Here is a 42,190-nt window from a genome sequence, read left to right as displayed (position 1 = left end):
CACAGAAACCGCCTCCAGGTTGCTAGAATGGCCGAAAACAAGGAGGCCAAGATGGACTTGCGACTGAGACCTTACAAAGGAAAACGCCCGCAATTGGGCAAACGGGTATATGTAGACCCCTGTGCCACCCTGGTGGGCGATATCGAGCTGGGTGACGATGCCAGCATCTGGCCCATGGTGGCGGCACGGGGGGATGTGAATCATATCCGTATCGGTGCCCGCAGCAACATTCAAGACGGCACCGTGCTGCACCTGACTCGCAAGAGCGCCAGCAATACGACCGGCTATCCGCTGCTGATCGGTGAAGATGTCACTGTGGGTCACAAGGCAATGTTGCACGGCTGCACCATCGGCAACCGGGTGCTGGTCGGCATGGGCGCCATTCTGCTTGATGGCGTCGTGGTTGAAGATGATGTGATGATCGGCGCAGGTTCGCTGGTGCCACCGGGCAAGCGACTCGAATCGGGCTTTCTATATATAGGTAATCCCGTCAAACAGGCTCGCCCGCTCAAACCTGCCGAGATCGCCTTTCTCAAAACCTCGGCTGACAACTATGTCCTGCTCAAGGATGAGTATCTGCAAGAGACCTCATAGGGCAGGCAGAAACAGGAAGCCCGGCATGATGCCGGGCTTCGCTTCTTATATAGCTATATAGCCGTGCAGAACGGCTGACCGGAAATCAGTGGGCCTGATCCCAGTTGTCACCGGAACCCGCTTCCACCAGCAGCGGCACATGCAGTTCGGCAGCGGCCGACATCTTCTCCTTGATGATGGCGATGTACTCCTCCAGCTTCTCTTCGCGGATCTCGAACACCAGTTCATCGTGTACCTGCATCAGCATGCGGATCGACTCATCCTCGATACCGCGGATCCAGCTATCCACGTTGATCATGGCGCGCTTGATGATATCGGCGGCCGTGCCCTGCATCGGGGCGTTGATGGCGGCCCGTTCGGCAGCCTTGCGCAGACCGGCGTTGCGGGACTTGATATCCGGCAGATAGAGGCGACGACCAAACAGGGTCTCGACATACCCCTGGGCTTCCGCCTGCTGACGGGTGCGCTCCATATACTCCAGCACGCCCGGGTAGCGCTCGAAGTAGAGATCCATGTACTTCTGCGCTTCGGCACGACCGATCCCCAGCTGCTTGGCCAGACCGAAGGCACTCATGCCGTAGATAAGGCCGAAGTTGATCGCCTTGGCGCTGCGGCGCATGTCGCTGGTGACCGCATCGAGCGCCACGCCGAACACCTCGGCGGCAGTCGCCTTGTGGATGTCCTTGCCCTCGGCAAAGGCGGTCAGCAGCCCCTTGTCACCGGAAAGGTGCGCCATGATGCGCAGCTCGATCTGGGAGTAGTCCGCCGCCACCAGCTTGTAACCGGCGCTCGGAATAAAGGCCTGACGGATCCGGCGCCCCTGCTCGTTGCGCACCGGGATGTTCTGCAGGTTGGGATCAGATGATGACAAACGGCCCGTAGCCGCTACCGCCTGATGATAGGAGGTGTGCACCCGCCCGGTCCGGGGCTTGATCATCAGCGGCAGCTTGTCGGTGTAAGTGGACTTGAGCTTGGCCAGACCGCGATGTTCCATCAGCAGTTGCGGCAGCTCATAGGTCTCCGCCAGCTCGGCCAGCACCTCTTCTGCGGTGGACGGCGCCCCCTTGGGGGTCTTTTTGATGATCGGCAGCCCCAGCTTGGTGAAGAGGATCTCCCCCAGCTGCTTGGGCGAGGAGAGGTTGAACTCCTGCCCGGCCAGCTCATGGGCCTGCTTCTCCAGCTCCGCCAACCGCAGCTCGATCTCCTGGCTCTGCTGGTACAGCAGCTTGGGATCTATGGTGGTGCCGAGCAACTCCATCCGCGCCAATACCGGCAGCAGGGGCAGTTCGATCTCGCTGAATACCTTGGCAAGGCCCGGCACGGCTTCCAGCTGATCCCACAGGGTCTGGTGCAAGCGCAAAGTGATATCGGCATCTTCCGCCGCATAGGGAGCGGCCTGCTCCAGCTCGATCTGGTTGAAGGTGAGCTGTTTCACTCCTTTGCCCGCAATATCTTCAAAGGAGGTGGTCTCGACCCCGAGGTAACGCTTGGCCAGCGAATCCATGTCGTGGCGGCTGGCGGTGGAGTTGAGCACGTAGGACTCGAGCATGGTGTCGTAGGCAATGCCCTGCAGGTCGATATCATGGTTAAGCAGCACGTTGCGATCGTACTTGAGATTCTGCCCCACCTTGAGACGGGTCGGATCTTCCAGCAGCGGCTTGAGCTTGCCGAGCACCACGGCCTCGCTCAGCTGTACCGGCGCCCCCAGATAGTCATGGCCAAACGGCACATAAGCAGCCTTGCCCGGCTCAACCGCGAAGGAGACGCCAACAATCCGTGCCTCCATATAGTCGAGACTGGTGGTTTCGGTATCGAAGGCAAACAGCGGTGCCGCTTTCAACTGTTCCAGCCAGCCGTCAAACTCGGCTTCGTCCAGAATGCAGCGGTAGTCGGTTTCGATGGCGGCAACCGGAGCAGCGCTCTCATCGCCAGCTTCGTCCTGTCCGGCGCTCTCGCTCCCCTCTTCACCACCGGATTCCAGCTCCTTGATCAGGTTGCGCAGCTCGTATTCGCGATAGACCGCCAGCAGGGACTCCTTGTCGACCGGCTTGAGCAACAGCTCTTCCAGACTCTGTTCCAGCTCGACATCGGTCTTGATAGTCGCCAGTCGATAGGAGAGACGAACCTGCTCCTCCTGCTCGCGGAACTTGTCGGCAAAGGCCTTGGAGCCACGAAAGCCGAGCGCGGCCACCTTGTCCAGATTGGCGGCAATCTCGTCGATGCTGCCAATCCCCTGCAGCAGGGCCAGTGCGGTCTTCTCGCCGACACCGGTCATGCCGGGAATGTTGTCGACCTTGTCACCCATCAGGGCCAGATAGTCGATAATGAGCTCGGGCGGTACGCCAAACTTCTCGATCACCCCTTCCCGATCGGTCTTCACATCTTTCATGGTGTCGATCAGGGTGACATGGTCGGAGACCAGCTGTGCCATATCCTTGTCACCGGTGCTGATCAGCACCGGCAGCTGCTTCTCGGTCGCCTGGCGGGCCAGGGTGCCGATCACGTCGTCGGCCTCCACCCCCTCCACCATCAGGAAGGGGAAACCCATCGCCTTGATCATCTGGTGGATAGGGGCAACCTGGCTGCGCAGATCGTCCGGCATGCTGGCGCGGGTCGCCTTGTACTCGGGATAGATGTCGTCGCGGAAGGTCTTGCCCTTGGCATCAAACACCACGGCCACATGACAGTCAGGATATTGCTTGCGCAGGCTGCGCATCATGTTGGCCATGACACGGACGGCGCCGCTCGGCAAACCGGTCGATGTGCGCAGATCAGCCTGCTGGGAGGCGAAGAAGGCGCGGTAAAGATACGAGGAGCCGTCGACCAGAATAAGGGGGTTGCTAGGGGCCATGAAATCGTCCTGCCAGAGATAAACAGCCGCTAGGATGCCACAGGGCCCCCCTCACACCAAGGGGCGCAGCAACAGCACACAGCGCCTGATAAAGGGACTCAATCTGTGGATAACTCTGTGTTCAAAAATGGGGCGCATCAGAGTGCACAGTGATAAAACTGTGCATAAGAATATAAAAAGCCATTAAAAACAATGAATTGAGATCGCAAAAACCGATCGAGAGACAGTTGGAATGATCTCGATCAATGTGGAAAAAGATTTAAGGGAGTAGGTACGGCAGGATCCAAAACGAAACAATCCTAGCACAGCAAGATGACTTGACCAGCAGATGGCGAGCGATAACCATACAAAAGTACAACAATCCATCTTGGCTCACATTTTCAACAACGAGGAGTTTGCCATGAAAAAAGTGGCCGTGATTTTGAGTGGCTGCGGTGTCTTTGACGGAGCCGAAATCCATGAGGCCGTCATCAGCCTGCTGGCGCTGGCCCGTCAGGGAGCCGCCGTCCAGTGCTTCGCCCCGAACGTGGCGCAGCTCCATGTCATCAACCACCTGACCGGTGAAGTGAGCAAGGGAGAGAGCCGCAACGTGTTGGTCGAAGCGGCCCGCATCTGCCGTGGCCAGATCAAGGATGTGGCCGAGCTGGATGCGGTAGATTATGACGCCCTGCTGGTGCCCGGCGGCTTTGGCGCTGCCAAAAACCTGTGCGACTTCGCAATCAGGGGCGCCGAATGCCAGATCCAGCCCGATGTGCTGAAAGCGTGCCAGAGCTTTGCCAAAGCCAATAAACCGGCCGCCTATATCTGCATCGCGCCCGCCATGATCCCGCTGATATATGGTGCTGGAACGCTGGCGACCATCGGCCATGACGAGGGTACCGCCAACGCCATCGAGGAGATGGGTGGCAGCCATCTCAACTGCCCGGTCAACGAATTCGTGGTGGATCAGGAGCGCAAGGTGATCTCCACCCCCGCCTACATGCTGGCCAACAACATAGTCGAAGCCGCGGACGGCATCGAGAAGACAGTCAAACAACTGCTGGCGCTGTAATTCCCATCCCGCCAAAACAAAAATAGACGGGCCGCTCATAGAGCGGCCCGTTTTCAATTCTGCCTGAAGGCGATGAATTAGATGGTTTCGCCCATCTGATCCATTTTACCCAGCAGGGCACGCAGACGCTCCTGCCATGCAGCGTGCTCGTTACGCAGCTGATGGTTCTCGTCTTGCAGCTTGCTGTTCTGTTCTTTCAGCTCGTCCAGCTCCATCTTCAGCAGGGAGATGTTGTCGACAGCGGATTGTACTTTGGATTCGAGTTGCTCAAGGACTTCTAGTGACATATGCATACCTGTTTGTTCAATTGCGATGCCCCACAGAGGGCGATTCAAGCGCGTGGAGCCAGCATACCCCGAGCCTATCGGCACAAACAAGCCAGTGCGCTGTAAAATGCGCCTTCCATAGATGTATTGTCTAAATATGCGTCTATTTTTCTCGCATCCTGCGCCCGAGCCGCGACAACACTCTAAACCGTACCTAAAAAGCGCCGCTACCAACGCATCATTGATGCCATCCTGATGGCACGGTCGCTATCCATGCAAGGCGATATAAGCCCCCAGCAACAGACAGGCGACCACATACATCAGCAGGCCGTAAAGCAGGTTCCAGCGCAGGATCAGCCCGGCACTGAGGTTGTAACGGGAGGCCAGCGCCAGATTGGATCCGGAGAGCGGACTGGTGCCGGTGGCAAGCCCCCATCCCAGCAGGAAACACATACCGAGCAGGCTGGGATCCGGCGCCAGCGGCCAGAGCAGTGGCGCCAGCCCGGAGATACTGATGAGCGGATGTACCCCGACGATGGCCACCAGCAGGATCAGCAGCAGAGTGAGGGATGCCTCCAGCCAGCCAAAGTGATTGAACAGCGGCAAGCCGTGACCGGAGCCAAGATCGATGACCGACAGCGCGCTGTTGATGCCTGCCGCCAGCAAACCGGCCCCCAGAAACAGCACCAGCTGACCACCGATGGCGGGGAAGCGCTCCACCACCTGCCGCTTGAGGGCCGCCTTGCGCCCGACCCTCGGCATAAAGAGCAGCGCCAGCAGCGGGGCCACCAGCGCGATCACCGCCAGAATGCCGAGCTGGGGCCAGATCTGCTTGATGAGCAGCACCAGCAGCGCCAGCGTGACCGGCAACCCCAGTGTCTGCAGCCGCTGCGGATAACCGGCAAAATCGGCCACTCCGATCCGCTCCACCTGCCAGGCGGTCAGCCCCATCGCCAGCAAGGCGGCGAGGATCCCGAACGGCAGAATATGGGAGAGTTGCAAACCCGGCGCATAGGTCAGTGCTACCGCCATGGCGACAAAGAAGGGTGACCAGAAGGCGGCGGCACAGAAGATCCGGCTCAGTACCATCACCTGACGCCGCTCCAGGGTGCCATTGCGCTCCAGCCGATCGCCGATGATAAAGAGCACCGAGAGGTTGATGACCGCCCCCAGCAGATTGAGGCTGGCCATGGTGCTCCACAGCCCTTTGCGCCCGGTCCATGAGGTGGTGCCGGTCAAGAGACCCGAGGTGGCAAGGTTGAGGGTGCTCACCGCGGCAAACATGGTGAGCATATTGATGTTGGGCAGCAGCCAGTCACCGGCGGTGAGGGTCGCTCCCCGCCACCAGGAGAAGAAGAGCAGCAACAGCGCCGCGCCATACAGGGCCAGCGCCTGCCGCTTGGCGGCCCCCACCAGCCAGGGCCAGGTGAGCAGTGACGCCCCCCAGGCCGCCATGGCCGCTGGCCAGGGGGAGAGCCCCAGATAGAGATGAAGCAGGTTGAGCAGCCACATCCCCAAAATCAGATAACCCGACCAGCGTTTGGCCATCGACTACTCCGGCCGGGAGATCAGAGACACTGATCCATATCCAGTGAAGGCTTGTCGCACTCCGGACGGCCGACGATCTTGGCGGGTACGCCAGCAACCGTGGTATGAGGTGGCACCGGGTTGATCACCACGCTGCCGGCGCCGATTTTGGCACCCACGCCCACTTCGATATTGCCGAGCACCTTGGCGCCCGCCCCTATCATCACCCCTTCGCGGATCTTGGGGTGGCGATCGCCGCTCTCCTTGCCGGTACCACCGAGGGTCACGCTCTGCAGGATGGAGACATCATCTTCAATCACCGCCGTCTCGCCGACCACTATGCCGGTGGCATGGTCAAACATGATCCCCTTGCCGATGCGGGCGGCCGGGTGCACATCCACCCCGAACACCACCGAGATCTGGTTCTGCAGATAAAGAGCCAGCGAGCGGCGCCCCTGACGCCACAGCCAGTTGGCGACCCGATACCCCTGCAGGGCATGGAACCCCTTGAGGTAGAGCAGCGGGGTGGAGAAGAGGTCGACCGCAGGATCGCGCTCCTGCACGGCGCAGATGTCGGCCGCCACTACCGTCAGCAGCTCGGGCTCGCTGCGCAGGGCTAGCTCGATCACCTCGCGCAGGGCGATGGCGGGCATGGTGGCGCTGTCGAGTTTGTTGGCCAGCTGGAAGCTCAGCGCCGAACGCAGATTCTTGTGATTGAGAATGGTGGAGTGGAAGAAGCTGGCCAGCATCGGCTCCTGGGCCGCCATGCACTCCGCTTCTTGCTGAATTTTGTGCCAAGTTTTGGCAACCAGTTCATCCATGTTGCAGCCTACTGTTGTTCTGGGTGAGGGCTCTGTTGTTCTTTTGTCAGCACCGAGATGGGGTCCATGTGGATGATGACATCCATCCGCTCGAATGCCTGGCGAACCGCCAGTTCGGCTTCATCGGCGATCTGATGGGCCTTGACCAGGGGGATCTGATCATCCAGTTCCAGATGCAACTGTACGAATCGGGTCGGCCCGGATTGACGGGTGCGCAGGTCATGTACGCCGTGTACCCCTTCGACGGCGCAGCAGAGGGCCATTATTCTCGCTTGTTCTTCCGCTGGCAACTGACGATCGAGCAGGGCCTGCACCGACTCGTAGCCGATATGTCCCGCCCCCCACAACAGGAACAACCCGATCAGGATGGCAAACAGGCCGTCAGCCCAGTACCCCCCCTGCCCCGCCAGCACCAGCGCCAGCAAGACACCGGCGTTGAGCAGCAGATCGGAGCGGTAGTGCAACATGTCCGCCTTGATGGCCACGCTGTTGGTCTTGCGAATAACGAAACTCTGGAAACTGACCAGCAGCAGGGTCAGCACAATGGAACCGCCACTAACCCAGAGACCCGCCTCTAACCGTTCAATAGGTGCCTGTTTGAGCAGGGAGGAGATGCCGTGCATCACCAGCAGCAATGCGGAACCGGAGATAAAGGCCGACTGGATCAGCCCCGCCAGAGACTCCGCCTTGCCGTGACCGAAGCGGTGTTCATCATCGGCGGGGGCCAGCGCATAGCGAATGGCCAGCAGGTTGATGATGGAGGCACTCACATCCATAAAAGAGTCGGTGAGCGACGCCAGCAGGGTCGACGAGTCGGTCATCAGCCAGGCGATCAGTTTGCCGATGATGAGCAGGGTGGCAGTCGTGACGGCCGCCATGCTGGCAAAGGTAACCCAACGGGAATATTGTTGATGGCTCAAAACCGGCTTTCCTCTGGCGATGAAAAACTTATTATACCCTGACCCCGGCGTCAGTTTGGCGCGAAAATCTGCGGAATAACACCCGATGAACAGAATACTCCTAGTCGACGACGATCTTGAATTGACCCAGCTGCTCACCGAAATTCTGACCCTGGAAGGATTTCAGGTCACGGTCGCCGAGGATGGTGAAGAGGGGCTGCAACGGCTGGCGGAGCAGGGCTTCGATCTGGTGCTGCTGGACGTGATGATGCCCAAACTCAACGGCTTTGCCATGCTGACCAAGCTGCGCAAGACCCATGAAACCCCGGTGCTGATGTTGACCGCTCGTGGCGACAGCCAGGATCGGGTTAACGGTCTGGAAGCGGGTGCCGACGACTATCTGGCCAAGCCGTTCGACGATCGGGAGCTGCTGGCCCGGGTTCGCGCCATCCTGCGCCGTACCCAGAGTGCCCCGCCCCAGCGTGGCAGCTCCTCCGACGAAGTGCACTTCATGGATATCGTGCTGCAACCCGGCCTGCAGCAGGCCCGCTGCGGCGTACAACTGCTGGAGCTGACCGCCACCGAATTCGGGCTGCTGGAGTGCCTGCTGCGCAATCCCGGCCAGATTGTCAGCAAGAGCCACCTCTCCGAACAGGTGCTTGGCAAGAAGCTGGAGCCCTTCGATCGGGCCATCGACATGCACCTGAGCAACCTGCGCAAGAAGCTGCCGGACCGCAGTGATGGCCAGCCCCGCTTCAAAACCGTACGGGGGCGCGGTTACCTGTGGCTAGAGCAAGAATAAAGAGTACCAGCTCCCTCAACGGCATATCGACCCACATCTTCCTCTGGTTCTGGTTCATGCTGCTGGTGATGCTGGCCGCCGTGATCAGCCTGCCCACTCTGGATCCTCGCAACCAGATCCCGCTGCCGACCCATGAGGCGGTGCGAATGCAGAAAAATGTGCAGGCCCTGCTCAACGCTGCCGATCCGAATCAGGATTTCGATCTGGCCAAAACGATGGACAAGATCGCCATGCTCCCGGTGGACAATGTCTACCTGCGCGACGAGAGGGGGCAGATCCAGTCCACCACCCATCCGCGCAAGTTTGTGGTGCGCTTTATGGTGGACGCCGATGACCCGGCCAAACCCATGCTGGGCAACGAGGATCGCAAGGCGATCGCTGGTCCCTTCCTGATGGAGCACCGCGGCCATCGCTATCACGTCTATTTCGGCCTCAATGCCGAGAACCCCTACCTGTTCCTGTTCATACAGGTGCTGGATCACCCGATCCGCATTCTGGGCATCTCGATGCTGGTCAGCACCCCGCTCTGCCTGCTGCTCGCCTGGCGGCTGACCCGCCCCATCCTGCAGTTGCAGAAGTCGGTCTCCCAACTGGCGGCTGGCAATCTGGAGGTACAGATCCCCAACCTGGGACGGGGCGACGAGATCGGCCAGCTGGCGGATAACGTCAGCCGCATGGTGGAGACACTCAAGAGCATGATCCAGAAGCAGAAACAGCTGCTTTCCGATATCTCCCACGAGCTGCGCAGCCCCCTCACCCGGATGCAACTGGCGCAGGCGCTGATCCGCCGCAAGCAGGGTGACAGCGCCGAGCTGGCGCGGATCGAATCGGAGATCGGACGGCTGGACAAGCTGATCGGCGATCTGCTGGATCTGTCGCGGGTGCAGCAGCATGTGGAGGCACCGGTGGTACAGCCGCTGGCCGACCTGCTGGAGCCCATCCTCGAAGATGCCATGTTCGAGGCAAACCAGAGCGGCAAACAGCTCAGACTGCCGCCACTGCCCGCAGAGTCGATCCAGATGTGGCCCGAGCTGTTGGCCCGGGCGGTGGAGAACCCCCTGCGCAACGCCCTCAAATATGCCCGCGAGTTCATCAAGGTGGACTGGTATCGGGAGGGACTGGAGTGGGTGATGACCATTCGGGATGACGGCCCCGGGGTGCCTGACGAGCAGCAGGCGCTGCTGTTCCAGCCCTTCTTCCGGGTCGATGATGCCCGCAACGCCAAGACTGGCGGCACCGGGCTGGGGCTGGCGATCGCCTCGGAGGCGATCCAGCGCCACGGCGGTACCATTGCGGCCAGCAACAATCACCCGACCGGGCTGACCATCACCATCCGCTTGCCCATCGCCTGATCCTTTTCATCCGGACGGGCGCTGGGTATGCTGGCGCCCCTTCTTGGCTTTACATCTCTTTGCAGGAGCTCGTCATGCTCGATATCGTCCTCTACCAGCCGGAAATTCCGCCCAACACCGGCAATATCATCCGGCTTTGCGCCAATACCGGTTACCGGCTCCATCTGATCGAGCCGCTGGGATTTGAGTGGGATGACAAGCGGGTAAAGCGGGCGGGACTCGACTATCACGAATTTGCCGAGGTGAAGCGCTGGCCAAGCTATGAGGCTTTTCTTGCTGCCGTGGCACCCAAGCGGGTGTTTGCCTGCACCACCAAGGGCCGCACCGCGCACTCGGCAGCACAATATGCCCTTGGCGATGCCCTGCTGTTTGGCCCGGAGAGTCGCGGCCTGCCCATCGAGATCATCGAGAGCCTGCCATTCGAGCAGCGGCTACGCATCCCTATGGTGCCCCAGAGCCGCAGCATGAACCTCTCCAACGCGGTGTCTGTGTTCGTCTACGAGAGCTGGCGCCAGCTCGGCTACGACGGCGCCATGTAAGCGCCACCGATGATCAGTGGCGGGCGTCGAGCAGATGCCCGCTGCGCTCCAGCCGCCAGCAAGTGACCCCCAGAGACAGACCGCGCCCCACCATCAGCGCCGCCATCGCCGCCCATAACGCGGCTACGCCCCACGACTGACAGAGCCACCAGATCGGGAAGAAGCCGCCAAACGCGGCCAGCAACATGCTGTTGCGCATCTCCTTCGCCCGGGTCGCCCCGATAAAGACACCATCCAGCAGGAAACACCAGACCGCCAACAAGGGCATGGCGATCAGCCAGGGAAGCTGATGATTTGCCTCCGCCACCACGGCCGGAATGTCGGTGATATAGCCGATAAGTTGGGCACCAAAGAGGGCAAACACCAGGGTAAAACCACTGGCAATGAGGGCGGCCCAGCCCAGATTGAGCACGATGGCCTCCCGCAGTTTCTGCCGATCCCGCTGACCGATGGCTCGCCCTACCATGGCCTCCACCGCATAGGCAAAACCATCGAGCCCATAGGAGATGAGCATCAGGAAGTTGAGCAGCACCGCATTGGCGGCCACCGCCACATCCCCCAGCCGCGCCCCTTGCAGAGTCATGAAGGCGAAGCAGAGCTGCAAACAGAGGGAGCGCAGGAAGATATCGCGGTTGAGACCGAGCAGCCGCACCATGGGCGCAAGCTGCCGCCAGCGCTGCCAACCATCCTGCCACACCGTCGGCGCCAGTTGCCGCAGCTGACGGCGTACCAGCCAGATACCGACTGCCAGCGCGCAGTAGTCCGCCATGACCGAGGCCGCCGCCACACCCCGCACCTGCCAGCCGAGCCCCAGCACAAACAGGGCATCGAGCGCCATGTTGACCAGATTGGTGAGGATCAACATCACCATGGGGCTGCGGGCATCCTGCATCCCCAACAGCCAGCCCATGACCACCAGATTGCAGAGCGCCGCCGGAGCGCTCCAGATCCGCACCGCCACATATTGGCCCGCATAGAGCTGCACCTCGGGCGAGCCGCCACTCAGGGCGATCAGTCGTGGCAACAGGGGGAAGAGCAACAACAGCAGCGCCAGGCCAAGAGCAATGGCCAGCCCCAGCGCCCGCAGCAGGGTATCGAGCTGGGCACGACCATCGGCGGCGCCGTGCGCCTGCGCCGTCAGCCCGGTGGTCGACATCCGCAAAAAGCCGAGCAGCCAGAAGATGAGGTTGATCAGGGTCGCACCGACCGAGACGCCCCCCAGAAACCAGGCCTGACCGAGATGACCGATCACCCAGGTGTCCACCAGCCCCAGCAAGGGGGTGGTGATATTGGAAAAAACCATGGGCAGAGCGAGCGCAAAGACGGCGCGGTGGCGAGAGGGATCTCGCCACCAGGAGGCAACAGCTGGGGTCACGCTCAGTGGCCTGTCAGCTTCAGGATGCGGGCGAAGTCAGAGAGCATGGTGGCCATCTGCACCCGTGGTACCTGACCCGGCGCCACCTGCGGGCGGAATACCGCCTGCAGCTTGCCCTTGGGATTGATGAGCACGATGGAGGCGGAGTGATCGATCAGGTAATCCTTCTCCCCCTGATTGGCGATGGAGTAGATCAGCCCCAGATTGCGCACGAACGGGAACAGCTTGTCGTGGGGGGCAGTGGCCGCCTTGAACTCGGGATTGAAGAAGGCGGTATAGGTCTTGAGACGTGGAATATCATCACGCTGGGGATCCGCCGAGATAAACACCACCTGACTGTCGGGCGCCATCTTCTTCAGTTGGTCATAGACGGAACGCATATCTGCCAGGGTGGTGGGGCAAATATCGGGGCAGAAGGTGTAACCGACAAACAGGAAGGTCCAGTGCCCCTTAAGGTTGGCAGGAGTGAACGGCTGGTTGTCCGCATCGGTAAAGGCGAAATCATTGATGTCCCGCCCCGCCGGATAATAATCGGCCTGTTCCGGCTGCTCTGGCTGCGTGGCGTAGAACACCAGGATCAGGCAGGCTGTCAGCAGCAGAAAGAGCAAGGGATAGCGGAGCTTCATCATAACAAGAGACCCTTTCAGTTCGAGGCAGATGGCCAGCAGTGACCGGACAAGAGGGGGCATTGTACCCCAGCGAGCCGCCAAGGTGGTTCAACCTTGTGCAACGCCCTGTCAGGAGTCGACCATTTGGCATAATTAATCGCCAGTTGCGGCCATAAAAAAACCGGCCCCCTCGGGTGCCGGTTATGGATGGATTTGTTTGTCTCTTCTGCTCAGGGGCGAGCGTTGCGTCCCTGCTGCAACATCTTGCCGATGGCCCGCACGCCGATGGGAATCACGGGGGCCAGCCAGCCCTCTTCCCCCTGGCGATCGCCATGACCACGCTTGAACAGCAATACCAGACGCACCACCTTCTCTTTCGGGCATCCCAGCCAGAGCGTCCAGTGCGAACCACGATGGTGCAGCCAGAGACCGTAAAACCAGGTCATCCGGCTACCTTTGACGAAACGGGTGATTGACGATTCCGCTGGCGCAGCCCCAGCCTCTGAATCCCATGGCGATCTTGATGCCATACCAGTCCTCCTTGACCGACAGGTCATGTTGCTTCGTCGGCCTGAACTGGGAACAGGCCCGTCACGACTATCTGCAACCATTACGAGTGGTCCCCTTTGCCTGACAAGGTTCGGGATCTCCCCACTCCCCCTTCATATCCCGTGAAGGTGTACTGCCCGATTCTCGTTGTTACCGGCCCTCCCGTACCGACGCATTGTGATGGTCAGAGGGAGGTGCCAAGCCCAGTCTCGGCGACAGGGCACTGATCTGAGCATATATCTGAAATGGATGATTGGTAGCCGGTCGCACAGGACAAAAATGCCGCCGCCGATGATCTGTTTGATATGACAGGGAAAGTGCACCAGAAACAGCACGGCCTCCCGAAGGAGGCCGTGTGGCAAACGCAGTTGGCGGGGATGATTACATCCAGTCGGCGTTGCGGATTACTCCGACCGCCAGCCCTTCGATGGTGAGCTGCTGGCAGGAGAGATCCACCTCGATGGGGGAGAGCTCTTCATTTTCCGGCAGCAGCCATACCTGACTGCCCTTGCGCTGGAAGCGCTTGACGGTGACATCCTCATCGAGACGGGCGACCACTACCTGACCGTTGCGCACCTCCTGGGTCTTGTGCACCGCCAGCAGATCGCCATCCAGAATGCCGATGTTCTTCATGCTCATCCCCTGTACCCGCAGCAGAAAATCTGCGCGCGGATGGAACAGGGCGGGATCAACCTGATAGTGGCTTTCGATATGCTCCTGAGCCAGGATAGGTTCACCGGCAGCGACCTTGCCGATGAGCGGCAGGCCGCTCTCTTCCAGCACCTCTTCCTCTTCGAGCAACAGGCGAATGCCGCGGGACGTGCCCGGCATGATCTCGATGACCCCTTTTTTGGCCAGGGCCTTCAGATGTTCTTCGGCCGCATTGGCCGACTTGAAACCAAGCTTCTGGGCAATCTCGGCACGAGTCGGCGGCATACCGGTCTCGCTCATGTTCACCTTGATCAGCTCCAGCACTTCGGCCTGGCGGGGGGTAAGGGGTTTCATAGAATTGGCACCTGTCTTTTTATACAGCACACTGGCAGTATATACAGTGCAGTGGCCAAGGCAAGGCGCAGCTGACATTTGTCGCAACCAACCCCTCATTTACTGCTGTTTTGATCCTGCGCAGCCGACTCATCGTACCTCTCGGCGACAAGGGGCTGTCGATTTGCTATGCTCACGCCGCATTTTTTTGGAGAGCAGACGCACATGTCCCTAGGACAGAAGATTTCCAGAGCCATCTTGCAATGGCCGGTCAGCGGCTTGGTCAATCACAAGAGCCTGCCGGAAAATCCCATCACAGAACTCAATCTGGATCCGGCCAGACCCATCGTCTATGCCCTGAAAACCAGTTCGATCACCGACCTGATGACCTTGCAGCAGTGCTGCGAGGATCTCGGTCTGCCCGGTCCCTTCACGCCGCTGGAACTGAATGGCCAGCTGCTGCCGCGCTATGTCTGTCTGGATCGTCCGCCTCCCCTGTTTGGCAAACGCAGCAAACCGCTCCCCTTCCTGCAGGAGTTCCACCAGCTGCTGGATCTGCACAAGCAGGATCCCGAGCTGGATATCCAGGTAGTGCCCGTCACCCTGTTCTGGGGCCGCGCTCCGGGTCGGGAAGGGGAAGAAGCCTCCGGCCTCAACATCATCAGCAGCCTGGCGCCGAACCGGCTGAAGAAGGCGCTTATCGTGATCCTCAAGGGTCGCGAGAATCTGGTGCGCTTCTCGCCGCCGCTCTCCCTGCGCTACATGGCCGACAAGCACGGCACCGACGAGGCCATCGCCCACAAGCTGGCACGAGTGGCCCGTACCCACTTCAGCCGCCAGCAGCTGGCTGCCACCGGCCCGAAACTGCCGAACCGCAACCTGCTGTTCAAGCAGTTGCTCGACTCCGCGGTGATCCAGCAGGCGATTGAAGAGGAGGCCCAGCGCGAGGGGATCAGCCTCGAGAAGGCGCAAAAGCGCGCCCATGGCTACATGGACGAGATCGCCTCCAACTTCTCTTACCGTCTAATCCGCCTGGGCGAGAGCTTCCTCGGCTGGCTGTGGAACAAGCTCTACCGCGGTTTGTCGGTCAATGGCGCCGAGAAGGTACGCCAGTTGGCGCAGGAAGGGCACGAGATCGTCTACGTCCCCTGCCACCGCAGCCACATGGACTACCTGCTGCTCTCCTACGTCATCTACCACCAGGGGATGGTGCCGCCCCATATCGCGGCAGGCATCAACCTCAACTTCTGGCCGGCGGGCCCGATTTTCCGCCACGGCGGTGCCTTCTTCATTCGCCGCACCTTCAAGGGCAACCCGCTCTACAGCACGGTATTCCGGGAATACCTCAACCTGCTGTTTGCCAAGGGTTACTCGGTAGAGTTCTTCACCGAAGGTGGTCGCTCCCGTACCGGTCGCCTGCTACCGCCCAAGACCGGCATGCTGGCGATGACCCTGCAGGCAATGATGCGCGGGCTGGACAGGCCGGTCACTCTAGTGCCGGTCTATCTGGGCTACGAGCACGTGATGGAGGTGAACACCTACCACAACGAGCTCAAAGGGAGCCGCAAGGAGAAGGAGAGCTTCCTGCAGGTGCTCGGCATCCTGCGCAAGCTGCGTAACTACGGCCGTGGCTTCGTCAACTTCGGCGAACCGCTGACCCTCAACAGCTACCTGAGCGAACATATTCCCGACTGGAAAAAGCACATCGGGGAAGAGGAGCGTCCGGAGTGGATGGCGGGCACCGTCAACAATCTGGCCGAACTGCTGATGACCCGCATCAACGGCGCTGCCGCGGTCAACGGCCTGACCCTGAGTGCGCTGGCGCTGCTGGCCGCCGAGCGCCACGCCCTGACCCGCGACGAGTTGCAGGCCCAGCTCAACACCTATCTGGATCTGCTCAAGGCGGTGCCCTACAGCCCGCAGAGCACCATTCCGGATGAGGATGCCAAGACCCTGCTGGATCAGGCGATGGAGCTCAACAAGTTCGAGGTGAGCGAGGACAAACTGGGGCAGATCATCAGTCTGGACCGCTATCAGGCGATCCTGCTGACCTACTACCGCAACAACATCCTCCACCTGTTCGCCATGCCCTCTCTGGTGGCGGCATTGATCGAACGGTGCGAAGGGATCTCCCGCAGCGAGATCATGGCCCGTTGCATCGACATCTATCCGCTGCTCAAGACCGAGCTGTTCCTGCGTTATGAAGAGGAGGAGCTGCCGGCGCTGGTCGACAGCCTGCTCGACGCGCTGCAGACCCAGCAACTGATCGAGACCCGCGATGACGGCTACTGGGTCAATCCGGCCAACCAGATGCGCCTGCTGCTGCTGGCGGAGAGCATTCAGGAGACCCTGCAACGCTACGCCATCGTGCTGACCCGGGTGCTGGCCCAGCCCCATATCGAGGCGGAGCAGCTGGAGGCGGATGGCCTGATGATGGCAGAGCGCCTCGGCACCCTGCACGGCATCAACGCCCCCGAGTTCTTCGACCAGAAGCTGTTCAGCACCCTGATCCACACCTTGCGCAAGGAGGGCTACCTCTCCCCCGAGTGCAAGCCGGATCTCGGCCGCTTCCAGGCGCTGGCAGACAACATAGTGCCGCTGCTGAGCAACAAGATCCGCCGCACCATTCAGGCAGGCAATCAGCTCTAATCTGCAACGCAAACAAAGAAGGCCGCATGATGCGGCCTTCATTTTTATCGGAGTCTGCGCGGGAACATGTCACGCCAGCAGGTAGTCAAGCACCAGACCGGCAAACACCAGCGCCCCCACATAGTTGTTGTTGAGAAACGCCTGGAAGCAGGCTTCCCGCTGCCGCTCGCGAATGAGCCGCTGCTGATAGACAAACAGCACCGCCGCCCCCAGCAATCCCCAGTAATACCAGCCCCCCAGCGTCATCAGTTGCCCGACCGCCAGCAACAGCAGCAGCGTCGATAGTTGCAATGCGCCGATGATCCGTTTGTCGTAACGACCAAACAGGATGGCGCTGGATTTGAGGCCGATCTTGAGGTCGTCATCCCGATCCACCATGGCGTACTGGGTGTCGTAAGCCACGGTCCAGAGCAGGTTGGCGAAGAAGAGCAGCCAGGCCACCAGCGGCAGGGCATCCGCCTGGGCCGCATAGGCCATCGGGATCGACCAGGAGAAGGCCATCCCGAGCACCAGCTGGGGGTTCGAGATAAAGCGCTTCATGAAGGGGTAGCTCACCGCCAGCAGCAGGGCGACAAACGACAGGCCGATGGTGAGCGGATTCATGGTCAGCACCAGACCAAACGAAATAAGCGCCAGCACGAAGAAGAGCGCCAACACCTCCCACGGCTTGACTCTGCCCGTGGGCAAGGGGCGACCAGCGGTGCGTTTGACATGGCCGTCGAAGTTGCGATCCGCATAGTCGTTGATCACGCACCCTGCCGAGCGCATCAGAAAGACGCCGACCACAAACACGGTCAGCACCCAGAGATTGGGCAGGCCACCAGCGGCCAGCCAGAGCGCCCACAGGGTTGGCCACAGCAGCAGCAGAGTGCCTATGGGTTTGTCGACGCGGGCCAACTGCATATAGGCAAGTCCCCGCTCCTTGGTTAACAGATTCACTCCAACTCCTTGTCACAGACGAGAGAGGGCAGAAACAGCTCGTGCACCAGCAGTGGCCACTGCCCCAGAAACAGACGGGAACGACGCCCCCAGACAGTGGCGGCCGGGCAACGGGGATTGGCGGCAATATCGAAACGGGCCAGCTGCAGATAATCGCGGCGGGCAGGCTCATGGCCAAATACCCGCTCACCCAGCGGCTGCTCGCCAAGCTCGGCAATGCCGCTCCCTTGCAATGCGTCATCGGCAAACAGGGTCCAGCCCAGCACGGCGGGCCCACGATCCCCGTGCAGGATCACCTCGCGGCAGGTACCGGCCGGCGAGGCCGAATCCACCAGCCACTGCTCATCGGCAGTAAGGGCGACCGGGTGATTGCCCAGCCACTCCACCGAAAAGTGGCGATTGTGCTGACGCAGACGCCGGGTCATGGAGCCGGGCTCCAGCAGCCAGGGGCGCAAGCTGGCGGGCAATTCGCAACATTCGGGGGCCAGCCACCCGCTTAACGGCGTGAGGGGAACAGTCAACTCGGACTTCACAGCTTCACCATCCAGAGATTTCCGTGTTCAGGTTAAAATCCGGTTTATTATCCGTAAATCAATAGCGAAATGTAAGAACATCCGTGCTTGACGGCCCCGATGGCAACATCAAAAATGGGTTATCTCTTGCTGATGAGCCATCTATATGAAGATATTCAAAATTCTGCTGGTGTTGTTACTGAGCTGTGGTGCGCTGCATGTACAAGCCTCATCCGAAGAAGAGCCGCCCGCAGAGGGAGAAGAAGCAGCCGCAGCCGCCAAGCCGGGCTTTTCCTACCACGCGCTCGACCCCGACATCATCACCAACTACCTGAGCAACGGCAAAACCCTCGGTTATGTCCGAGTCACGGTGGAGCTAATGGCGGAAAACGAAGCCGACCTCAAGCTGCTGGAGCAGCATGACCCGCTGATCCGAGATACCATCATTCGTTTGATGGGCAGCAAGAGCGCCGAGCAGATCAAATCCCTGGTCAGCCGTGAAGAGTTGCGCAAGGAGTGCGAAACCAAGGTCAACGAACTGCTGGTCAAAGAGACTGGCAAGAAAGCGGTGCGCGAGCTTATCTTCACCAAGTTCCTCTACCAGTAATCCCTCCCGAAACAATCGCTTATTGGCATAGCGGCCAATAAGCGAGCTTTACCGATTCACTCGAAATGAAAATCGATTACAATACGGCCGTCGAGTCTTAGAGGTAGTCGTTATGGGCAGCAAGACCCTGTGTGAGTGGCGTCGCCACGAGATCCCCACTGATCTCAAAGCGTTGCGCAAAATTGTTCGCAAGCCGAAATTCGTCTGCGGCAAGTGCGCCCGCAGCGCCAATGACAAGGGTTACCTCTGCCTGCCACTCCGCTTGAAAGAGGAGTAACCCCTCACGGTCAGGGCGTTATTGATCGGTCCACCCCTGACGCCCCTGTTCGAACAATCTGCGTGCCTGGGTATCATTCGGGCAAACGCCGCGATACTCCTCGCCTGAGCGGCCAGCCAGATAGAGGTGCTCTGGGCGGCAATACCATGCCAATCCCTTCTGATGTCCCTGCTTCCACAGTTCAGGATCCACCTTCTTGCCACATTGCCCCTGATGGAACTCGATCCGCTCGGTGGTGAAGCCCAGCTTGCCATCCGCCTCCCCCACCTCACTCCACACCTTCTCGCAGGGATCATCGTTGGAGACACAGCCACCCAGCAGGGCAGCCAACAATATGATGGTGAGTCGCATAGTCATCCTTGAGCGTCATTTGGGCAGTTCATTCTACCCAGCGGCCCGCCCCTGACCAAGGGCGAACGCTCAGCCATGTGAGCGCGGCAAAAAAATCAGGCGGGCCCAAAGCCCGCCTGTTCGTTCAATGCCGTGGTTCACTGGTCATCGAAAGTGTCATCATCCTGCCAGCTTTCATCTTCCCACTGATCCAGCTCTTCTTCCCAGGAATCCGGCTCCCAATCATCATCAGAGGAGTCGTAATCCGGCTTGTGTCCACCCATCTTCACTCTCCTTGGATAGTTCACCCGCACTCCAATTTTATCCGGAATTGTCGGGCTCGCCAGTCAGAGAGAGTTCAAAGTTTGACCAAGGTGCGACCTGCGATCTGGCCTTGCGTGATGGCCTCGGCGGCCTCCACTACCTGCTCCAGCCCAATCTCGGTGACCGCCTGTTCAAAGAAGCTGGCGGGCAGATCCCGTGCCAGTCGCTGCCACGCCAGTTGACGACGTTCAAACGGGCACATCACCGAATCGACCCCCTGCAGCCGCACATTGCGCAGGATGAAGGGCATCACACTGGTCGGCAGATCGAAACCGCCCGCCAACCCACAGGCTGCCACGGCGCCGCCATAGTTCATCTGAGCCAACAGTTTGGCCAGCACCTGACTGCCGACGGTGTCGATGGCACCGGCCCACAGCTGCTTCTCCAGCGGTTTGGCAGGCACCAGCAGCTCGCTGCGCGGCACGATGCGGCTGGCACCCAACGCAGTGAGCATGGCGCCCTGCTCTTCGGGACGACCGGTCAGCGCAGCCACCTGATAGCCAAGGGCTGCCAGCAGGGCAACCGAGGTGGAGCCCACGCCGCCAGCAGCGCCGGTGACCAGCACCTCGCCGCTTTCGGGAGTAATGCCCGCCTCTTCCAGTGCCAGCACGCAGAGCATGGCGGTGAGACCGGCGGTACCGATGCACATGGCCTGCCGTTCATCCAGCCCGGCGGGCAACGGCACCAGCCAGTCCCCCTTGACCCGCGCCTGTTCGGCCATGCCGCCCCAGTGCCCTTCGCCCACACCCCAACCGGTCAGCACCACCTTGTCGCCGGGCTGATAGCGGCTGTCGGCAGACTCAAGCACGGTGCCGGCGAAGTCGATGCCGGGCACCAGCGGCCACTGACGCACTATCTTGCCCTTGCCGGTAATGGCCAGCCCGTCCTTGTAGTTGATGGAGCTGTAAGCGACCGCTACCCGCACTTCACCTTCCGGCAACTGGCTCTCGGCCAGCCGGGTCAGAGTCGGAACAGTCTTGCCGTCTTGGTTTTCCAGTAACAGAGCCTTGAACATGGTTGCCTCTTTGATGACGTGTGAAACGGGGATCCGCTGCTTTGACGCTTTTGCAGTTGAAAATCGAGAGCCAGAGCGGTGCTCATCATGGGTTCAGTCGTTCTCCAGCGCAGTGAGGCAGTGCGAGAGGGTACGCGCCAGCGCTCCCTGATTGCGCAGCACCACGGCGCGGGCCTGCTCGCCCATCTCGCGGCGGGTGCTCTCGTCGGCAAACAGCTGGCTCACCTGCTCGCCCAGCTCGGCGGCATCGGCCACGATGGCGGCGCCCCCCTGAGCCACCAGCTGACGAGTGATATCGCTGAAGTTGAAATAGGCGGGGCCGGTCAGGCAGGGCTTGCCGAGGGCTGCCGGCTCCAGCAGGTTGTGACCGCCGATCTTCACCAGACTGCCGCCGACGAAGGCCACATCGGCCGCCGCCAGCATCAGCGGCAGCTCGCCCATGGTATCGCCGAGATAGACCTTATCCTCCGCACTCACCGCAGCACCATCAGTGCGCCGCACGCAGCCGTAAGGGGCACTCTGCTCGGCCACCCGGTCGAACCGCTCGGGGTGACGCGGCACCAGAATGAGCAGCGCATCGGGATGGCGTTTGAGCAGCAGATCGAAGGCGGCCAGCACCTGCTCGTCCTCACCTTGATGGGTGCTGGCGGCGATCCAGACCGGCCGCTCGGCGCCCAGCAGCTGGCGCAGGGCGCGACCTTTGGCCTGCACCTCGTCACCAAACTGGATGTCGAACTTGATGGAGCCGGTCACCGCCAGCCGCGAACGCTCGATACCGAGGCGGGCAAAGCGGTCGGCGTCATCCTGATGCTGACAGAGCAGATGGGTCAGCGGTCGGCTCAGGGCGTCGAAGGCGCCGTGGAAGCGGGCATAACGCTGGCAGGATCGCTCGGAGAGGCGGGCGTTGATGATGGTCACCGGCAAATGGCGCCTCTCGCAGGCGGCCAGCCAGTTCGGCCACAGCTCGGTCTCCATCACCCAGAGCGCGCGCGGCTTGAAGGTGTCGAGAAATGCCGCAATGGCCCAGGGGTAGTCGAGCGGCGCGTAGCGATGGATCACCAGATCCCCCAGCTTGGCAGCCTGATCGGCGCCGGTGCGGGTGGTGGTAGTGAGCAGGATCTGTAGATCGGGCCGCTCCACCTTGAGGGCACGAATGAGCGGCGTGATGGCCAGCGTCTCCCCCACACTCACCGCATGGATCCAGAGCGGTGCATCCTGTCCGGTGGCGGGCAACCGCCCGAGATGCTCGGCCCAGCGCTCGCCAAAGCCTGGCTTGCCCTTCTTTGGCTTGTAGAGGGCCAGCAGCGCCAGCGGCAATCCCAGGTGGATCAGCAGGTTGTAGAGCAGACGATAGGGCATCTTACTGACTCTGCTCCAGCTTCTTGCAGGCATCGACCACCTGCTCCGGTGGTAAGTCGATCAGGCACTTGAGATGACCGAACTTGCAGGTGCGCTTGAAGCAGGGGCGGCACTCGATGTCGGTGTGAACGATCTCGACCCGATCCGCCAGCGGCGGGGTGTAGAGCGGCGAGGTGGAGCCATAGACGCCCACCAGCGGCCGGTTGAGGGCGGCGGCGATGTGCATCAGGCCGGAGTCGTTGGAGATGACCCGGCCGGCCAGCGCCATCAGATCGATCGCCTCGTGCAGGCTGGTCTTGCCCGCCAGCACATGGCAGTTGGGACGAGTCAGCAGATTGACCCGATCCCGGATGGTATTGGCCACCGGCACATCCTTGTTGGAGCCGAAGATCCACACCTGCCACCCCTCGTCCAGATGCTGCTGGGCCACCACGGCATAGTGCCCTTCAGGCCAGCGCTTGGCCGGGCCAAACTCGGCACCGGGGCAGAGCACCAGCACCGGGCGGGCGCGATCCAGCCCCAGCCGCTCCAGCGCCTTGCTCTGGTTGATCAGATCGACGTGGAGCGCCGGATGCGGAATGGTCGGAATATCGGTCCGGCTCTTCATCTGCTCCTTGGGATAGGCGAGCGCCAGATAGCCCTCCACCATCAGCGGGAAGGCGGACTTGTTGCTGCGCAGGTCATTGAGCAGGCCGTAGCGGCTCTCGCCCTTCCAGCCGGTACGGACCGGAATGCGGGCAAACCAGGGGATCAGCGCCGACTTCATGGAGTTGGGCTGGACGATGGCCTGATCGTATTTTTCGGCGGCCAGCTGCTTGCCGAGGCGGCGGCGTGCCACCAGCTTGAAGTCACCGTGGCCAAGGGGCATGGTGATCGCCTTGTCCACCTCCGGCATCCGCTCCAGCAGGGCGCAGCACCAGGCAGGGGCCATCACGTGCAGCTCGCACTCGGGATGGTTGGCCTTGATCGCCTTGTAGAGACTCTGGGACATCACCATATCGCCGACCCAGGAGGGGCCGATCACCAATATTTTCATTACGCGTCTTCTCTCGGGTCTGGCCCGGCGGTTAATCATCACTGGGCGAGATTATGCCCCAAGAATGGTCGGATAAATAACAGAAGATCCTTGGTAGTCGCCTCGGCCAGCCGCCACCCGGGTCATGCCCCGGCCACGCTTTTAGGCTAGAATGGGCGCCAATTCGAGCATGTCCCGCCAGCCGGGCAATAACCGTGAGCCCACATTCGTGAAAAAACCGACTCTGGCTGCCGTTCTGATCGTCAAGAATGAAGCCGACAACCTGCGCAAGTGCCTCGCCTCCCTCGACGGACTGGTGGACGAGATCGTCATTCTGGACTCAGGCAGTCAGGACGAGACCCCGGCCATTGCCGCCGAGTTTGGCGCCCGCTTCTTCGTCAATGCCAAGTGGCCGGGCTTTGGCAAACAGCGCCGACTGGCCCAGTCCCACGTGCAGTCCGACTGGGTGCTGTGGCTGGATGCCGACGAGCGGCTCACTCCCGAGCTGAAAACCGCCATCGCCAACGTGATGGCCAATCCGGCCAGCGATACCATCTACTCGATCCCGCGCCTCTCCTGGGTGTTTGGCCGCTTTATCCGCCACAGTGGCTGGTATCCGGATCGGGTGCTGCGCCTCTATCCCAAGGCACTCACCAGCTACAACGAGGCGCTGGTGCACGAAAAGGTGGAAGTACGGGCCAACATGAAGATCGTCAACATTCATGGTGACCTGCTCCACTTCACCTATCGGGATCTGGAGCACTATCTGGTGAAATCCGCCGGTTATGCCCGTGCCTGGGCCGATCAGCGCACCGCCCGCGGCAAGAAGGGCTCCCTCAGTCAGGGGCTGATCCATGCTGTTGGCTGCTTCCTCAAGATGTACCTGCTCAAAGCGGGCTTCCTCGATGGCAAGCAGGGGTTGCTGCTGGCGATCCTCTCCGCCCACTCTACCTTCGTTAAATACGCCGACCTCTGGGTGCGCCAGCAACCGCAGCAGCCGGAATAACCGTCATACGAAACAGGGCCCCCCGGGGCCCTGTTTGCATTGCTGCATACGTTATTTTCGCCAGAAAGGCGCCGCCCAGCGGGCCATCACCGGCACCATGGTCTTGGGATCGAGCTGGCTCATATCCTCAGGATGGTCGCTATCCTCCGGCGGGCTGAAGGCGAGGTGACGCCCTTCGCTGTTGAGGGGCTTCCAGCGCAGCGGAGTGGCGGAGCGGCGCATCGGGAAGAAACCGATGGTCGGCACATCGAGCGCGCCGGCGATATGGAGCGGGCCAGTACTGCCTGCAACGAACAGGGCGGCGTTAGCCAACACCTGACAGAACATCGGCAGACCATCGCTGGAGCGATAGATCCAGCCGTTGCCACCGTGGGCCAGCAACTCGGCCGCCAGCTGTTCGGCCATCTTCTCCTCGCCCGGGCCTGCGGTCAGCACGCACTGCAGCTCGGGGCAGGCCTGATTGAGCTTGATGATGATACGGGCATACTGCTCGATGGAGAGGTTGTTGGCCGAACCGCCGCTACCGGCATGCACCATCAGCCAGGGGCGGCTGGCATCGAGCTTGAGCTTGAGTGCCAGCTGCTCGCGCACCTGCTGCAGGCTCGCCTCATCGAAACTGAGGAAGGGGGTCTTGGGCTCCACCACGGCGACCTGATGGTCGGTCAGGAAGCGACGGATCAGCTCCAGATTGTACTCGGACTCCGGCTTCTGGGAGCGGGAGCGGCGTTGCACCAGACGTTGGTTGTAGAGCACCTGCGCCAGCTTGGTCGCCGGGGCCAGTCGGTAAGGGATGTGCGCCTTCCACACCAGCATGGCGTTGCGGGAGTTGGAGAAGAGGCAGATGGACGCGTCGAACGCCGCCGCCTTGATCCGCGCCAGCAGCGCTCGCTGTTGCTCCTTGTCGGCCCGCACGCCCGGATCGATGATCACCTCGTCAATCCAGGGGCAGAGCCGGGCCAGCGGCGCCGTGTAGGCCGGAACCAGGGCAGTCACATGACACTCCATGGAGCCTTTGAGCATGGCGAAGCTAGGCCACGCCAGCATGAAGTCACCAATCTTGTCATTGCGAACGACCAGAATACGTTTCATAAAAAATCCCTTTGCTCCCTGTCACCAATGCAGGGAGGCTTGATGCGCGATGGCGTATTCTTGCCTGATGCACTGCTATTCTCAAGCGACGACCTTATAATGCGACCAAATTTCCAGGTTGCAGGACCGCAAAGATGACTACCAGGGTAATTTATCCCGGGACTTTTGATCCCGTTACCAATGGCCACGCCGATCTCATCGGCCGCGCCGCCAAGCTGTTTGACGAGGTGGTGGTCGGGGTCGCCAACAGCCCGAGCAAGCGACCTCTGTTCGATCTGGCAGAACGTGTCCAGCTTGTCCAGCAAGTGACCAGCTCGCTTCCCAACGTCAAGGTGGTGGGCTTCTCCGGCCTGCTGGTCGATTTCGCCAAAGAGCATCAGGCTAACGTGCTTATCCGCGGCCTGCGCGCCGTCTCCGACTTCGAGTACGAGTTCCAGCTGGCCAACATGAACCGCCGCCTGATGCCCACGCTTGAGAGCGTCTTCCTCACCCCGGCCGAGGAGAACTCCTTTATTTCCTCCACTCTGGTGAAGGAGGTGGCGCTGCACGGTGGCGACATCCGCCAGTTTGTCGACCCGGTAGTGGCCCAGGCCATCGCAGCCAAACAGCAACAGCGCTAATCCCCCCCCCTGATGGCAGATACAACAAGGGCTACCCGCGGGTAGCCCTTGTTGTATCTGTCTCGTTATGGAGAGGTCAGCCTGCTTGCCGGTTACTGACGGGCGAACCGCTCGTTCATCTCCTGAACCAGCAGATCGAGCCACTCGTAGCGGCGCCGATACATGGCCCGCTTCCTGGAGGCAATCTCCTCCAGCGGCTTGCGCGGCTGGGTTTGCAGGGCGACAAAGTTGGCATCCACATCCCGGGCGTCGAACTCCTGCCACAGCTCGTCATAATCGGCCTGCAGGTTGGCTTTTTGCTTGCTGCTGTAGCGCCTAGCCTGAAACACGTGGGCACGCTTGCGCACCGCCAGCACCTCCGCCGCCCCCATGCTCTGCGCCAGTTGCAGCACCAGCTGCACCAGCAGGGATTTGGGCCGCAGGCCGTGTCCCTCTTTGGTCAGCTCGCGCACCCGATCCTGGGCATTCTCGACCGCAGGCTCCGGCCCCTGCATGGAGCCGATCATCAGAATCAAATGATCGACGCTACCCGCCAGCGAAAAGGCGCAGCTGTAGAGGCGCTGCCCCTCGCCGTTGACGATGGAGAGCGCCAGCTCGGCCTCGCGGCGGAAGGTGCCATCATGGCGCAGCAGAAGGCGGCAGCCACTCTGGGGATAGTGCCCCAACTCGATCCCCTCGCCCAGATAGAGGGGATCAATCAGCTGGGGGTAGCACTCCAGCAGCAACCGATAGTGATTTTCCAGCATCTCGGCCCGTTGACGGGCGCTGGCACAGGCGAAGCGATAGGGACGCATCGGCTTGTCGAGCAGCTCGGGATAAACAGCTGGAAGCGCCTTGAGCGAGTCGCACTGAAACAGGCTGAAGACCCGGCTCAACGACTTGCGATAGAGCAGGCTGCGCAGCACAAACTTGCCGCGATTGAAGGTTTGGCGCTCGCACCCCTCGGGATAGAGGAAGCGGGCCATGGATTTTGCGCAATAGCGCTCCTGCCGGGATAGATACTCCCAGTCTATTGATTTTAAAGTCATTTCTAGTTCTCAAACCGCCTGAACGGCCGCTGATACTAGTAATGACTGCGCAAATATTCAACAGCCTGGAAATATGCTGTTACAACTTCCCCCGGATCGGGGAAAAAAGTACGCTCAGCGCTGGCAATGACTGCAAAAAACCGTGGTACGCTGCCCCATTCTTGTCTCGGTCAGCAGGGTGTGACAGTGGAAACAGGGCTGACCGCCACGGCCGTAGACCTGCAACTGCTGCACGAAATAGCCTGGCTTGCCATCGGCACTGGTGAAATCCTTGAGGGTGGTGCCGCCCTGCCGGATGGCTTCGGCCAACACCCGCTTGGTCTCGGCCACCAGGGTTCCCAGCCGCTCGGCGCTGATATTGCCCGCCGCCCGTTTGGGGTGAATGCCGGCGGCATAGAGCGCCTCGTTGGCGTAGATGTTGCCTACCCCGACCACCACCTGATTGTCCATCAGGAACTGCTTGATGGCAGTGCTGCGCCCCTTGGCACGCCCCTGCAGGTAATCAGCACTGAAGGCATCGGTGAGCGGCTCGGGCCCCAGCTTGGCGAGCAGCGCGTGGGCTTCGGCCGGTTCCCTGGTCCAGAGCAGGGCGCCGAAGCGGCGCGGATCGTTTAGCCGCAGCAGCTTGCCATTCTCCAGCTCGATATCCACGTGGTCGTGCTTCTCGGCCGGGGTGCCGATATCCAGTACCCGCAGGCTGCCGGACATCCCCAGATGAAGGATGGCGGTGCCGAAATCGGTCTCCAGCAGCAGGTATTTGGCACGGCGGCGCACCCGATGGATGGTGAGGTCCACCAGCTCCTGAATCTCACCGGGGATCGGCCAGCGCAGGCGGCCATCCCGCACCACCACGCGCGTCACCTTGATACCGGTGAGCCAGGGGGAGATCCCCTGACGGCTGACTTCAACTTCTGGCAATTCAGGCATGGGTACCTCACAAGGAAAAGGAACTCAGGGGGCAGGGCGCAGCAGATCGCGATACTGCTCGGCTGTGAGGGCGAGCCAGAGACCGGACGGCAGCTGGGCACCATACTGACCGCTATTCTGATAGAGGCCGATCTCGACCGGATCGTTCTGGCCGGCAATCCACACCTTGATGGTCACCGGCGCACCGCGTACCGCTTCACCGGGGGGTAACAACCAGCCCTGCCAACGTGCCAGACGGGCATCCAGCTGCGCGCTGTCGAGCCCCAGATCCGGCCCGCTGCGCCAGCCCTGACCGATCCGCTCAATCTGCCAGCTCGGCCCCTGCCAGGTGAGCACCACAGCCGCATCAGGCAGCAAGGGGCGAGCCCGCTTGGCGCTATTCTCCTGCTGGGCCAACTCCATACGATGCAACAGGGTGATCACGATCAGCACCACCACGATGATCACGTTATTCCAGCCTTTGCGGCTCAATTTGAACATGGCAAGCCTCCCTTTGAACCGGCAGTGTACTGAATTCGGCGCATAAAAAAACCCGGCACGAAGCCGGGTTTTTGGGAATGCAGCATCAAGTAATTACTTGATTTTGCCTTCCTTGTAGATCACATGCTGACGAACAACGGGATCAAACTTTTTGATCTCCATTTTTTCGGGCATGGTGCGCTTGTTTTTGGTAGTGGTATAGAAGTGACCAGTACCGGCGCTGGAGTTCAGGCGAATTTTCTCGCGAATACCTTTAGCCATGATCTAATTCCTTATACCTTAACACCGCTGGCGCGCAGTTCAGCCAGAACCACTTCAACGCCACGCTTGTCGATGATACGCATGCCTTTTGCGGATACGCGCAGGCTTACGAAGCGTTTTTCACTCTCAACCCAGAAACGGTGAGTGTGCAGGTTCGGCAGGAAACGACGCTTGGTGGCGTTGTTAGCGTGCGAACGGTTGTTACCAACTGCCGGGCGCTTGCCGGTTACTTGGCATACTCTAGACATGTCAGTCTCTCCAAATCTTACTTCATTGCTCGAGCAAATATCTGCCCCGCTGGCCTTCGATTGCGGGGCAAACAGAAGGCGGCATTTTATACAGCATCCGTGATCAAAGATCAACTAATACGGTGCCAGAGCACAGTTATAGCCAACCGCGCTCGGCAAAAGAAACCGTGATGCCGTCACCGATCACCAAGTGATCCAGCACTCTGATATCGATCAGGGCCAAAGCGGCCGTGATCCGATCCGTGATCTGGCGGTCGGCCCTACTGGGCTCGGCGACGCCGGACGGGTGATTATGCGCCAGAATCACTGCGGCTGCATTATGTTTGAGCGCGATCTGCACGATTTCTCTTGGCCAGACGCTCGCCGAGTCGATAGTGCCGAAAAAAAGCTCAACAAATTGAATGACTCTGTGCTGATTGTCGAGCAACAGCAGGGCAAACACCTCGCGCGGCCGATCCCGCAGCTGGGCTTGCAAATAGTCCCGGGTCAGCTGGGGAGAGGTGAGCGCATCACCCCGTTGCAACTGCTCGGCCAGATGGCGTCTGGCCATCTCCAGCACCGCCTGCAACTGGGCATATTTGGCCGGGCCAAGGCCGTGCGCCTCGCAGAATGCCCGTTGATCCGCGCCCAGCAAGCTGCGCAAAGAGCCAAATTGATTCAACAACTTGCGTGAAAGATCCACTGCGCTCAGGCCATTGACGCCGGTGCGCAGAAAGATGGCAAGCAGCTCGGCATCGGAGAGCGCCGCGGGCCCCTGTCGCAGCAGCTTCTCTCTGGGACGTTCATCTTCCGGCCACTCCTTGATGCTCATTTGTCTCTCCCTCATCCCTGTTGAGGAAAAACATAGCAAATATTTGCGTGTTCACCGCCAGAACCCCTTGATGCCAACCCCTGTCGTCATCCTCTGCCTGTGGTATCTTAGCCGACCAGTCAGAATGAGCCGGATAGAGAAACAGCAGATGAGATTGGCCGATAAACGCATCCTGTTGGGTGTCAGTGGCGGGATCGCCGCCTACAAGAGTGCCGAGCTGGTACGCCGCCTGAAAGATCAGGGCGCCGAAGTGCGGGTGGTGATGACCCGCTCCGCCAAGGAGTTCATCACCCCGCTGACCCTGCAGGCGGTCTCCGGTCATCCGGTGGCCTACAGCCTGCTGGATCCTTCTGCCGAAGCGGGCATGGGCCATATCGAACTGGCCAAGTGGGCCGATCTGGTGCTGATCGCCCCCGCCAGCGCCAACCTGATGGCGCGGATGGCTGCAGGAATGGCCGACGAACTGCTGACCACCCTCTGTCTGGCCACTCCGGCGCCCATCGCACTGGCGCCCGCCATGAACCAGCAGATGTATCTCAACGCCGCCACCCAGGCCAACCTCAAGACCCTGGCCAGCCGCGGCATTCTGCTGTGGGGGCCGGATGCCGGCAGCCAGGCCTGTGGCGATGTGGGCCCCGGGCGGATGCTGGATCCCCTCGAACTGGTGGATCGCTGCTGCCAGCAACTGGCCGCCGAACCCTTGCTGGCAGGCGTCAGGCTGCTGCTCACCGCAGGCCCGACCCGCGAGGCGCTGGATCCGGTGCGCTACATCAGCAACCACAGCTCCGGCAAGATGGGTTACGCCATCGCTCGCGCCGCTCGTGAAGCGGGCGCCGAGGTGACGCTGGTGAGCGGCCCGGTAACGCTGGCTACACCAGCTGGCGTCACCCGCATCGATGTCGAAAGCGCCGAGCAGATGCATCAGGCGGTAATGAGCCGAGTCGGCGAGTGCGACCTCTTCATCGGCTGCGCGGCGGTAGCCGACTATCGTCCTGAGCAGGTGGCCAGCCAGAAGATCAAGAAAACCGGCGACAACGACCAGATGGTGGTGAAGCTGGTGAAAAACCCCGACATCATCGCGGCCGTCGGCGCCCTTTCAGACAAACCCTTCACCGTCGGATTTGCCGCCGAAACCGTGGATGTGGAACAATACGCCCTCGACAAGTTGCAGCGTAAGCGGCTGGACATGATCGCCGCCAACGATGTGTCCCGCGAGGGGCAAGGCTTCAACGCCGATGACAACGCCCTGACCGTGTTCTGGCAAGGGGGCCAGGCCCCGCTGCCGCTGGCCGACAAGCTGACGCTGGCCCGTCACCTGATCGCCCTGATTGCGCGCCACTACCGGCACTGAGCGTCCCGACAGAACAAGACTCACGGCGCCCCGCCTTGCCAAGAGGGGCGCCAATACAAGATCCAACTGAAAAAGCGATTCATGACTACACAAATTGAACTGAAGATTCTGGATGCCCGTATCGGTACCGAGTACCCGCTGCCCGCCTACGCCACACCGGGCTCTGCCGGCATGGATCTGCGCGCACTGCTGGATGCGCCGCTGACTCTGGCTCCGGGTGATACCACCTTGGTGCCGACCGGTCTGGCCATCCACATCCAGGATCCGGGTCTGTGTGCCACCATTCTGCCCCGCTCCGGCCTCGGCCATAAGCACGGCATCGTGCTGGGCAACCTGGTCGGTCTGATCGATTCCGATTACCAGGGTCAGCTGATGGTCTCGGTCTGGAACCGCGGCAAGGATGAGTTCACCGTGCAACCCGGCGAGCGCATCGCCCAGCTGGTGATCATGCCGGTAGTTCAGGCCAGCTTCCAACTGGTCGATGAGTTCAATCAGAGCGAACGGGGTGAAGGCGGTTTTGGTTCTTCTGGTCGCCAATAACAGACCACACCAGCCCGATGGCGGTGCCTAATAATAGAATCAAGCCATTGTTTTTTTAGGGGAATCCATGGCAAGCAGTAATCAGAAACAGAGTCGGCGCGATCAGATCCTGCAGGCGCTCGCCCATATGCTGGAAACCAGTCCGGGTCAGCGCATCACCACGGCCCGTCTGGCGGCCGAGGTCGGCGTCTCTGAAGCAGCCCTCTATCGACATTTTCCCAGCAAGGCGCGGATGTTCGAGGGGCTGATCGACTTTATCGAGGATTCCCTGCTGTCACGGGTCAATCTGATCATGGCGGAAGAGAAGGACACCATGGCGCGCTGCCACCATATCCTGCAGCTGCTGCTGGTGTTCGCCGAGCGCAATCCCGGCATTACCCGCATCCTCAATGGCGACGCCCTGCTGGGTGAGCACGATCGGCTGCGGGATCGCATCAGCATCCTGTTCGACAAGCTGGAGACCCAGATCAAGCAGGTGCTGCGCGAGAAGCGGCTGCGCGAGGGTCAGGGCTTCCAGCTCGACGAGACCATGTTGGCCAATCTGCTGCTGGCCTACACCGAAGGTCGCATCAGCCAGTTCGTGCGCTCCGAGTTCAAGCTCAAGCCGACCGCAGGTTTCGAAGATCAGTGGCAATTTATCCGCAGCCAACTGCTGCAGAGCTGATGTTTTTTTCGCGTCATTCAGCAAAAAGAAGGGAGGCTTTGGCCTCCCTTCTTTTTTGTGTCAGGTTTTTATGGCAGAAAAGAAGTACCAGATGCGACCCGTACTGTCGCGCTGCGGTGTTAGATTTATCCACCATAAACCTTTTAGAACCTGACAGGACATCCTATGGAACCCGAAATCATTACCGAAGCGCAGACCTGGCTGGTCAATAATCAGGGACTGCTGATCGAATACGGCGTCAATATCGCCGCCGCCCTGCTGACCCTGCTGGTCGGCTACATCGCCGCCAACCTCATCAGCGGTGGCGTGGTCAAGGTGATGCAGGCCCGCAAGCTGGACACCACAGTCACCCACTTCGTCGGCAGCATCCTCAAATACGCCATTCTGGTGTTCGTGGTGATCGCCGCGCTGGGCCGTGTCGGCGTGCAGACAGCCTCCTTCGTCGCCATTATCGGTGCCGCCGGTCTGGCCATCGGTCTGGCGCTGCAAGGCTCGCTCTCCAACTTCGCTGCCGGCTTCCTGCTGATCATCTTCCGCCCCATCAAGGCGGGCGAGTTTATCGAAGTGGCAGGCACTGCGGGTGTGGTGCAGTCCGTTCAGCTCTTTACCACTACCCTCACCTCAGGTGACAACAAGATGGTGGTAGTACCGAACTCCGCCATCCTCAACGGCACCATCGTCAACTACTCGCGTATGGATACCCGCCGCGTCGATATGACCTTCGGTATCGGCTACGGCTCTGACCTGCGCAAGGCCAAACAGATCCTCGAGCGTCTGGTAAGCGAAGAGCCGCGCATCCTGAAAGATCCGGCAGCCACCATCGCCGTTGCCGCGCTGGCCGACTCCTCGGTCAATATCGTGGTGCGTCCCTGGGTGAAAACCGCTGACTACTGGGGTGTCTGGTTCGACTTCCACGAGAAGGTGAAACTGACCTTTGATGCCGAAGGCATCGAGATCCCCTTCCCGCAGATGGTGATGCACATGCAAAAAACGCAGGCGTGATCGCGGTTCTGCTGCAACAGACAATGCCAGCCTTCGGGCTGGCATTGTCGTTTCTGGCACCAGCCCATGGCCATGTCGGTGCATAACCACGCCAACCGGATGAAAACAATTTCAGGCTATCGGGGTGGCCCCAATCATGAGCAAGCGCAAGATCCGCCTTGCTTTCGTGACACATAATCCCAATGTTCTGGTTGTATGCTCCCGACAGTGACCCATTGCGGTAAAAGACAATCGGTAAAAATCTGTTACACGGGCCGCCCGATCGGCTCGCTATAATGCTCGGATAATAAGGTTTGGCGGGACCTTGCCTGCAAGGTTCAAACACAACTTGGCATTTCAGGAATCCTATGAAAAATATCAATCCAACCCAAACCCAGGCCTGGCAGGCACTGGAAGCCCACTTTGCAGCAAACAAAGAGACCCGACTCAAGGATCTGTTTGCGCAGGACCCGAAGCGCTTTGACAAGTTTTCCCTCACCTTCGGCGGCGACATCCTGGTTGATTACTCGAAGAACCTGATCACCGAAGAAACCCTCAAGTTGCTGGTTGATCTGGCCAAAGAGACCGATCTTCGCAGCGCGATCGATGCCATGTTCAATGGCGACAAGATCAACATGACCGAAGGCCGCTCCGTACTGCACGTGGCCCTGCGCAACCGCTCCGACCGCCCCATCGAGAGCGACGGCAAGGATGTGATGCCGGAAGTGAACGCCGTACTGGCCAAGATGAAGGGCTTCTGCGAGAAGATCATCTCCGGCGAGTGGAAAGGCTACTCCGGCAAGGCGATCCAGCACGTGGTCAACATCGGTATCGGTGGCTCCGATCTCGGCCCGGTGATGATCACCGAGGCACTGCGTCCCTACAAAAACCACCTGCAGATGCACTTCGTCTCCAACGTCGATGGCACTCACATCGCCGAGACCCTGAAGAAGATCGATCCGGAAACCACCCTGTTCCTGGTGGCCTCCAAGACCTTCACCACCCAGGAGACCATGACCAACGCCCTGACCGCCCGCGACTGGTTCATCAAGATCGCCGGTGACAAGGCCCACGTTGCCAAGCACTTCGCCGCCCTCTCCACCAACGGCAAGGCCGTGGCCGAGTTCGGCATCGACACCAACAACATGTTCGAGTTCTGGGACTGGGTTGGCGGCCGCTACTCCTCCTGGTCTGCCATCGGCATGCCCATCGCCCTGTCTGTCGGTTTCGAGAACTTCGAAGCCCTGCTGCAAGGCGCCTTCGAAATGGACATGCACTTCGCCACTGCCTCCTATGAGCAGAACGTGCCGGTGCTGCTGGCGCTGATTGGCCTGTGGTACAACAACTTCTACGGTGCCGAGTCCGAAGCCATTCTGCCGTACGACCAGTACATGCACCGCTTCCCTGCCTACTTCCAGCAAGGCAACATGGAATCCAACGGCAAGTACGTGGATCGCAACGGCAAGCCGGTTGACTACCAGACCGGCCCCATCATCTGGGGTGAGCCGGGTACCAACGGCCAGCACGCCTTCTACCAGCTGATCCATCAGGGCACCAAGCTGATCCCCTGTGACTTCCTGGCACCAGCCATCAGCCACAACCCGATCGGTGACCACCACCCGAAACTGCTGGCCAACTTCTTCGCCCAGACCGAGGCACTGGCCTTCGGCAAGAGCAAGGAAGAGGTTGAAGCCGAGTTCCTGGCGGCTGGAAAAACCCTGGAGCAGGTCAAGGATCTGGTGCCGTTCAAGGTGTTCGAAGGCAACCGCCCGACCAACTCCATCCTGTTCAAGAGCCTGACCCCGAAAACCCTGGGTGCCCTGATCGCCATGTACGAGCACAAGATCTTCGTACAGGGCGCAATCTGGAACATTTTCTCCTTCGACCAGTGGGGCGTGGAGCTGGGCAAACAGCTGGCCAACAAGATCCTGCCGGAGCTGGGCAACAACGAAGCTGTCACCAGCCACGACTGCTCCACCAACGGTCTGATCAACACCTGGAAAGCGTGGAAAGCCTGATTTATCCAGCCTTTCTGAATGCAAAAGCCCCGCTCGATGAGCGGGGCTTTTTTATGATTGTCGGGCTGATTTTTCTGGCTGGCCGGTCGGGTGTCCAGTCCGACCGGCGACGGGGATCGTCATCCCCGCCCCATCATCATCCTGCCCGATGCAGACTTAACCGCCAACGGCGATGCGTTTCATGTCCTTCATGTAACCGCGCAGTACTTGACCGATTTTTTCGATCGGGTGGTTGCGGGTCGCTTCGTTGGCCGCCAGCAGCGCCAGGTTATCCACGCTCTGCCCTTCCGCCTTGCTGGCCCCCAGATCGCCCGCTTTCAGGGTCGGCATGAAGTGCTCGCGCAGCAAAGGCACTGCAGCGTTGGCGAACAGGTAGTTACCGTACTCGGCGGTGTCGGAGATGACCACGTTCATCTCGTACAGACGCTTGCGAGCAACTGTGTTGGCGATCAGCGGCAGCTCGTGCAGGGATTCGTAGTAGGCGGACTCTTCGTAGATGCCGGAGGCCACCATGGTTTCGAACGCCAGCTCGACCCCGGCCTTGACCATGGCCACCATGACCAGACCCTTGTCGAAGTACTCCTGCTCGGCGATCTTGCCGTCAAACGCCGGGGCGTTCTCGAAGGCGGACTTGCCGGTCTCTCCGCGCCAGGTCAGCAGCTTGATGTCGTCTTCGGCCCAGTCGGCCATCATGCCGCGGGAGAACTCACCGGCGATGATGTCGTCCATATGCTTCTTGAACAGCGGGCGCATCAGGGTCTTGAGCTGCTCGGAGAGCTCGAAGGCACGCAGCTTGGCCGGGTTGGAGAGGCGATCCATCATCAGGCTGATGCCACCCTGTTTCAGGGCTTCGGTGATGGTCTCCCAACCGAACTGGATCAACTTGCCGGCGTAGGCCGGGTCTGTCCCTTCGGCAACCAGCTTGTCGTAGCAGAGCAGGGAACCGGCCTGCAGCATGCCGCAGAGGATGGTCTGCTCGCCCATCAGGTCAGATTTCACTTCCGCCACGAAGGAGGATTCCAGCACCCCGGCACGGTCGCCGCCGGTGGCAGAGGCCCACGCCTTGGCGATGGCCATGCCTTCGCCTTTCGGGTCATTTTCCGGGTGAACGGCGATCAGGGTCGGCACACCAAAGCCACGCTTGTACTCTTCGCGCACTTCGGTACCCGGGCACTTGGGCGCCACCATCACGACGGTGATGTCGGAGCGGATCTGCTGACCCTCTTCCACCACGTTGAAACCGTGAGAGTAACCCAGCGCGGCGCCCTGCTTCATCAGCGGCATCACGGTTTTCACCACGTCGGAGTGCTGCTTGTCCGGAGTCAGGTTCAGCACCAGATCGGCGGTCGGGATCAGCTCTTCATAGGTGCCGACCACGAAGCCGTTGTCGGTGGCTTTCTGCCAAGAGGCACGCTTCTCGGTGATGGCAGCCTTGCGCAGGGCGTAGGAGATATCCAGCCCGGAGTCGCGCATGTTCAGACCCTGATTCAGACCCTGGGCACCACAGCCCACAATCACCACCTTCTTGCCCTTCAGCACGTTGCAGCCGTCCGCGAACTCTTCGCGCTGCATGAAACGACACTTGCCCAATTGGGCCAACTGCTGACGCAGGTTCAAGGTGTTGAAATAGTTAGCCATGGTGATTGCTCCGTTCGATTGATTCCATGCCGGATAGCGGCGTTGTCTGAACCACTATAGCGCGGGACACTTATTGCCTGAACTGATATATTCGAAACAGTACGTTGCAATAACTGAAACGCTCACCCTTCATAATTGCCTGCTGAATGTACCGCGAGATGGCAGAAACAAGCCGCCAACCGCTGGATATCGGGCACACATGCCGCGCCAGGAGCTGAAAGATGGATCTTCGCAATCTCGAGCTGTTTCTCCACCTCGCCGACTCCCTCCACTTCGGCAAGAGCGCCGATGCCATGGCGGTCAGCCCCTCCACCCTGAGTCGCGCCATCCAGCGGTTGGAGCAGGAGACCGGCTGCATCCTGTTCGAGCGGGACAACCGCTCGGTGCGGCTTACCCCCGCCGGCGAGAAACTGCGGGAGTTTGGTGGCGGCCTGTTGCAGGAGTGGCGCCAGCTCAAGCAGGAGCTCAAACGCAGCGATGAACCGCTGCAGGGGCGGCTCCGGGTGTTCTGCTCGGTCACCGCCAGTTACTTTCTGCTGCCCGAGGTACTGGAGCGCTTTCGCCGCCGCTACCCCCAGCTGGAGATCAAGCTGGAGACCGGCGACCCGGCGCTGGCGGTGGACAAGATTCTGGCCGACGAGGCCGATCTCGCCATCGCCGCCCGTCCCGATGCTCTGCCCGCCAAGCTGGAGTTCGCCAGCCTGCAACTGGTGCCGCTGGTCTTTATCGCGCCGCGCAATGCCCCGCAGCTGAACCAGTGGTTCCGTCAGGGCGAGCCGGACTGGGAGCAGCTGCCAGTTATCCTCTCCGAGCAGGGGCTGGCCCGCAAACGCAGCGATCAGTGGTTTCGCAACAAGGGGATCGCCCCCAACATCTATGCCGAAGTGGCGGGTAACGAGGGAATCGTCGCCATGGTGGCGCTCGGCTGTGGCGTAGGATTGGTGCCAGCGGCGGTGATCGACCACAGCCCGCTCGGCGACAAGGTGCGTATCATCGACCTCAAGCCAGCCTTCAAGCCATTTGATGTGGGGATCGGGGTGCTCAAGAAGCGGCTGGAGGAGCCGCTGATCCGCGCCTTCTGGGATACCGCGCAGAATCAGGGCTCACTGCGCTGACACCGGATTATAGATAAGGGCCGGATCGGCCATCATGATGCGGCTGGGCAGCGGCAAGTCGGGGTTGTGCAGCTCGAGGCGCACCCGCTCATCCAGTTTCAGCCGCCGAATGGTGCTGCCAAATCCCTCTTCAAAGACCCGGTCAAAAGCACCAGACTGCCGCGCCCGCTGCAGGCCGAGCTCGATGCGCTGCGCCAGCTCCGGATATTTTGGCGAGACAAAGAAGAGCAGCGCCAGCGGATAGCGAAACACCAGACGGGGCTCGATGGCGAGATCCGTGTGCTGCCGCAGTTCATCCTCGACCTCGATGACCGAGCGCAGGAAGCAGTCAAAGCGCTTCTTGCGCAGCATGTTGAAGAGCGCCTCATAGAGATTGCCCACCGTCACCTTGAGGCCGTTAGCCCGCAGCAACTGGGTGTCTGGCCAGGATCTATGCTGACCGATGGAGAGCCCGGCGCGATGCCAGTCCGCCAACGATCCGATCGCGGCAAAACGCCCCTCATCCCCCTGCCGAACCAGACACACCCGCCACCCCAGCAGCCCCTTGGCCAGCGGAATGTGGATTGCCAGCAACTCCCGCTCTCGCTCACCATCGGGGGCAAAGACACCGACCTGAACCAGCTCGCCGCTGCGCAGCTCCTTCACTGCCCGCCCCTGCTCCATCTGCGGGCTGGAAACCAGCTGGTAGGGGCCATATTCGGGCACGGTGAGATCGAGGGAGAGGCGCAGCAACTGGACGACGGCGGGGTTGGGATGATCCAGCAGCAGATTCCAGGCGCGGATAGGCTGCTCGGTTGCCGTTGCGCCAACCGTCCACAGTGCCATGCACCACCACCAGACTCTGATCATCCTGCGCACCATCCGTGCCTCATGCTCCTCGCCATACTATAACGCCAGCCAGCACCTCAACGGCGCCCTCTCTGAAAGATGTGTGAGCGCTCTCGTGTCAAATCTCGTGTCAAAAGTGACAATAGGCAAACCCGACAGGTCATCGCAGACTGGGCGTTCATCAACAAACGCCAAGGCGCAGGGAGGAGAGCCATGAAACAGCATCTGGTAGAGATCAAGGGTTCAACCCTGTTTGACGAGTATCTGCAAAGCATGGGCGTGCCCAGCACGGCGCTCGACCGGGAGCAGGATATCTATCTGCAGGAACGCCACCTGGGAGCCATTCGCCGGGTGCAAGGCGAACTGCGCTTTTATCTGCGTGCCAATGCCCTCAACAAACGGTGATCAGGATCCGGTCACAGAACCCGCAGCAAAGGCGTATTAGACTGGTATCTTCCCCCTTTTGTCGGGAGTGCCCATGAAAGCAAGCGGTCTGGATCGGCTGTTCAAACCCCACTCAATCGCCGTGATCGGCGCCTCGACCGACCCGCTCAAGGCGGGTCATGTGATCATGCGCCACCTGCTGGCGGGCCAGTTCAAAGGGCCCATCCTCCCCGTCACCCCGCGCAACAAGGCCATCGCCGGCGTGCTGGCCTATCCCGATATCGCCAGCCTGCCGCTGACCCCGGATCTCGCCATCATCTGCACCAGGCGGGAGCGGGTCTTGCCGTTGCTGGAAGCGCTCGGCCAGAAGGGCGCGGGGGCGGCCATCATACTGGCCGCCGACTTTTCCCCCGAGGAGCGACTGGAGCTGAAACGGGTCTGCCAACAATATGGCATTCGCCTGCTCGGCCCCAACAGCATGGGGATGCTGCTGCCCGGCCAGGGGATCAACGCCAGCTTTTCCCCCATTGCCGCCAAGCCGGGGCAGGTCGCCTTTCTCTCGCAATCCGCCGCCGTCAGCACCACCATTCTGGATTGGGCCAAGCAGCATGAGCTGGGCTTCTCCGCCTTCATCTCCCTGGGTGATCACTGCGACATCGACTTCGGCCAGCTGCTGGATCAGCTCTCCCGCGACAGCGTCACCCGCGCCATCTTGATCTACATGGACAAGCTGCACGACGCCCGCCACTTTCTCTCGGCGGCGCGGGCAGCCTCGCGCAACAAGCCGATCCTGGTGCTGAAAAGCGGGCGCCACGATCCGGCCCACGGTCTCGACAATGTCTATGATGCCGCCATCCGTCGCGCCGGCATGCTGCGGGTACGGGATACCCACGAACTGTTTGCCGCGGTGGAAACCCTCAGCCACTCCATGACCCTCAAGGGAGAGCGACTCGCCATCATCTCCAACGGCCGCGGACTGGCCAATATGGCGGTGGATGTGCTGCTGGAGCGGGGCGGCAAGCTGGCTCGCCCGCCACTCGATATCGGCAGCGATGCCACCATCACCACCTATCAGGAGGCACTGGACAACGTGTTGCAGGAAGATGGCATCGACGCCATCCTGATCATCCACGCCCCCTCGCTCACGGCACCGAGCGCGCCGCTGGCCAGCCATCTTATTGCCCATCTGAAACAGCATCCCAGAGCGCGCCGTTTCAACATCCTCACCAACTGGGCGGGCGAATACTCGGCGCAGGAGGGGCGCAAACTCTTTACCGAGGCGGGCTTCCCGACCTACCGCACGCCGGAAAGCGCCATGGCCGCCTTCATGCACATGGTGGAATACCGCCGCAACCAGAAGCAGTTGATGGAGACACCGGCATCCCTGCATGGCAACCAGCTCAATGTAGATCTGTGCCAGCAGCTGATCCGCCAAGCGCAGGAGCGCAAACAGCTAAGATTGGATACCCATCTGGTGCACCCGATTTTACAAGCCGCCGGTCTATCGACCCTGCCAACCTGGATCGTCACCGACGCCATCGAGGCGACCCTCACCGCCGAGCAGATCGGCTATCCAGTAGCGGTAAAACTGCGCTCGCCCGATATCCTGCACAAGTCTGCCGTACACGGAGTGGTACTCAATCTGCGCACCTCGGCCGAAGTGGCGCAAGCCGCAGATGCCATTCTGGACAGGGTCAAACAGCATGATCCGGGCGCCCGTATCGAAGGCTTGCTCGTGCAACGCATGGCTCGCCGCAGCGGCGGCCTCGAACTGCGGGTACGCATCCAGCAAGACGCCATCTTTGGCCCCGTCATTCTGCTGGGTGAGTCGGGTGCGGAACCGCAGGAGATGGTGGCTGCCTTGCCACCGCTCAATCAGGCACTGGCCCGTTACCAGATCATCGGCGCACTCAAGAGTCGCAAGATCCGTGAGCAGGCCACACCGGAACGACTGGATATCGATGCCTTGGGCCAAGTGCTTTGCCAGCTCTCCGAGCTATTGCTCGCCTTTCCGGAGATTCAGGAGCTGGACCTGCACCCGCTGCAAGCATGCGGTACCGAGATGGTGGTACTGGATGCCAGCCTCACACTGACTGACCCCGCCATCCCGATAATCAACCGACTGGCGATCCGCCCCTATCCCACCGAACTGGAGGAGGGTGCCTGGCTTAAAGATCAGCGCCATATCCTGCTGCGCCCAATCCGGCCGGAAGATGAACCGGCTCACAAGCAGTTCGTGCTGCAAGTCTCTGATGAAGACAGGTACAAACGCTTCTTCGCCGATGTCGGCGAACTGGGTCACGAAGAGCTGGCCCGCATGACCCAGATCGATTACGACCGGGAGATGGCCTTCGTAGCGGTGGGGCAAGATGGCGAGCTGCAGGATCAAATCCTCGGCGTGGTACGCGCTATCTCGACCCCGGACCTGAGCGATGCCGAGTTTGCCATTCTGGTGCGATCGGACTTGAAAGGGGTGGGGCTCGGCAAATTGATGATGGAGAAGATCATCCGTTACGCCAAAGAGCAGGGGATTGGCCAGCTATCCGGCATGACCATGCCCAGCAATCGCGGCATGGTCAACCTCGCCAAACGGCTTGGCTTCAAGATCGATGTGCAGATGGACGAGGGGGTGGTCAATATGGAACTGCCCTGCAACCAGCAGAAGGCTGATTTGGCCGCCTGTAAACTCGCTCAAATGGCTGATAAGGCTCGGATATAGCCAGAAAATGGTGGAAATAACCGGCTGTCTTACGATCCTTCCGACAGGTAAAAGCCAGCCATTGGCTGGTTTAACACACTAAAAACACCAAAGCCCGGTCGTCAGACTGGGCTTTGTGTTGGTTATGGTGTGCAAACCTGTGGGTCACTTGATAAAACCACCCATAGCAAAAAGGCCTTCCCATCTGGGAAGGCCTTCAAATTAGTGGCGGAGCGGACGGGACTCGAACCCGCGACC

At 60.6% G+C, this 42,190-nt stretch carries 43 protein-coding genes; 18 read left to right on the top strand and 25 right to left on the bottom strand.

Annotation, left to right across the window (positions count from 1 at the left end):
- The first annotated feature begins 51 nt into the window (after nucleotides 1-51).
- On the top strand, nucleotides 52-594 hold the full coding sequence (locus tag G5315_RS20110; RefSeq protein WP_421333868.1) for a gamma carbonic anhydrase family protein: 543 nt from the start codon (nucleotides 52-54) through the stop codon (nucleotides 592-594).
- 85 nt (nucleotides 595-679) lie between these two features.
- Here the strand turns inward: G5315_RS20110 and polA are convergent, their stop codons facing one another.
- Nucleotides 680-3,445: a DNA polymerase I gene (polA, locus tag G5315_RS20105; protein WP_421333866.1), complete on the bottom strand. Its 2,766-nt coding sequence runs from the start codon at nucleotides 3,443-3,445 to the stop codon at nucleotides 680-682.
- A 400-nt stretch (nucleotides 3,446-3,845) separates the two neighbouring features.
- On the opposite strand from polA, the gene elbB reads away from it, so the two are divergent.
- Nucleotides 3,846-4,496, top strand: coding sequence for an isoprenoid biosynthesis glyoxalase ElbB (gene elbB, locus G5315_RS20100; protein ID WP_227341734.1), 651 nt, complete (start codon nucleotides 3,846-3,848; stop codon nucleotides 4,494-4,496).
- Nucleotides 4,497-4,573: 77 nt separating this feature from the next.
- Here elbB and G5315_RS20095 read toward each other — a convergent pair whose 3' ends face one another.
- The 4 genes from G5315_RS20095 to G5315_RS20080 form a co-directional block, all read right to left on the bottom strand.
- The gene (locus G5315_RS20095) at nucleotides 4,574-4,783 is read right to left on the bottom strand and encodes a cell division protein ZapB (RefSeq protein ID WP_005342050.1); all 210 of its coding nucleotides are present in this window, start codon (nucleotides 4,781-4,783) and stop codon (nucleotides 4,574-4,576) included.
- 246 nt (nucleotides 4,784-5,029) lie between these two features.
- Nucleotides 5,030-6,310, bottom strand: a complete 1,281-nt coding sequence (locus tag G5315_RS20090; protein ID WP_421333864.1) for a hypothetical protein — start codon at nucleotides 6,308-6,310, stop codon at nucleotides 5,030-5,032.
- Between the two features lie 20 nt (nucleotides 6,311-6,330).
- Nucleotides 6,331-7,110 (bottom strand): serine O-acetyltransferase, encoded by a 780-nt coding sequence (cysE, locus tag G5315_RS20085; protein WP_005339552.1) that lies wholly within the window; start codon nucleotides 7,108-7,110, stop codon nucleotides 6,331-6,333.
- 8 nt (nucleotides 7,111-7,118) lie between these two features.
- On the bottom strand, nucleotides 7,119-8,030 hold the full coding sequence (locus tag G5315_RS20080; protein ID WP_421333862.1) for a cation diffusion facilitator family transporter: 912 nt from the start codon (nucleotides 8,028-8,030) through the stop codon (nucleotides 7,119-7,121).
- 85 nt (nucleotides 8,031-8,115) lie between these two features.
- On the opposite strand from G5315_RS20080, the gene G5315_RS20075 reads away from it, so the two are divergent.
- The 3 genes from G5315_RS20075 to trmL all read left to right on the top strand — a co-directional run bounded on the left by G5315_RS20075 (nucleotide 8,116) and on the right by trmL (nucleotide 10,702).
- Nucleotides 8,116-8,811: a response regulator gene (locus G5315_RS20075; protein ID WP_216952361.1), complete on the top strand. Its 696-nt coding sequence runs from the start codon at nucleotides 8,116-8,118 to the stop codon at nucleotides 8,809-8,811.
- On the top strand, nucleotides 8,793-10,163 hold the full coding sequence (locus G5315_RS20070; protein ID WP_421333861.1) for an ATP-binding protein: 1,371 nt from the start codon (nucleotides 8,793-8,795) through the stop codon (nucleotides 10,161-10,163). The genes G5315_RS20075 and G5315_RS20070 overlap by 19 nt, the downstream gene beginning before the upstream one ends.
- Before the next feature lie 74 nt (nucleotides 10,164-10,237).
- A complete protein-coding gene (gene trmL, locus G5315_RS20065) occupies nucleotides 10,238-10,702 on the top strand; it encodes a tRNA (uridine(34)/cytosine(34)/5-carboxymethylaminomethyluridine(34)-2'-O)-methyltransferase TrmL (protein WP_005339545.1) in 465 nt (154 codons plus the stop codon).
- A 13-nt stretch (nucleotides 10,703-10,715) separates the two neighbouring features.
- Here trmL and dinF read toward each other — a convergent pair whose 3' ends face one another.
- The 4 genes from dinF to lexA all read right to left on the bottom strand — a co-directional run bounded on the left by dinF (nucleotide 10,716) and on the right by lexA (nucleotide 14,239).
- A complete protein-coding gene (dinF, locus tag G5315_RS20060) occupies nucleotides 10,716-12,077 on the bottom strand; it encodes an MATE family efflux transporter DinF (protein WP_368194933.1) in 1,362 nt (453 codons plus the stop codon).
- Between the two features lie 2 nt (nucleotides 12,078-12,079).
- Nucleotides 12,080-12,706, bottom strand: a complete 627-nt coding sequence (locus G5315_RS20055) for an SCO family protein (RefSeq protein WP_005357419.1) — start codon at nucleotides 12,704-12,706, stop codon at nucleotides 12,080-12,082.
- Nucleotides 12,707-12,915: 209 nt separating this feature from the next.
- A complete protein-coding gene (locus tag G5315_RS20050; protein WP_019446524.1) occupies nucleotides 12,916-13,131 on the bottom strand; it encodes a hypothetical protein in 216 nt (71 codons plus the stop codon).
- A 484-nt stretch (nucleotides 13,132-13,615) separates the two neighbouring features.
- Nucleotides 13,616-14,239, bottom strand: coding sequence for a transcriptional repressor LexA (gene lexA, locus G5315_RS20045; RefSeq protein ID WP_005339540.1), 624 nt, complete (start codon nucleotides 14,237-14,239; stop codon nucleotides 13,616-13,618).
- A 204-nt stretch (nucleotides 14,240-14,443) separates the two neighbouring features.
- Here lexA and plsB point away from each other — a divergent pair, with 204 nt between their 5' ends.
- Nucleotides 14,444-16,867: a glycerol-3-phosphate 1-O-acyltransferase PlsB gene (plsB, locus tag G5315_RS20040; RefSeq protein ID WP_019446525.1), complete on the top strand. Its 2,424-nt coding sequence runs from the start codon at nucleotides 14,444-14,446 to the stop codon at nucleotides 16,865-16,867.
- Nucleotides 16,868-16,936: 69 nt separating this feature from the next.
- Here plsB and ubiA read toward each other — a convergent pair whose 3' ends face one another.
- Both ubiA and G5315_RS20030 read right to left on the bottom strand, forming a co-directional pair.
- Nucleotides 16,937-17,806, bottom strand: a complete 870-nt coding sequence (ubiA, locus tag G5315_RS20035) for a 4-hydroxybenzoate octaprenyltransferase (protein WP_005339536.1) — start codon at nucleotides 17,804-17,806, stop codon at nucleotides 16,937-16,939.
- Nucleotides 17,803-18,339: a chorismate--pyruvate lyase family protein gene (locus G5315_RS20030; protein WP_139398996.1), complete on the bottom strand. Its 537-nt coding sequence runs from the start codon at nucleotides 18,337-18,339 to the stop codon at nucleotides 17,803-17,805. Before G5315_RS20030 ends, ubiA begins: the two co-directional genes overlap by 4 nt.
- 145 nt (nucleotides 18,340-18,484) lie before the next feature.
- Between G5315_RS20030 and G5315_RS20025 the strand changes: the two genes are divergently transcribed.
- The gene (locus G5315_RS20025) at nucleotides 18,485-18,925 is read left to right on the top strand and encodes a flagellar basal body-associated FliL family protein (RefSeq protein ID WP_216952370.1); all 441 of its coding nucleotides are present in this window, start codon (nucleotides 18,485-18,487) and stop codon (nucleotides 18,923-18,925) included.
- 112 nt (nucleotides 18,926-19,037) lie between these two features.
- Nucleotides 19,038-19,202 (top strand): hypothetical protein, encoded by a 165-nt coding sequence (locus tag G5315_RS20020; protein WP_216952372.1) that lies wholly within the window; start codon nucleotides 19,038-19,040, stop codon nucleotides 19,200-19,202.
- An 18-nt stretch (nucleotides 19,203-19,220) separates the two neighbouring features.
- Here G5315_RS20020 and G5315_RS20015 read toward each other — a convergent pair whose 3' ends face one another.
- The 5 genes from G5315_RS20015 to waaF form a co-directional block, all read right to left on the bottom strand.
- On the bottom strand, nucleotides 19,221-19,553 hold the full coding sequence (locus G5315_RS20015; RefSeq protein ID WP_040069401.1) for a DUF2799 domain-containing protein: 333 nt from the start codon (nucleotides 19,551-19,553) through the stop codon (nucleotides 19,221-19,223).
- 137 nt (nucleotides 19,554-19,690) lie between these two features.
- Complete coding sequence (locus G5315_RS20010; protein WP_005339521.1) at nucleotides 19,691-19,816, bottom strand: hypothetical protein; 126 nt, start codon at nucleotides 19,814-19,816, stop codon at nucleotides 19,691-19,693.
- A gap of 74 nt (nucleotides 19,817-19,890) precedes the next feature.
- On the bottom strand, nucleotides 19,891-20,871 hold the full coding sequence (locus G5315_RS20005; protein ID WP_111901316.1) for an MDR family oxidoreductase: 981 nt from the start codon (nucleotides 20,869-20,871) through the stop codon (nucleotides 19,891-19,893).
- A 93-nt stretch (nucleotides 20,872-20,964) separates the two neighbouring features.
- On the bottom strand, nucleotides 20,965-22,230 hold the full coding sequence (waaA, locus tag G5315_RS20000; RefSeq protein WP_421333858.1) for a lipid IV(A) 3-deoxy-D-manno-octulosonic acid transferase: 1,266 nt from the start codon (nucleotides 22,228-22,230) through the stop codon (nucleotides 20,965-20,967).
- Between the two features lies 1 nt (nucleotide 22,231).
- Nucleotides 22,232-23,266 carry a lipopolysaccharide heptosyltransferase II gene (waaF, locus tag G5315_RS19995; protein WP_421333856.1) on the bottom strand — a complete coding sequence of 345 codons (1,035 nt, stop codon included), beginning with the start codon at nucleotides 23,264-23,266 and terminating at the stop codon, nucleotides 22,232-22,234.
- Nucleotides 23,267-23,474: 208 nt separating this feature from the next.
- Here waaF and G5315_RS19990 point away from each other — a divergent pair, with 208 nt between their 5' ends.
- Nucleotides 23,475-24,251, top strand: a complete 777-nt coding sequence (locus tag G5315_RS19990) for a glycosyltransferase family 2 protein (RefSeq protein WP_005339515.1) — start codon at nucleotides 23,475-23,477, stop codon at nucleotides 24,249-24,251.
- A 51-nt stretch (nucleotides 24,252-24,302) separates the two neighbouring features.
- Here G5315_RS19990 and G5315_RS19985 read toward each other — a convergent pair whose 3' ends face one another.
- Nucleotides 24,303-25,340, bottom strand: coding sequence for a glycosyltransferase family 9 protein (locus tag G5315_RS19985; protein ID WP_128834622.1), 1,038 nt, complete (start codon nucleotides 25,338-25,340; stop codon nucleotides 24,303-24,305).
- A gap of 134 nt (nucleotides 25,341-25,474) precedes the next feature.
- On the opposite strand from G5315_RS19985, the gene coaD reads away from it, so the two are divergent.
- Nucleotides 25,475-25,960: a pantetheine-phosphate adenylyltransferase gene (gene coaD / locus G5315_RS19980; protein ID WP_202006026.1), complete on the top strand. Its 486-nt coding sequence runs from the start codon at nucleotides 25,475-25,477 to the stop codon at nucleotides 25,958-25,960.
- Between the two features lie 92 nt (nucleotides 25,961-26,052).
- Here coaD and G5315_RS19975 read toward each other — a convergent pair whose 3' ends face one another.
- The 6 genes from G5315_RS19975 to radC all read right to left on the bottom strand — a co-directional run bounded on the left by G5315_RS19975 (nucleotide 26,053) and on the right by radC (nucleotide 29,715).
- A complete protein-coding gene (locus G5315_RS19975) occupies nucleotides 26,053-26,988 on the bottom strand; it encodes a VirK/YbjX family protein (protein ID WP_421207236.1) in 936 nt (311 codons plus the stop codon).
- A 114-nt stretch (nucleotides 26,989-27,102) separates the two neighbouring features.
- Nucleotides 27,103-27,915, bottom strand: coding sequence for a bifunctional DNA-formamidopyrimidine glycosylase/DNA-(apurinic or apyrimidinic site) lyase (gene mutM / locus G5315_RS19970; protein WP_421255867.1), 813 nt, complete (start codon nucleotides 27,913-27,915; stop codon nucleotides 27,103-27,105).
- A gap of 24 nt (nucleotides 27,916-27,939) precedes the next feature.
- The gene (locus tag G5315_RS19965; protein ID WP_216952392.1) at nucleotides 27,940-28,395 is read right to left on the bottom strand and encodes a hypothetical protein; all 456 of its coding nucleotides are present in this window, start codon (nucleotides 28,393-28,395) and stop codon (nucleotides 27,940-27,942) included.
- A gap of 93 nt (nucleotides 28,396-28,488) precedes the next feature.
- The gene (gene rpmG, locus G5315_RS19960; RefSeq protein ID WP_005307500.1) at nucleotides 28,489-28,656 is read right to left on the bottom strand and encodes a 50S ribosomal protein L33; all 168 of its coding nucleotides are present in this window, start codon (nucleotides 28,654-28,656) and stop codon (nucleotides 28,489-28,491) included.
- 11 nt (nucleotides 28,657-28,667) lie between these two features.
- Nucleotides 28,668-28,904: a 50S ribosomal protein L28 gene (rpmB, locus tag G5315_RS19955; protein ID WP_005307492.1), complete on the bottom strand. Its 237-nt coding sequence runs from the start codon at nucleotides 28,902-28,904 to the stop codon at nucleotides 28,668-28,670.
- A 136-nt stretch (nucleotides 28,905-29,040) separates the two neighbouring features.
- A complete protein-coding gene (gene radC, locus G5315_RS19950; protein WP_201996417.1) occupies nucleotides 29,041-29,715 on the bottom strand; it encodes a RadC family protein in 675 nt (224 codons plus the stop codon).
- A 148-nt stretch (nucleotides 29,716-29,863) separates the two neighbouring features.
- On the opposite strand from radC, the gene coaBC reads away from it, so the two are divergent.
- The 5 genes from coaBC to pgi all read left to right on the top strand — a co-directional run bounded on the left by coaBC (nucleotide 29,864) and on the right by pgi (nucleotide 35,269).
- Nucleotides 29,864-31,066 (top strand): bifunctional phosphopantothenoylcysteine decarboxylase/phosphopantothenate--cysteine ligase CoaBC, encoded by a 1,203-nt coding sequence (coaBC, locus tag G5315_RS19945; RefSeq protein WP_421333854.1) that lies wholly within the window; start codon nucleotides 29,864-29,866, stop codon nucleotides 31,064-31,066.
- Between the two features lie 81 nt (nucleotides 31,067-31,147).
- A complete protein-coding gene (gene dut / locus G5315_RS19940; RefSeq protein ID WP_421333852.1) occupies nucleotides 31,148-31,606 on the top strand; it encodes a dUTP diphosphatase in 459 nt (152 codons plus the stop codon).
- Nucleotides 31,607-31,673: 67 nt separating this feature from the next.
- Entirely contained in the window at nucleotides 31,674-32,270 is a 597-nt protein-coding gene (gene slmA, locus G5315_RS19935; protein WP_005339495.1) for a nucleoid occlusion factor SlmA, read from the top strand.
- 165 nt (nucleotides 32,271-32,435) lie between these two features.
- Complete coding sequence (locus G5315_RS19930; RefSeq protein WP_088868140.1) at nucleotides 32,436-33,272, top strand: mechanosensitive ion channel domain-containing protein; 837 nt, start codon at nucleotides 32,436-32,438, stop codon at nucleotides 33,270-33,272.
- Nucleotides 33,273-33,619: 347 nt separating this feature from the next.
- Complete coding sequence (gene pgi / locus G5315_RS19925; protein ID WP_247823751.1) at nucleotides 33,620-35,269, top strand: glucose-6-phosphate isomerase; 1,650 nt, start codon at nucleotides 33,620-33,622, stop codon at nucleotides 35,267-35,269.
- Nucleotides 35,270-35,425: 156 nt separating this feature from the next.
- Here the strand turns inward: pgi and ilvC are convergent, their stop codons facing one another.
- Nucleotides 35,426-36,907 (bottom strand): ketol-acid reductoisomerase, encoded by a 1,482-nt coding sequence (ilvC, locus tag G5315_RS19920; RefSeq protein ID WP_421333850.1) that lies wholly within the window; start codon nucleotides 36,905-36,907, stop codon nucleotides 35,426-35,428.
- A gap of 221 nt (nucleotides 36,908-37,128) precedes the next feature.
- Here ilvC and ilvY point away from each other — a divergent pair, with 221 nt between their 5' ends.
- A complete protein-coding gene (gene ilvY, locus G5315_RS19915; RefSeq protein WP_005342097.1) occupies nucleotides 37,129-38,022 on the top strand; it encodes an HTH-type transcriptional activator IlvY in 894 nt (297 codons plus the stop codon).
- On the opposite strand, the gene G5315_RS19910 is transcribed toward ilvY, so the two are convergent.
- Nucleotides 38,011-38,871, bottom strand: coding sequence for a hypothetical protein (locus G5315_RS19910; RefSeq protein WP_421207222.1), 861 nt, complete (start codon nucleotides 38,869-38,871; stop codon nucleotides 38,011-38,013). The two genes, ilvY and G5315_RS19910, sit on opposite strands and share 12 nt — an antisense overlap.
- A gap of 192 nt (nucleotides 38,872-39,063) precedes the next feature.
- Between G5315_RS19910 and G5315_RS19905 the strand changes: the two genes are divergently transcribed.
- Together G5315_RS19905 and G5315_RS19900 are read left to right on the top strand one after the other, a co-directional pair.
- Nucleotides 39,064-39,255, top strand: a complete 192-nt coding sequence (locus G5315_RS19905) for a hypothetical protein (RefSeq protein ID WP_005339486.1) — start codon at nucleotides 39,064-39,066, stop codon at nucleotides 39,253-39,255.
- Nucleotides 39,256-39,328: 73 nt separating this feature from the next.
- Nucleotides 39,329-41,953, top strand: a complete 2,625-nt coding sequence (locus tag G5315_RS19900; protein WP_421333848.1) for a GNAT family N-acetyltransferase — start codon at nucleotides 39,329-39,331, stop codon at nucleotides 41,951-41,953.
- Nucleotides 41,954-42,190 lie beyond the last annotated feature (237 nt).

This window comes from Aeromonas sp. 603607 (assembly GCF_049171595.1).
Classification (GTDB): Bacteria; Pseudomonadota; Gammaproteobacteria; order Enterobacterales; family Aeromonadaceae; genus Aeromonas; species Aeromonas veronii.
Note: the sequence above shows the minus strand (reverse complement) of the source record. Positions and strands in the feature narration are given on the sequence as shown.

Bases quoted from the DNA above. Each gene is read 5' to 3' on its own strand.
- elbB (WP_227341734.1), top strand. From the start codon at position 3,846: ATGAAAAAAGTGGCCGTGATTTTGAGTGGCTGCGGTGTCTTTGACGGA.
- ilvC (WP_421333850.1), bottom strand. From the start codon at position 36,907: ATGGCTAACTATTTCAACACCTTGAACCTGCGTCAGCAGTTGGCCCAA.
- trmL (WP_005339545.1), top strand. From the start codon at position 10,238: ATGCTCGATATCGTCCTCTACCAGCCGGAAATTCCGCCCAACACCGGC.
- G5315_RS20020 (WP_216952372.1), top strand. From the start codon at position 19,038: ATGGGCAGCAAGACCCTGTGTGAGTGGCGTCGCCACGAGATCCCCACT.
- G5315_RS19905 (WP_005339486.1), top strand. From the start codon at position 39,064: ATGAAACAGCATCTGGTAGAGATCAAGGGTTCAACCCTGTTTGACGAG.
- coaD (WP_202006026.1), top strand. From the start codon at position 25,475: ATGACTACCAGGGTAATTTATCCCGGGACTTTTGATCCCGTTACCAAT.
- plsB (WP_019446525.1), top strand. From the start codon at position 14,444: ATGTCCCTAGGACAGAAGATTTCCAGAGCCATCTTGCAATGGCCGGTC.
- G5315_RS20110 (WP_421333868.1), top strand. From the start codon at position 52: ATGGACTTGCGACTGAGACCTTACAAAGGAAAACGCCCGCAATTGGGC.
- rpmG (WP_005307500.1), bottom strand. From the start codon at position 28,656: ATGGCTAAAGGTATTCGCGAGAAAATTCGCCTGAACTCCAGCGCCGGT.
- G5315_RS20015 (WP_040069401.1), bottom strand. From the start codon at position 19,553: ATGCGACTCACCATCATATTGTTGGCTGCCCTGCTGGGTGGCTGTGTC.
- cysE (WP_005339552.1), bottom strand. From the start codon at position 7,110: ATGGATGAACTGGTTGCCAAAACTTGGCACAAAATTCAGCAAGAAGCG.
- G5315_RS20095 (WP_005342050.1), bottom strand. From the start codon at position 4,783: ATGTCACTAGAAGTCCTTGAGCAACTCGAATCCAAAGTACAATCCGCT.
- G5315_RS19985 (WP_128834622.1), bottom strand. From the start codon at position 25,340: ATGAAACGTATTCTGGTCGTTCGCAATGACAAGATTGGTGACTTCATG.
- lexA (WP_005339540.1), bottom strand. From the start codon at position 14,239: ATGAAACCCCTTACCCCCCGCCAGGCCGAAGTGCTGGAGCTGATCAAG.
- G5315_RS20055 (WP_005357419.1), bottom strand. From the start codon at position 12,706: ATGATGAAGCTCCGCTATCCCTTGCTCTTTCTGCTGCTGACAGCCTGC.
- G5315_RS19975 (WP_421207236.1), bottom strand. From the start codon at position 26,988: ATGACTTTAAAATCAATAGACTGGGAGTATCTATCCCGGCAGGAGCGC.
- waaF (WP_421333856.1), bottom strand. From the start codon at position 23,266: ATGAAAATATTGGTGATCGGCCCCTCCTGGGTCGGCGATATGGTGATG.
- G5315_RS20050 (WP_019446524.1), bottom strand. From the start codon at position 13,131: ATGACCTGGTTTTACGGTCTCTGGCTGCACCATCGTGGTTCGCACTGG.
- slmA (WP_005339495.1), top strand. From the start codon at position 31,674: ATGGCAAGCAGTAATCAGAAACAGAGTCGGCGCGATCAGATCCTGCAG.
- G5315_RS19900 (WP_421333848.1), top strand. From the start codon at position 39,329: ATGAAAGCAAGCGGTCTGGATCGGCTGTTCAAACCCCACTCAATCGCC.
- G5315_RS19965 (WP_216952392.1), bottom strand. From the start codon at position 28,395: ATGTTCAAATTGAGCCGCAAAGGCTGGAATAACGTGATCATCGTGGTG.
- G5315_RS19930 (WP_088868140.1), top strand. From the start codon at position 32,436: ATGGAACCCGAAATCATTACCGAAGCGCAGACCTGGCTGGTCAATAAT.
- pgi (WP_247823751.1), top strand. From the start codon at position 33,620: ATGAAAAATATCAATCCAACCCAAACCCAGGCCTGGCAGGCACTGGAA.
- radC (WP_201996417.1), bottom strand. From the start codon at position 29,715: ATGAGCATCAAGGAGTGGCCGGAAGATGAACGTCCCAGAGAGAAGCTG.
- G5315_RS19910 (WP_421207222.1), bottom strand. From the start codon at position 38,871: ATGATCAGAGTCTGGTGGTGGTGCATGGCACTGTGGACGGTTGGCGCA.
- G5315_RS20090 (WP_421333864.1), bottom strand. From the start codon at position 6,310: ATGGCCAAACGCTGGTCGGGTTATCTGATTTTGGGGATGTGGCTGCTC.
- coaBC (WP_421333854.1), top strand. From the start codon at position 29,864: ATGAGATTGGCCGATAAACGCATCCTGTTGGGTGTCAGTGGCGGGATC.
- polA (WP_421333866.1), bottom strand. From the start codon at position 3,445: ATGGCCCCTAGCAACCCCCTTATTCTGGTCGACGGCTCCTCGTATCTT.
- rpmB (WP_005307492.1), bottom strand. From the start codon at position 28,904: ATGTCTAGAGTATGCCAAGTAACCGGCAAGCGCCCGGCAGTTGGTAAC.
- G5315_RS20075 (WP_216952361.1), top strand. From the start codon at position 8,116: ATGAACAGAATACTCCTAGTCGACGACGATCTTGAATTGACCCAGCTG.
- G5315_RS20025 (WP_216952370.1), top strand. From the start codon at position 18,485: ATGAAGATATTCAAAATTCTGCTGGTGTTGTTACTGAGCTGTGGTGCG.
- dut (WP_421333852.1), top strand. From the start codon at position 31,148: ATGACTACACAAATTGAACTGAAGATTCTGGATGCCCGTATCGGTACC.
- G5315_RS20005 (WP_111901316.1), bottom strand. From the start codon at position 20,871: ATGTTCAAGGCTCTGTTACTGGAAAACCAAGACGGCAAGACTGTTCCG.
- ilvY (WP_005342097.1), top strand. From the start codon at position 37,129: ATGGATCTTCGCAATCTCGAGCTGTTTCTCCACCTCGCCGACTCCCTC.
- waaA (WP_421333858.1), bottom strand. From the start codon at position 22,230: ATGCCCTATCGTCTGCTCTACAACCTGCTGATCCACCTGGGATTGCCG.
- G5315_RS20010 (WP_005339521.1), bottom strand. From the start codon at position 19,816: ATGGGTGGACACAAGCCGGATTACGACTCCTCTGATGATGATTGGGAG.
- mutM (WP_421255867.1), bottom strand. From the start codon at position 27,915: ATGCCTGAATTGCCAGAAGTTGAAGTCAGCCGTCAGGGGATCTCCCCC.